51 protein-coding genes and 4 tRNA genes (1 of these 55 cut by a window edge) are annotated in these 56878 nt (G+C 62.6%); 35 read left to right on the top strand and 20 right to left on the bottom strand.

Annotated elements, in window-relative coordinates:
- Positions 1-262 carry the end of an RNase adapter RapZ gene (gene rapZ / locus AC097L_RS22470; protein ID WP_479588945.1) on the top strand. 641 nt of this gene lie to the left of the window's left edge, so 262 of the gene's 903 nt are visible here — the last part of the coding sequence; its start codon lies beyond the left edge, outside the window; its stop codon occupies positions 260-262.
- A 48-nt stretch (positions 263-310) separates the two neighbouring features.
- Here the strand turns inward: rapZ and mutY are convergent, their stop codons facing one another.
- The 3 genes from mutY to mutM form a co-directional block, all read right to left on the bottom strand.
- Positions 311-1378, bottom strand: coding sequence for an A/G-specific adenine glycosylase (gene mutY, locus AC097L_RS22465; protein WP_479588944.1), 1068 nt, complete (start codon positions 1376-1378; stop codon positions 311-313).
- 7 nt (positions 1379-1385) lie between these two features.
- The gene (locus AC097L_RS22460; protein ID WP_479588943.1) at positions 1386-3326 is read right to left on the bottom strand and encodes a dynamin family protein; all 1941 of its coding nucleotides are present in this window, start codon (positions 3324-3326) and stop codon (positions 1386-1388) included.
- A 198-nt stretch (positions 3327-3524) separates the two neighbouring features.
- Positions 3525-4340: a bifunctional DNA-formamidopyrimidine glycosylase/DNA-(apurinic or apyrimidinic site) lyase gene (gene mutM, locus AC097L_RS22455; RefSeq protein ID WP_479588942.1), complete on the bottom strand. Its 816-nt coding sequence runs from the start codon at positions 4338-4340 to the stop codon at positions 3525-3527.
- A gap of 135 nt (positions 4341-4475) precedes the next feature.
- Between mutM and AC097L_RS22450 the strand changes: the two genes are divergently transcribed.
- The 7 genes from AC097L_RS22450 to pth all read left to right on the top strand — a co-directional run bounded on the left by AC097L_RS22450 (position 4476) and on the right by pth (position 10179).
- The gene (locus tag AC097L_RS22450) at positions 4476-6194 is read left to right on the top strand and encodes a tetratricopeptide repeat protein (RefSeq protein ID WP_479588941.1); all 1719 of its coding nucleotides are present in this window, start codon (positions 4476-4478) and stop codon (positions 6192-6194) included.
- A complete protein-coding gene (locus AC097L_RS22445) occupies positions 6191-6682 on the top strand; it encodes a lipoprotein insertase outer membrane protein LolB (protein ID WP_479588940.1) in 492 nt (163 codons plus the stop codon). Before AC097L_RS22450 ends, AC097L_RS22445 begins: the two co-directional genes overlap by 4 nt.
- Before the next feature lie 2 nt (positions 6683-6684).
- Positions 6685-7539, top strand: a complete 855-nt coding sequence (gene ispE / locus AC097L_RS22440; RefSeq protein ID WP_479588939.1) for a 4-(cytidine 5'-diphospho)-2-C-methyl-D-erythritol kinase — start codon at positions 6685-6687, stop codon at positions 7537-7539.
- Between the two features lie 32 nt (positions 7540-7571).
- Positions 7572-7648 (top strand) — tRNA-Gln (locus tag AC097L_RS22435).
- A 93-nt stretch (positions 7649-7741) separates the two neighbouring features.
- Complete coding sequence (locus tag AC097L_RS22430) at positions 7742-8716, top strand: ribose-phosphate pyrophosphokinase (RefSeq protein WP_315238838.1); 975 nt, start codon at positions 7742-7744, stop codon at positions 8714-8716.
- A gap of 107 nt (positions 8717-8823) precedes the next feature.
- Positions 8824-9495, top strand: coding sequence for a 50S ribosomal protein L25/general stress protein Ctc (locus AC097L_RS22425; protein ID WP_479588938.1), 672 nt, complete (start codon positions 8824-8826; stop codon positions 9493-9495).
- Between the two features lie 72 nt (positions 9496-9567).
- Positions 9568-10179: an aminoacyl-tRNA hydrolase gene (pth, locus tag AC097L_RS22420; RefSeq protein ID WP_479588937.1), complete on the top strand. Its 612-nt coding sequence runs from the start codon at positions 9568-9570 to the stop codon at positions 10177-10179.
- On the opposite strand, the gene AC097L_RS22415 is transcribed toward pth, so the two are convergent.
- Both AC097L_RS22415 and rpe read right to left on the bottom strand, forming a co-directional pair.
- The gene (locus AC097L_RS22415) at positions 10176-10436 is read right to left on the bottom strand and encodes a YfhL family 4Fe-4S dicluster ferredoxin (protein ID WP_479588936.1); all 261 of its coding nucleotides are present in this window, start codon (positions 10434-10436) and stop codon (positions 10176-10178) included. The genes pth and AC097L_RS22415 overlap by 4 nt on opposite strands.
- 34 nt (positions 10437-10470) lie before the next feature.
- The gene (gene rpe / locus AC097L_RS22410; RefSeq protein WP_479588935.1) at positions 10471-11166 is read right to left on the bottom strand and encodes a ribulose-phosphate 3-epimerase; all 696 of its coding nucleotides are present in this window, start codon (positions 11164-11166) and stop codon (positions 10471-10473) included.
- Positions 11167-11215: 49 nt separating this feature from the next.
- Here rpe and apaG point away from each other — a divergent pair, with 49 nt between their 5' ends.
- From apaG to priA, 5 genes are all read left to right on the top strand, one after another.
- Complete coding sequence (gene apaG, locus AC097L_RS22405) at positions 11216-11614, top strand: Co2+/Mg2+ efflux protein ApaG (protein ID WP_479588934.1); 399 nt, start codon at positions 11216-11218, stop codon at positions 11612-11614.
- A 1-nt stretch (position 11615) separates the two neighbouring features.
- A complete protein-coding gene (thiL, locus tag AC097L_RS22400) occupies positions 11616-12599 on the top strand; it encodes a thiamine-phosphate kinase (protein WP_479588933.1) in 984 nt (327 codons plus the stop codon).
- A 31-nt stretch (positions 12600-12630) separates the two neighbouring features.
- Entirely contained in the window at positions 12631-13053 is a 423-nt protein-coding gene (locus AC097L_RS22395) for a CoA-binding protein (RefSeq protein WP_479588932.1), read from the top strand.
- A 49-nt stretch (positions 13054-13102) separates the two neighbouring features.
- Positions 13103-14206 carry a uroporphyrinogen decarboxylase gene (hemE, locus tag AC097L_RS22390; RefSeq protein ID WP_479588931.1) on the top strand — a complete coding sequence of 368 codons (1104 nt, stop codon included), beginning with the start codon at positions 13103-13105 and terminating at the stop codon, positions 14204-14206.
- A gap of 301 nt (positions 14207-14507) precedes the next feature.
- The gene (gene priA / locus AC097L_RS22385) at positions 14508-16607 is read left to right on the top strand and encodes a replication restart helicase PriA (protein WP_479588930.1); all 2100 of its coding nucleotides are present in this window, start codon (positions 14508-14510) and stop codon (positions 16605-16607) included.
- 61 nt (positions 16608-16668) lie between these two features.
- Here the strand turns inward: priA and AC097L_RS22380 are convergent, their stop codons facing one another.
- Positions 16669-17274: a tRNA-uridine aminocarboxypropyltransferase gene (locus AC097L_RS22380; RefSeq protein WP_479588929.1), complete on the bottom strand. Its 606-nt coding sequence runs from the start codon at positions 17272-17274 to the stop codon at positions 16669-16671.
- A 255-nt stretch (positions 17275-17529) separates the two neighbouring features.
- On the opposite strand from AC097L_RS22380, the gene AC097L_RS22375 reads away from it, so the two are divergent.
- Positions 17530-20196 carry a zinc-dependent metalloprotease gene (locus tag AC097L_RS22375; RefSeq protein WP_479588928.1) on the top strand — a complete coding sequence of 889 codons (2667 nt, stop codon included), beginning with the start codon at positions 17530-17532 and terminating at the stop codon, positions 20194-20196.
- Positions 20197-20233: 37 nt separating this feature from the next.
- Positions 20234-20371 carry a hypothetical protein gene (locus AC097L_RS22370; protein WP_479588927.1) on the top strand — a complete coding sequence of 46 codons (138 nt, stop codon included), beginning with the start codon at positions 20234-20236 and terminating at the stop codon, positions 20369-20371.
- Positions 20372-20462: 91 nt separating this feature from the next.
- On the opposite strand, the gene AC097L_RS22365 is transcribed toward AC097L_RS22370, so the two are convergent.
- From AC097L_RS22365 to ffh, 3 genes are all read right to left on the bottom strand, one after another.
- Complete coding sequence (locus tag AC097L_RS22365) at positions 20463-22043, bottom strand: methyl-accepting chemotaxis protein (RefSeq protein WP_479588926.1); 1581 nt, start codon at positions 22041-22043, stop codon at positions 20463-20465.
- 222 nt (positions 22044-22265) lie between these two features.
- Positions 22266-23813, bottom strand: a complete 1548-nt coding sequence (locus tag AC097L_RS22360; RefSeq protein ID WP_479588925.1) for a methyl-accepting chemotaxis protein — start codon at positions 23811-23813, stop codon at positions 22266-22268.
- A gap of 340 nt (positions 23814-24153) precedes the next feature.
- Entirely contained in the window at positions 24154-25512 is a 1359-nt protein-coding gene (ffh, locus tag AC097L_RS22355) for a signal recognition particle protein (RefSeq protein WP_479588924.1), read from the bottom strand.
- Positions 25513-25682: 170 nt separating this feature from the next.
- Here ffh and AC097L_RS22350 point away from each other — a divergent pair, with 170 nt between their 5' ends.
- The 8 genes from AC097L_RS22350 (at position 25683) to AC097L_RS22315 (ending at position 36033) form a co-directional block, all read left to right on the top strand.
- Positions 25683-26483, top strand: a complete 801-nt coding sequence (locus AC097L_RS22350; RefSeq protein WP_479588923.1) for a cytochrome C assembly family protein — start codon at positions 25683-25685, stop codon at positions 26481-26483.
- On the top strand, positions 26480-26701 hold the full coding sequence (locus AC097L_RS22345; RefSeq protein ID WP_479588922.1) for a PP0621 family protein: 222 nt from the start codon (positions 26480-26482) through the stop codon (positions 26699-26701). The genes AC097L_RS22350 and AC097L_RS22345 overlap by 4 nt, the downstream gene beginning before the upstream one ends.
- Positions 26698-28401 (top strand): sensor histidine kinase, encoded by a 1704-nt coding sequence (locus AC097L_RS22340; RefSeq protein ID WP_479588921.1) that lies wholly within the window; start codon positions 26698-26700, stop codon positions 28399-28401. Before AC097L_RS22345 ends, AC097L_RS22340 begins: the two co-directional genes overlap by 4 nt.
- Before the next feature lie 26 nt (positions 28402-28427).
- The gene (locus AC097L_RS22335; RefSeq protein WP_479588920.1) at positions 28428-29888 is read left to right on the top strand and encodes a sigma-54-dependent transcriptional regulator; all 1461 of its coding nucleotides are present in this window, start codon (positions 28428-28430) and stop codon (positions 29886-29888) included.
- A complete protein-coding gene (gene ampD, locus AC097L_RS22330) occupies positions 29869-30486 on the top strand; it encodes a 1,6-anhydro-N-acetylmuramyl-L-alanine amidase AmpD (RefSeq protein ID WP_479588919.1) in 618 nt (205 codons plus the stop codon). The genes AC097L_RS22335 and ampD overlap by 20 nt, the downstream gene beginning before the upstream one ends.
- A gap of 400 nt (positions 30487-30886) precedes the next feature.
- On the top strand, positions 30887-33859 hold the full coding sequence (locus tag AC097L_RS22325; RefSeq protein WP_479588918.1) for a ribonucleoside-diphosphate reductase subunit alpha: 2973 nt from the start codon (positions 30887-30889) through the stop codon (positions 33857-33859).
- A gap of 146 nt (positions 33860-34005) precedes the next feature.
- On the top strand, positions 34006-35217 hold the full coding sequence (locus AC097L_RS22320) for a ribonucleotide-diphosphate reductase subunit beta (protein ID WP_479588917.1): 1212 nt from the start codon (positions 34006-34008) through the stop codon (positions 35215-35217).
- A gap of 174 nt (positions 35218-35391) precedes the next feature.
- Positions 35392-36033 carry a histone gene (locus AC097L_RS22315; protein WP_479588916.1) on the top strand — a complete coding sequence of 214 codons (642 nt, stop codon included), beginning with the start codon at positions 35392-35394 and terminating at the stop codon, positions 36031-36033.
- A 53-nt stretch (positions 36034-36086) separates the two neighbouring features.
- Here the strand turns inward: AC097L_RS22315 and AC097L_RS22310 are convergent, their stop codons facing one another.
- The 6 genes from AC097L_RS22310 to AC097L_RS22285 all read right to left on the bottom strand — a co-directional run bounded on the left by AC097L_RS22310 (position 36087) and on the right by AC097L_RS22285 (position 41083).
- Positions 36087-37082 (bottom strand): DUF3426 domain-containing protein, encoded by a 996-nt coding sequence (locus AC097L_RS22310; protein ID WP_479588915.1) that lies wholly within the window; start codon positions 37080-37082, stop codon positions 36087-36089.
- 40 nt (positions 37083-37122) lie between these two features.
- A complete protein-coding gene (gene prmA, locus AC097L_RS22305; RefSeq protein ID WP_479588914.1) occupies positions 37123-38007 on the bottom strand; it encodes a 50S ribosomal protein L11 methyltransferase in 885 nt (294 codons plus the stop codon).
- A gap of 5 nt (positions 38008-38012) precedes the next feature.
- Complete coding sequence (accC, locus tag AC097L_RS22300) at positions 38013-39362, bottom strand: acetyl-CoA carboxylase biotin carboxylase subunit (protein ID WP_479588913.1); 1350 nt, start codon at positions 39360-39362, stop codon at positions 38013-38015.
- 21 nt (positions 39363-39383) lie between these two features.
- Positions 39384-39830, bottom strand: coding sequence for an acetyl-CoA carboxylase biotin carboxyl carrier protein (gene accB, locus AC097L_RS22295; RefSeq protein WP_295955846.1), 447 nt, complete (start codon positions 39828-39830; stop codon positions 39384-39386).
- Between the two features lie 138 nt (positions 39831-39968).
- Entirely contained in the window at positions 39969-40496 is a 528-nt protein-coding gene (locus tag AC097L_RS22290) for a TlpA family protein disulfide reductase (RefSeq protein ID WP_479588912.1), read from the bottom strand.
- A complete protein-coding gene (locus AC097L_RS22285; protein WP_479588911.1) occupies positions 40493-41083 on the bottom strand; it encodes a hypothetical protein in 591 nt (196 codons plus the stop codon). The genes AC097L_RS22290 and AC097L_RS22285 overlap by 4 nt, the downstream gene beginning before the upstream one ends.
- Positions 41084-41146: 63 nt before the next feature.
- Here AC097L_RS22285 and mpl point away from each other — a divergent pair, with 63 nt between their 5' ends.
- Positions 41147-42517, top strand: coding sequence for a UDP-N-acetylmuramate:L-alanyl-gamma-D-glutamyl-meso-diaminopimelate ligase (gene mpl / locus AC097L_RS22280; protein WP_479588910.1), 1371 nt, complete (start codon positions 41147-41149; stop codon positions 42515-42517).
- Between the two features lie 65 nt (positions 42518-42582).
- On the opposite strand, the gene AC097L_RS22275 is transcribed toward mpl, so the two are convergent.
- The 5 genes from AC097L_RS22275 to AC097L_RS22255 all read right to left on the bottom strand — a co-directional run bounded on the left by AC097L_RS22275 (position 42583) and on the right by AC097L_RS22255 (position 49187).
- On the bottom strand, positions 42583-43497 hold the full coding sequence (locus tag AC097L_RS22275; RefSeq protein WP_479588909.1) for a hypothetical protein: 915 nt from the start codon (positions 43495-43497) through the stop codon (positions 42583-42585).
- Positions 43498-43561: 64 nt separating this feature from the next.
- Positions 43562-44683 (bottom strand): 3-deoxy-7-phosphoheptulonate synthase, encoded by a 1122-nt coding sequence (locus AC097L_RS22270; protein WP_479588908.1) that lies wholly within the window; start codon positions 44681-44683, stop codon positions 43562-43564.
- A 207-nt stretch (positions 44684-44890) separates the two neighbouring features.
- Positions 44891-46363, bottom strand: a complete 1473-nt coding sequence (tldD, locus tag AC097L_RS22265) for a metalloprotease TldD (RefSeq protein WP_295955858.1) — start codon at positions 46361-46363, stop codon at positions 44891-44893.
- Positions 46364-46424: 61 nt separating this feature from the next.
- Positions 46425-47579: a rod shape-determining protein RodA gene (gene rodA / locus AC097L_RS22260; protein ID WP_479588907.1), complete on the bottom strand. Its 1155-nt coding sequence runs from the start codon at positions 47577-47579 to the stop codon at positions 46425-46427.
- Positions 47580-47621: 42 nt separating this feature from the next.
- Entirely contained in the window at positions 47622-49187 is a 1566-nt protein-coding gene (locus tag AC097L_RS22255) for a GGDEF domain-containing protein (protein WP_479588906.1), read from the bottom strand.
- 118 nt (positions 49188-49305) lie between these two features.
- Here AC097L_RS22255 and AC097L_RS22250 point away from each other — a divergent pair, with 118 nt between their 5' ends.
- The 11 genes from AC097L_RS22250 to AC097L_RS22200 form a co-directional block, all read left to right on the top strand.
- Positions 49306-49920, top strand: coding sequence for a YqiA/YcfP family alpha/beta fold hydrolase (locus AC097L_RS22250; protein ID WP_479588905.1), 615 nt, complete (start codon positions 49306-49308; stop codon positions 49918-49920).
- A 31-nt stretch (positions 49921-49951) separates the two neighbouring features.
- Positions 49952-52027: a ribonuclease catalytic domain-containing protein gene (locus AC097L_RS22245; RefSeq protein ID WP_479588904.1), complete on the top strand. Its 2076-nt coding sequence runs from the start codon at positions 49952-49954 to the stop codon at positions 52025-52027.
- Entirely contained in the window at positions 52024-52890 is an 867-nt protein-coding gene (locus tag AC097L_RS22240; protein WP_479588903.1) for an energy transducer TonB, read from the top strand. Before AC097L_RS22245 ends, AC097L_RS22240 begins: the two co-directional genes overlap by 4 nt.
- Positions 52891-52927: 37 nt before the next feature.
- Complete coding sequence (gene aroE / locus AC097L_RS22235) at positions 52928-53755, top strand: shikimate dehydrogenase (protein WP_479588902.1); 828 nt, start codon at positions 52928-52930, stop codon at positions 53753-53755.
- A 4-nt stretch (positions 53756-53759) separates the two neighbouring features.
- Positions 53760-54506 carry a monofunctional biosynthetic peptidoglycan transglycosylase gene (gene mtgA, locus AC097L_RS22230; RefSeq protein WP_479588901.1) on the top strand — a complete coding sequence of 249 codons (747 nt, stop codon included), beginning with the start codon at positions 53760-53762 and terminating at the stop codon, positions 54504-54506.
- Between the two features lie 55 nt (positions 54507-54561).
- The gene (gene trpC, locus AC097L_RS22225; protein ID WP_479588900.1) at positions 54562-55356 is read left to right on the top strand and encodes an indole-3-glycerol phosphate synthase TrpC; all 795 of its coding nucleotides are present in this window, start codon (positions 54562-54564) and stop codon (positions 55354-55356) included.
- Between the two features lie 10 nt (positions 55357-55366).
- Positions 55367-56107 (top strand): uracil-DNA glycosylase, encoded by a 741-nt coding sequence (locus AC097L_RS22220; protein WP_479588899.1) that lies wholly within the window; start codon positions 55367-55369, stop codon positions 56105-56107.
- 115 nt (positions 56108-56222) lie between these two features.
- A tRNA-Tyr gene (locus AC097L_RS22215) sits at positions 56223-56308 on the top strand.
- A gap of 106 nt (positions 56309-56414) precedes the next feature.
- A tRNA-Gly gene (locus tag AC097L_RS22210) sits at positions 56415-56488 on the top strand.
- Between the two features lie 75 nt (positions 56489-56563).
- A tRNA-Thr gene (locus AC097L_RS22205) sits at positions 56564-56638 on the top strand.
- Between the two features lie 87 nt (positions 56639-56725).
- Positions 56726-56878, top strand: a 153-nt coding sequence (locus AC097L_RS22200) for a GTP-binding protein (RefSeq protein WP_479588950.1), incomplete at its 3' end; no start/stop codon positions are given.

Here is a 56878-nt window from a genome sequence, read left to right as displayed (position 1 = left end):
TTTGCGCCAAAGCCCCGACGTGGCGCAGATGTTCAACCACATTGACAAGTTTTTGACCCACTGGCTGGAGCCCCTGGCGCGCGACCACCGCAGCTACGTGACGGTGGGCATTGGCTGCACCGGCGGGCAGCACCGCTCGGTGTATCTGGTGGAGCAACTGGCAGCGGCTTTCGGCAAGCGCTGGGTCACACTGAAGCGGCACCGCGAACTGGATGCGCGGGGCGACCTCCCGCCTCTATCAGGTGGCGCCACCGTTTTTTAAGCCTTTTAGGCCTCTAGCGTAGTCAATACCTACGCCATTAGCTATAAATTAAGTAGCAGACAAGAGTTTACGGATGGGTGCGGGCAAACCCATGTCAACCCAGCGCTGGGCCTCAACCCAGTCACCGTGCAGGCCGGGGCGCGCATCCTGCGGCCACTGGATTTGCACCGGGTGCAGGTACAAATCCTTGTGCGTCAGCACGTGCAGAAACACGGGCAAGTCATCCAACACCGCAGCCCCCACCGACGCAGCCAGGGCCTCACGGCTGTCGAACACCGGCAGACAGTACAACCCCGCCCACACGCCCGCATCGGGCCGCCGCTGCAGCCACACACGCCCGGCGGCATCTTGCGCCCACAGCAGCCACCAGGATTCGGTGCTGCGCTTGAGCTTGCGGGTTTTGACGGGGTATTTTTCTGGCGCGCCCTCGCGCTGGGCCTTGCACACCGGCTGTACCGGGCACAGCAGGCAGGTAGGCTGGCGCGGTGCGCACACCGTAGCCCCCAGGTCCATCAGGCCCTGGGTGTAGCGCGGCATGGTGTCCAGCCCGGCCTGGGCGGGCAGCAAAGCGGTGGCCTGGTCCCACAGCGCGCGTTCATTGGCGGCCACGGCCAAGTCGGCCCCAAAACCCAGCACCCGGGTCAGCACGCGCTTGACGTTGGCATCCAGAATGGCAGCCCTTTCGCCGTAGCAAAACGAGGCAATGGCGGCGGCAGTGGAGCGGCCGACGCCCGGCAGAGTTTGCAGCAACTCGGCGGTAGGCGGAAAACGCCCGCCGTGCACCGCCACCACCTGTTGGGCGCAGCGGTACAGGTTGCGGGCGCGGCTGTAGTAGCCCAGACCGCTCCACAAGCCCAGCACGTCGTCCAGGCTGGCAGCGGCCAGGCTTTGCACGTCGGGAAAGCGGGCCAAAAAGCGCGGAAAGTATTCCAGTACCGAGCTGACCTGGGTCTGCTGCAGCATGATTTCCGATAGCCACACGCGGTACGGGTCCTGGGTGTTTTGCCAGGGCAGGCTATTGCGGCCATGGGTCTTTTGCCACTGGATCACCTGGGAGGCGAAGGCCGTGGCTACCGCCTGGGGGGCTGCGTACGCCGCCTCTAAAACTGCCGTCATACCAAATTCATTCCAAAGGGGGCCGGGGTCCGGCGGTGGTCAAAAAATACGAGGTCAGCAGCTGCAAACGGGTTTCGAACTGGCCCAGCACGGCCTCCTGGCCTTCGATCTCGGCCACCTGCGCGTCCAGGCCGCCCGCAGCAGTTTGCATGCGGTCAGTGCCCTCGATGCGCCGGGTGAAGCTTTTGCGGCGCTCTTTGAGCTGGTCTTCCAGCTGGGCGGTGGCGGATTTGCTCCACAGCTCCACATCGTCAAAGGCCGACTGGTTGACCCCGCGCAGCCGCGAGCGCAGCGCCCGCACCAAACGCTCGGCAAACTCGGGTTGGGCCAGCTTCAGGGCGTTGCGCAGGCTCAGGTACTGCACATGGCTGGCCTCGATCTCGGCCAGTTCGGCCTGGTGGCCCTGCACGTCGGGCGTGCCAGCCAGCAGCAGCGAGAAGCCGAATTCGGCATTCAGCTGGTCAAACGTGGCGGCCAGCATGCTGTGGATTTCCATGCTGTGCGTCTGGGCCTTGGCCAGGTTGTCATTCAACCGGGCGAAGGTGTCGGCGTAGACACCTTTGATGCCGCGCTTCCAGCCGGGTTTTTGCAGTGCCTCGGCCAGCACCGCCATTTCGGCTTTCAGGGTGCGGCTGCCAAGCAAGGTGTACACCTCGCCCAGCAGCTTAAGCTGGATGGCGCGCACGGCGTGTATCTTGGCGTTGCCCATGTCGAACTCGTGCTTTTCCTGCTCGATGCGCTGGCGCATGTTCTTCACCACAGTCAAATTCTTGCCGCCCAGGCCCTGCAGCTCCATTTTTTGCTCGGCCAGGTCGCGGCGACGCACATGCAGCACACGGCCGGTCTCGGTGCGCAGGTCGGTGATGCCACGGGCCACGGCCGAGCGCAGAATTTCTTGCCGCTGGCCCAGAATGCCCTGGCCCAGCGCCACCTCTAGCTCTGGCAGGCCGCTGGCTTCTAGCAGCGGCGCATCGCCGGTAATCTTGGCCACCAGGCCTTTTTGCGCCGACACTGCCAGCACCTGCTGCGCTGGCACGCCCAGCAGCGCTGCAGAAGCGACCCGCTGGCGATCGACTTGCGCCTGCACCTGCGCGGGCGTGCTGAGCGCATCCCACAGGGTATCGACCTTATTGAGCACAACCAGGCGCGCAGCCATGTCGTCGGCAGTGGCACTGAGGTGGTCGCGCCAGACGGCCAGATCGGACTTGGTGACCCCGGTGTCGGCCCCCAGTATGAAGACAACGGCATGGGCCTGGGGGATCAGGTTGACGGTCAGCTCGGGCTCGGCACCGATGGCGTTCAGCCCGGGCGTATCCAGAATCACCAAGCCTTGCAGCAGCAGCGGGTGCGCCATATTGACCAGCGCATGCCGCCAGCGGGGCACTTCGACCCGGCCTTCGGCATCCAGCGGCGGGTTGTCGTCGGATTCCTGGTCGTGCCAGAAACCCAATGCGCGGGCTTCGTCCTGGGTGACGCTGCGGACTTCGGTGACCTTCTCCATGGTTTGGGCCAGATGGGCCGCATCGTTCACGTCCAGGTCGATATGGGTCCACTGCTCAGGGGCCTGCCGCCATTCGGCCAGCGACTGGGGGTGCAGGCGCGATTCGATGGGCAGCAGCCGCAGACTGGGCGGCACCCCCGCGTCATAGCCCAACTCGGTTGGGCACATGGTGGTGCGGCCTGCGCTGGCGGGCATGATGCGGCGACCGTATCCGGCAAAAAACACGGCGTTGATCAGCTCCGACTTGCCGCGAGAGAACTCGGCCACAAAGGCGACCATCACCTTGTCGCTGCGCATCTGGTCTTCCAGCCGCCGCAGCCGGGCCTCGACCCCGGCATCCATCAGCGCGTGCTCTTTCATCCACGCGGACAGCAGCTTCAGGCGCAGCGCCAGCTCACGCCGCCACGCGCCATGCTGGCCTAGTTGTTCATTAAAGGAGGTCGCCACAGCGGGAATAGGTGGGTAGTAAAAAACAAAAAATCAATATAGCACTAGCGCCATGGCAATTTAGCCCCCGTCTAAACCGGGAACGTATGCCGCCCAGAAACACCGCAGAACTGGCTCTGCCAGGCTGCTGGTGTTGCCCCCATGCCAAGGGGGTTGGCGAAAGATGCGCAGCACTGCAGCCTGGGGGTAGGTAATCCTTTAGCGCTTTTGGCAGACGGGGCAAAAGTAAGTAGACCGCTGGCCCTGGCGGATTTGCTGGATGGGCGTGGCGCATACCCGGCACGGCAGGCCCTCGCGGTCGTAAACCATGGCTTCGAGCTGGAAGTAGCCGCTCTCGCCATGGGCATTAGAGAAGTCCCGCAGGGTACTGCCACCCTTCAATACCGCCCGTGCCAACACGCTGCGCACGGCAGCATGCAGCCGGGCAGCGCGTGGTTTGCTGATGCTGTGGGCACGCACCGTGGGGCGGATACCGGCAATGAACAACGCCTCGGACGCATAGATATTGCCCACGCCTACTACCACCTCGCCCGCCAACAGCACCTGTTTGATGGCCGTTTTGCGCATCTGTAGCCCTGCGTAAAAAGCCGGTAAAGAAAATCCTTCGTCCAGCGGCTCCATGCCTAAGTGCCCTAGCAGCTTGGCGGCTTCGGGTGCGTCCTGGCTGTCGGCATACACCACCGCCCCAAACCGGCGCGGGTCGTGCAGGCGCAAGATGCCCAGGTGGGTGACCACATCGCAGTGGTCGTGCGCGCCCGGCTCTGGCTGCTGGGGCGCGAAATGCAGGCTGCCCGACATGCCCAGGTGCAGCAGCAGCAGGCCCGCATCCAGGTCCAACAGCAAATACTTGCCCCGTCGGCGCACCTGCAGCACGGTGCGGCCCGCCAACAGGGCAGGGTCATAACCCAGCGGCCAGCGCAGCGGTTTGCCCATACGCACGCTGCTGATGCGCGCGCCCTGGATCCGGTCGGCAAAACTCAGGCGGGTGACTTCAACCTCGGGTAACTCGGGCATGGCACGTGGTGGTTAGGGAGAAAAATAGATCCTTGCCAGGGAGCTTTACCCCCCGAACACGGCATGTGAATAGGCTTGGATTATTATGAGCCGATGAAGCGATATATCAGACTGGCTACCCACGGATTGGCAACTTTGGCTTTGGCCACGGGCGGCCTGCACGCATTTGCGCAAACGGCTCCCGAGACCGCAGCACCCAGCGCGACAGAAGCCGCGCCCGCGCAATCCGCCATGAATGGCGAGCTGTTCTACATTGTGCTGCTGGGTGAGCTGAACGCGGCCGGTGGCGAGCCTGGCATTGCCTACCAGTTGTATTTAGAAGGCGCACGCAAGGCCGACGACCCCAGCCTGTACCGGCGCGCGGTTGAGATCGCCTTACAGTCCCGCTCCGGCGAGGCCGCGCTGCAAGCTGCCCGCGTCTGGAGCAAGGCCGAGCCCGCATCCCGCGATGCCAACCGTTATGTGCTGCAAATCTTGTTGGCGCTGAACCGTGTGGCGGACACCGCTGAGCCTCTCAAGGCCGAGCTGGCGATGGCCCCAGATGCCGACCGTGCCGCAGCCATCACCGCGATTCCGCCGACCTATGCGCAAATTTCCGACAAGAAACTGGCAGCAACAGTGATTGAGCAGGTGCTGGGCAGCTATCTGGCGGATTCATTGAACGGCCCTGCAGCCTGGACCACCGTGGGCCGCATGCGGCTGGCCGCAGGTGACACCTCTGGCGCGCTAGAGGCGGCCCGCAACGGCCAAACCCTGTCTATCACCGCGCCCGGTCCGGTGCAACTGGCACTGGAAATGATGGGGCCGAAAGTCCCGCTGGCCGAACCTTTGGTACTGCATTACCTGAGCGGCCAGCCCCTACCCGAGTTGCGCATGGCCTATGTCCGCGCACTGCTGGAAGCGCTGCGCTACGGTGAAGCAGCGCAGCAACTCAGTCTGCTGACCAGCCAAAACCCCGATTTCCCAGATGCCTGGCTGGTACAGGGCAGCTTGCAGGTCCAGGAGAATCAGCTCAACCCAGCCGAGAACTCGCTCAAACGCTTCATTGCTCTGGCTGAGCCACTGGCCCCTAGCGAAGGGCGTACCCGGGGCTTGTCGGCGGCCTATATGGCCTTGTCGCAGGTTGCAGAGAACCGCAAAAACTATCCTGCAGCCGCAGCCTGGTTGCAAAAAATCGACAACGCCGAAGAGCTGCTGGCCGTGCAAAACCGCCGGGCCTCGTTGCTGGCCAAACAAGGCAAGCTGGCCGAGGGCCGCGCCCTGCTGCAAGCCCTGCCAGAACGCACCCCGACAGAAGCCCGGCAGAAGCTGACCGCCGAAGTGCAGTTACTGCGCGACAACAAACAGTATCCAGCCGCCTATGACCTGATGGCCAAAGCGGTGGCCGAACACCCTGACGATGCCGACCTGCTGTACGACCAGGCCATGCTGGCCGAAAAGCTCGACAAAATGGACGACATGGAGCGTCTGCTGCGCAGGCTGATCGCCATCAAACCCGACTACCACCACGCCTACAACGCCCTGGGCTATTCGCTAGCCGAACGCAATGTGCGCCTGCCCGAAGCCCGCGACTTGATCCGCAAAGCGCTGGAATTTGTGCCCAACGACCCCTTCATCGCCGACAGCTTGGGCTGGGTCGAGTTCCGCATGGGCAACAACGACGAGGCCCTGCGCGTGCTCGACGGGGCCTTCAAGGCCAAGCCCGATGCCGAAATCGCCGCCCATCTAGGCGAGGTGCTGTGGGCCCTGGGCCAACGCGAGCGCGCCACCAGCATCTGGAAAGAAGGCCTGCAGATCAATAGCGACAACGAAACCCTGCTGGCCACGCTGAAACGCTTGCAAGTCAAACTGTGAGCGCCCTGGCCCGCCAGTGGGCGCTGATGGTGTGCGCGTTGTTTCTGGCCGGGTGCGCGCACTTGAACAGTGGCCGCCAGAACGCCGACCCATCCGCCTTTTGGAGCGGCCGCCTGGCTTTGCAGGTCGATGGATCAGCCGCCCAGTCATTTTCGGCCAGCTTTGAACTCAAGGGCTCGGCAGAAGCAGGTGAGCTAACTCTCTTCAATCCGCTCGGCGGCACGCTTGCACGCTTGGTGTGGCAGCCCGAATCGGCGACGCTGTACGCCAATGGCGACGTCCGGCCCTTTGATTCGCTGGAAGCCTTGGTCGCACAAGCAACCGGAGCCCCGCTGCCGTTGGCAGCGCTGTTCGACTGGTTACAAGGCCGCAACACCCCAGCGCCGGGCTGGCAAGCCGATCTGGCCCGGCTGGATGATGGCCGGATTACTGCAGTGCGCAGCCAGCCAGAACCCACGGCCACCCTGCGCCTCGTTCTCGATAAATAGACATGCAAGCCCTGTACGACGTAGCTGCCCCGGCCAAGCTGAATCTTTTTTTGCACATCACCGGCCGCCGTGCCGGTGGCTACCACCTGTTGCAGTCGGTCTTCATGTTGATCGACTGGTGCGACACCTTGCACTTTGAACTGCGTACAGACGGCCAGCTCAGCCGCGAAGACCTCAGCATCCCGCTGCCGCCCGACGACCTGGTGCTGCGTGCCGCCCGTGCGCTACAAACCGCCACCGGCACGCCACTGGGCGCGCACATCGGCGTGCTGAAAAGCATTCCGGCGCAGGCCGGCATGGGCGGTGGCTCGTCCGATGCCGCATCCACCCTGCTGGCGCTCAACCGCTTGTGGAAACTGAATGTGCCGCTGGAGCAACTGCTAACCATTGGTCTACAACTGGGAGCCGATGTGCCGTTTTTCCTGGGCGGCAGCAACGCCTGGGTCGAAGGCATTGGCGAAAAAATCACGCCAATTTCGCTGCCATCGGCCCGCTTTGCCGTCGCCAAGCCGCCTGAAGGGCTGGACACCCAACTGATTTTTTCATCGCCAAATTTAAAACGCGATTCAGATAGTGCTATACTCGCAGGCTTTGCTGCTCAGCCTTATTACTTCGGTACTAATGACTTGCAGCCAGTTGCGCAAAACCTTTGCCCTGCAGTGAACCAAGCCCTTGAGTGGCTTGGAGGCAAAGGTTTAAATGCTAGAATGACTGGCTCTGGTAGCGCGGTGTTTGCGCAAATACTGAGCGATGTAGATTTGTCGGATGTACCAAGTGAATACGGTGCCTGGCAAGTTCGCAAATGCAGCAATATGGATGTCCATCCTCTCAAAGGCTGGGCTTTCAGCGATGGTTAATCGGTTTGCAGCTTCATGCTGTGGACCCGTGTAGGGGAGTCGCCAAGTTGGTTAAGGCACTGGATTTTGATTCCAGCATGCGAAGGTTCGAGTCCTTCTTCCCCTGCCAAATATTCTAAATACGCGGTTATTCAGAATATTCACACACAGTTATTTCATCGCTAGTTCCTACATCGCCAGTTATTTCACAGCCGGAATGCTCATGCAGCCCCACCACACTGATTTCATGATTTTCACGGGCAATGCCAATCCGGGCATGGCCGCTGACATTGCCAAACACCTTGGCATCTCATTGGGTGCCGCCCGCGTGGGCCGCTTCTCCGATGGTGAAGTGACCGTCGAAATCAACCAAAACGTGCGTGCCCGCGATGTGTTTGTGGTGCAAAGCACCTGCGCGCCCACCAACGAAAACCTGATGGAACTGCTGATCATGGTGGACGCGCTTAAGCGTGCCTCTGCCGAACGCATCAGCGCCGTGATTCCCTATTTTGGCTACGCCCGCCAAGACCGCCGCCCCCGCTCGGCACGTGTGCCGATCACCGCCAAGGTGGTGGCCAACATGCTGCAAGCCGTGGGCGTAGACCGCGTTTTGACTATGGACCTGCATGCCGACCAGATCCAGGGTTTCTTTGACATCCCGGTAGATAATATTTACGCTTCACCCGTTTTGCTGGGTGACCTGCGCCAAAAGAACTACGAAGACCTGATCGTTGTGTCGCCCGATGTAGGTGGCGTGGTGCGTGCCCGTGCGCTGGCCAAGCAACTGGGTTGCGACATGGCCATCATCGACAAGCGCCGCCCCAAGGCCAACGTCAGCGAAGTGATGCACGTGATCGGTGAAATCGATGGACGCAACTGCGTGGTTATGGACGACATGATTGACACCGCAGGCACGCTGGTCAAAGCCGCCGAAGTCTTGAAAGAGCGCGGCGCGAAAAAAGTGTATGCGTATTGCACCCACCCTATCTTCTCTGGCCCGGCCATCGAACGCATTGCGAACGGTTCGGCCCTGGACGAAGTCGTGGTGACCAACACCATACCGCTCAGCGCTGCAGCGCTGGCATGCCCCAAAATTCGCCAACTTACCGTGGCCCCCCTGATCGCCGAAACGATACAGCGGATTGCCAACGGTGAGTCGGTCATGAGTTTGTTCTCGGACCAGGAAAACCTTTTCTAGGCCTGAGAACAAAAAAGCAGGCCCGTACGCATGTACAAATATGTTGCGTGCGGGCCTTTTTAAATCGGAGTGGCACTGGTCGCGGTGCACTCTTACAGGAGTTGATTATGAAATTCGTCGCTTTTGAGCGCGCAAAGCAGGGCACGGGTGCGAGCCGCCGTCTCCGCATTACTGGCCGTACCCCCGGCATCGTCTACGGTGGCGAAGCACCGGCTGCTCAGATCGAAATTGACCACAACGCTCTGTGGCACGCTCTGAAAAAAGAAACCTTCCACTCCACCATTCTGGACATGGAACTGGCTGGCAAGGAAAGCAAAGTGCTGTTGCGCAATGTGCAAATGCACCCCTTCCGCCAACTGATTCTGCACGCTGACTTCCAGCGCGTAGAAACCAACACCAAGCTGACCATGAAGGTGCCTCTGCACTACAGCGGCCAGGACGTGTGCCCCGCCGTCAAAACGGAAAACTGCATGGTTACCCCCGTGGCGACCGAAGTGCAAATTTCCTGCCTGCCTGCAGACCTGCCCGAATTCATCGCAGTAGACCTGAGCGGCCTGACCAAAGGCTCGTCTTTGCACGCCAAAGACCTGGTCTTGCCTAAGGGCGTGTCGGTTGTCACCAAAGGCCGCGAAAACCCTGCACTGGTGTCCGTGATTGCGCTGGCCGAAGAAGTCGCTGTGGATCCAGCCGCTGCTGCTGCACCCGCCAAGGGCAAAGCCGGTGCCAAGGCGCCTGCTGCCAAGGCTCCGGCCGCCGCCAAGCCTGCTGCCAAGAAGTAATTCTTTTCAGCCCGGTTCAGCCCTTAAAGGCCCACTTCGGTGGGCCTTTTTTGTTTTTGGATAATCACAGCCATGATCAAACTGTTTGTTGGCCTGGGCAACCCCGGCCCCGAATACGAAGCCACACGCCACAACGCTGGGTTCTGGTGGATAGACGCATTGGCGCGCGAGCTCAAAACCGGCCTGCAACCCGATAAAAGCTACTGCGGCCTGGTGGCGCGCGTGGTGGTGGAGGGCGAGCCACGCTGGCTGCTCAAACCCCAGACCTTTATGAACCTGTCGGGCAAATCGGTGGGTGCGCTGGCACGGTTCTTCAAGATCCAGCCCAGCGAGATTCTGGTGGTGCACGACGAACTCGACATCGTGCCCGGCCAAGCCAAGCTCAAGCTGGGCGGTAGCCACGCGGGGCACAACGGCCTGCGCGACATCCATGCGCAGCTGGGCAGCCCCGACTACTGGCGGCTGCGCATTGGCATTGGCCATCCAGGTGCGCGCGATGAAGTACTGAACTGGGTGCTGAAAAAGCCGTCTGCCGATCACCGCACGGCGATTGACGACAGCATGACCCGGGCGATTCTGGCCGTGCCAGCACTGATGGCGGGCGATATGGACAAGGCCACCATGGCCATCCACACCACCAAGCCACCCCGGCCGAAGCCGGTGCGGCCGCCCGAACCCGTTTAGGACTTGACGATCTGGGCCTGCAATCGCCGGTACTTGGCCCAGAGGGTGTCAACATCTTCTACATGCTCCGGGTTCACCGGAATGCACGACACCGGGCAGACCTGCACGCACTGCGGCTCATCGAAGTGGCCGACGCACTCGGTGCACTTGTGCGGGTCGATCTCGTAAATCTGCACGCCCAGGTAGATCGCATCGTTCGGGCACTCGGGCTCGCACACATCGCAATTGATGCACTCGTCAGTGATGATCAATGCCATGGCGCACTCCGGGAAGTCATGGGCGAATAGTAGGTCACACGGTGGCCAGGGCGCTGCGCATCGCGTCGATCACCGCCTTGTAATCAGGGTTGCCGAAAATCGCACTGCCCGCCACAAAAGTGTCTGCCCCGGCCGATGCCACGCGGGCGATGTTGTCGGTCTTGATGCCACCATCCACTTCCAGGCGGATATCCTTGCCCGAAGCTTCGATGCGCTTGCGGGCCTGCTCCACCTTGCGCAAGGCCGAGTCGATAAAGCTCTGGCCGCCAAAACCGGGGTTGACGCTCATGATCAGAATCAAGTCAATGTCGTCGATCACCCAGTCCAGTACATCCAGCGGCGTGGCGGGGTTGAACACCAGCCCTGCCTGGCAGCCTTTAGACTTGATGGCCTGCACGCTGCGGTGCACATGGCCCGTACCTTCGGGGTGGAAGCTGATCAGCGACGCGCCCGCATCGGCAAACGAGGCCGCCAGCGCGTCCACCGGCTGCACCATCAGGTGCACGTCGATAGGCACTGGCGTGCCGTCGGGCTTTTTGGCATGCGGCTTCAAGGCGCTGCAGACCATGGGGCCGAAAGTCAGGTTCGGCACGTAGTGGTTGTCCATCACATCGAAGTGGATCCAGTCGGCACCGGCCGCAATGACGTTTTTCACCTCCTCACCCAGGCGGGCAAAGTCGGCGGCGAGGATCGAGGGGGCGATACAGAAATTTTTTTGGTAATTTTTCATAGCCCGTATTTTCGCAGACCGTGTATGCAGGCACGGTACGATCCTGCCCATGCCCAAATACCAGTTCACCGTCGAAGTCTTGCCGCAGTACCTGCCCGAGCAATCCGACCCCACCCAGGCCGTGTACAGCTTTGCCTATACGGTCACCATCCAGAACACTGGCGACACCACCGCCCAGCTGATTGCCCGCCATTGGACCATCAGCGATGCCAATGGCCATATCGAAGAAGTCAAAGGCCTGGGCGTGGTGGGCCACCAGCCTTTGCTGAAGCCAGGCGACTCGTTCCAGTACAGCAGCGGCTGCCGCCTGCGCACCGGCACCGGGGCCATGCACGGCAGCTATTTTTGCGTGGCCGAAGACGGCGAGCGCTTTGAAGCCCCCATCCCCACCTTTGTGCTGGATGCCACCGGCAACCACCTGCCCCCTGCCAGCCATACCCTGCATTGACATGGGCGAGTTCGACCTGATCCGCCGCTACTTCACCCGGCCCACGCCGCGCGCCGTGCTGGGTGTGGGCGACGACTGCGCCCTGTTGCAGCCCCGGCCCGGCATGCAACTGGCCATCTCCAGCGACATGCTGGTCGAAGGCCGCCACTTTCTCAGCACCGTGCACCCTGCCGCGCTGGGCCACAAGGCGCTGGCGGTGAACCTGAGCGACCTGGCCGCCTGTGGCGCGCAGCCGCTGGCCTTCACCCTGGCCCTGGCCTTGCCGCGTGCCGATGCCGCCTGGCTGGAGCCGTTTTCCCAAGGCCTGCTGGCCCTGGCCGAGGTCCATGGCTGCGAACTGGTGGGCGGCGACACCACGCAAGGCCCACTGAACATCTGCATCACCGTCTTCGGCGAGGTGCCGCCCGGCCAGGCGCTGCTGCGCTCGGGCGCGCAGGTGGGCGACGACTTGTATGTGAGCGGCACGCTGGGCGATGCGCGGCTGGCGCTGGAGGTGTTTCGCGGCACGCTGTCGCTGCCCGAAGCCGCGTTTGCCCAGGCACGCACCCGGCTGGAGCGGCCCACGCCCCGCGTCGCGCTGGGGCTGGCGCTGCGCGGCGTGGCCACGGCGGCAGCCGACATCAGCGACGGGCTGCTGGGCGACCTGGAGCACATCCTGCAAGCCTCTGGGGTGGGCGCGGTCGTAGATACCTCAATTGCTATTAAATTAATAGCTACTAGCGTAGACAAAATATGCGCCAGTGGCCAATTTGATGCTGGAAAATTCCTGGCCTGCGTGCTGGCGGGCGGTGACGACTACGAACTGGTATTCACCGCCCCGCCCTCGGCCCGCGAAGCCGTGGCGGCAGCCGCAGCCCAGGCCGACACCCCGGTGGCGCGCATCGGGCAGATCGAAGCCCGCTCGGCCCAGGCCCCCATCCGCCTGGTCGATACCCATGGCGCAAGCGTCTTGCACACATTTGCCAGCTTCGACCACTTTGCCTGAAGGCCTTCGCGCTTGCGTAAACTAAGGTTCTATGAACGAAGCCGATGCTATCCGCCAAATCTTGACCCACGCCCGCACCATTGCGGTCGTCGGCCTGTCCGCCGACCCCACCCGCCCCAGCTTCGATGTGGCGCGCACCCTGCAGGCACGGGGTTACCGCATCATCCCCATCAACCCGAACGCTACCGAGATCCTGGGCGAAAAGGCCTACCCCAGCCTGACCGAAGCGGCCCGGCACCACGTGATCGAGGTGGTCAACTGCTTCCGGCGCAGCAAAGACATTCCGCCCATCGTCGATGAAGCCATCGCCATCCAGGCCAAGGCGGTGTGGATGCAGCTGGGTATCTCGCACGCCGCGGCGGCCCAGAAAGCCCATGCAGCGGGCCTGCGGGTGGTGCAAAACAAATGCATCAAGACCGAGCATTCCGTTTTATCGGCACGCGGAGTCATTTAGCTGCCAGAGCGGTGCGGTAAGCTCCCCAGTTTGCTTGTTCCCCGCCGCCATGTCCTTCGCTCCCCTCCAAAACGACAGCTTTCTACGCGCCTGCCTGCGCCAGTCCACCGACCACACCCCCGTGTGGCTGATGCGCCAGGCGGGCCGTTACCTGCCGGAATACCTGGCGACCCGGGCCAAGGCGGGCAGCTTCATGGGGCTGGCCACCAACACCGACTACGCCACCGAAGTCACCTTGCAGCCGTTGGAGCGTTTCCCGCTGGATGCTGCCATTTTGTTCAGCGACATCCTCACCGTGCCCGATGCCATGGGCCTGGGCTTGAGCTTTGCCCAGGGCGAAGGCCCGCGCTTTGCGACCCCGGTGCGCGACGAGGCCGCCGTGGCTGCCTTGCAGGTGCCCGACATGGACAAGCTGCGCTACGTATTTGACGCCGTCACGTCCATCCGCCGCGCCCTGAATGGCCGGGTGCCGCTGATCGGCTTCTCGGGCAGTCCGTGGACACTGGCCTGCTACATGGTGGAAGGCAAGGGCTCGGACGACTACCGCCTGGTCAAAAGCATGCTGTACAGCCGCCCCGACCTGATGCACCGCATGCTGCAGGTGAATGCCGATGCAGTGGCGGCCTACCTGAACGCGCAGATTGAAGCGGGCGCGCAGGCGGTGATGATTTTTGACAGCTGGGGCGGCGTGCTGGCCGACGGCGCGTTCCAGCAGTTCAGCCTGGCCTACACCCAGCAGGTTTTGAAACAACTCAAGACCGAGCACAACGGGGTGCGCATCCCGCGCCTGGTGTTCACCAAGGGCGGCGGCCTGTGGCTGGATGAGATGGGCGGGTTGGACTGCGAGGTGCTCGGCCTGGACTGGACGGTCAACCTGGCCAAGGCCCGCGCCCTGGTCGGAGGCACGGTGGACGGCCCAGGCAAGGCGCTGCAAGGCAATATCGACCCCAACGTGCTGTTTGCCCCGCCCGTGCAGATTGCCGCCGAAGTGGAGCGCGTGGTGCGCAGCTTTGGCGTGCCGCACCAGGGTGCAGGCACCGGGCCCACGCACATTTTCAACCTGGGCCACGGTATCAACCAGCACACCCCGCCCGAGCACGTGGCGGCGCTGGTCGAGGCGGTACACAAGGTTTCGCGCCAAGTTAGGGCCTAAAAATAGTTTAGCGATGCACCACTTATGCACAAATTTTGTGGTGCAGTGCGGCAAACCACCACAAGGGCCACCGCCCTCGCTATGAAACCCATAGCGCTTGTAAGTCTTTGATTCATATAGTCATCTGAAATTGCTTTTTTTAGAGGCAATCCGTCGAAAGCCTTGATTTACCGGGCTTCGCAGCCCGCCCCGCAGAGATATCAACAAAGTTATCCACAGATTCTTGGGATACCTTGTAAATCAGTTGCAAATCAAGCACTTAGGCGCTTTCCCTCTAGTTCACGTGAAATAACACACACAAATGCCGCACCGGCTCTCCATCGCCGTCCAGACCCCCGCCCACAGCGCCATCGCCGGGCCGCTCACCTACAGCCACAGCTCCACCCTGCCGCCCGGCAGCCTGGTGCGGGTGCCGCTGGGCACGCGCGAGACGCTGGGCGTGGTGTGGGATGGCTTGCCCGAGGACAGCGCTTTCGAGATCCGCCCCCTCAGCGCCGTACTCGACGGCCTACCGCCGCTGAACGCCGCCTGGCGCGGCCTGGTGCAGTTTGCCGCCCTGTACTACCAGCGCGCGGTGGGTGAAGTGGCCCTGGCTGCCCTGCCCCCGCAACTGCGCGAACTGGGCGCGGCGCAGCTCACCCGGCGGCTCAAGCGGCCCGCCAAAGCGGCCGACGCACAGGCGGAGTCCGCTATACATTCTGCAGCGCTTAGCCCAGAGCAGATATGCGCCATCGCCGAATTTGAGTCCCAAAAAGGCCCGTTTTTGCTGTTCGGCTCCACTGGCAGCGGCAAGACCGAGGTCTACCTGCAACTGGTGCAAAGCCTTTTGTCCCGCGACCCTATGGCCCAGACGCTGGTGATGGTGCCCGAGATCAACCTCACACCGCAACTCGAAGCCCGCTTTCGCGAACGCTTCGAGCCCCGCTTTGGTGCGGCGGCGGTGGTGTCCATGCACAGCGGCATGACCGCCCCACAGCGCCTGAAAAGCTGGCTGGCTGCGCACGGGGGCACCGCGCGCATCGTGCTGGGCACGCGCATGGCGGTGTTTGCGTCCATGCCGCGGCTCAAGCTCATCGTCGTCGATGAAGAGCACGACCCCAGCTACAAGCAGCAAGAAGGCGCGCGCTACTCGGCCCGCGACCTGGCCGTGTACCGCAGCCAGCTGGAAACGCGTTTATCCACAGACCCCGAACCCTGCCGCGTACTGCTCGGCTCCGCCACCCCGTCGCTGGAGAGCTGGCACCACAGCCGCCCCGCTGCCGAGGGGGGCCGCTACGTGCGCCTGGCCATGCCCAGCCGCATCGGCGCGGGCACGCTGCCCAAGGTGCGGCTGGTGGACATGGGTTTGCAGCAAAAGAAAACCGTGTTTTCGCCCCAACTCCTGGCCGCCATCCAGCAGCGCATCGCACGCGGCGAACAAAGCATGGTGTTTTTGAACCGGCGCGGCTACGCCCCGGTGCTGGCCTGCGGCAGCTGCGAATGGAAGAGCGAATGCCCGCACTGCAGCGCCTACCGCGTGTTCCACAAAATCGACCGCAGCCTGCGCTGCCACCACTGCGGCTACGTAGAACCGGTGCCGCGTGCCTGCCCTAGTTGCGGCAACCCCGACATCGCCCCCGTGGGCCGTGGCACCGAGCGGCTCGAAGAGCACCTGGCCGAGCTGCTCGCCCACCTGCGCCGCCCGGACGGCGGCCCGGTGGTGGTGGCCCGCATCGATGCCGACAGCACCAAGGCCAAGGGCGCACTAGAGGCCCAACTGGCCGAGGTCCACACCGGCGCGGTGGACGTGCTGGTGGGCACACAGATGATCGCCAAGGGCCACGACTTTCGCCGCATCACCCTGGTGGCCGCCATCCAGCCCGACGGCGCGCTGTTTTCCAGCGACTTCCGCGCACCCGAGCGCCTGTTTGCCCTGCTGATGCAGGCGGGGGGCCGCGCAGGCCGCGATGCCGCCCAGAGCGCGGCCAGCGAAATGTGGGTGCAGACCGAGCACCCCCAGCACCCGCTGTTTGCCGCGCTGCGCCAGCACGATTACCCGGCGTTTGCCGCCAGCCAACTCGAAGAGCGCCGGATTGCCGGGATGCCGCCGTTCAGCTTCCAGGCCCTGGTGCGCGCCGAGGCCCGCACGCAGGAGGCCGCCCAGGCCTTTTTGACCCTGGCCAGCGCTGCCGCCTGCGACGTGCCCGACGTGGACCGCGTCACCCTCTACCCCGCCGTGCCCATGGGCGTGCAGCGCGTGGCCAACATTGAACGCGCCCAGATGCTGGTGGAAAGCCCGTCCCGCCAGGCCCTGCAGCGCTTCCTGCTGGCCTGGCAGACCGTGCTGCGCGCCACCCGCAGCCAACCTAAGGCCAAGGGTCTGATCCGTTGGGCGATTGATGTCGACCCCCTTGGAATTTAAAGAAAATCAGGTTCTAGCGCATATGGAATATGCACTAGTAGCTACTTAATTTATAGCAAACCTAGCGCAACAGATAACCCGCCTGCTGCGCTACAAACCCGTCGAACGCGGCCAGCAAAGGCATGAAGCGGTCGGTATCCCCCTCCAGCTGCGCCAGCGCCGCACAGGTCGCCTCCAGCGTGGACAACTGGTCCGGCAGGTGCGCCTTGCGGATGCGGTAGTGCGAGGGTGGCAGGCCGCGCATGGCCAGGCGGGGCAAGGCTTGCAACGGCGGGCTTTGGTAAAGCATCTTGCGGCTTTTGCGCCAGGTGCCGTCCAGCACCACCAGGCGCAGGCGCGACGGGTCTTGCAGCCATTCGGGCGGCAGCGGGGGCGGCGGCAACAGGTCGGGGGCCGTATCTAACGGGGTCTCGGGGTACAGCAGCAGCGTGTGCCGGCCATCCACGGGCCAGAGCGGCGTGGCAAAGGCCTCGCCCACCACCATGCGGCTGTGCGGCAGGCTAAGGTGTAGCAGGCGGGCGCTGCCTTTGGCCTGGAGCACCTCCAGCGGGTGCTGCAGCACCAGCACCTCCACCGCGTGGGCCGTCGGGGTCACCCATGGGCAAATGCAGGTGCTTTGCGGACGCAAGCAGCGGTGGCATACGGAGCGATGGGTGACAGAAACCATGGGGCATTTTAGGAAGCCGCTTCACACGCATCGGGTACTATGGTTTTGATAGCCGCTTACGCAAGCTGAATCAGCACGGGCGGCCATTTTTATTTAAATACCGTAACCACTACCTTTTAAGCAAGGTCAGAACGCACGCCGTCCAGAAACACCGCAGAACTGGCTTTGCCAGGCTGCTGGTGTTGCCCCCTGCAAGGGGGTTGGAGAAAGATGCGTAGCACTGCAGCCTGGGGGTGTGCAAAATAATCCAGCGCCATGACAACGCTTCTTCTTCGCATCTCGCTGCCCCTGGTCTTTTTGCTGGCCAGTTGCACCACAACCACCACCAGGGTTGCCCAGGCAGTCAACGAGGCCCAGGCCGCCGCCAACGTGGCCACCACCGCGGCCATCGCGGCGCAGTCGGCCGCCAGCGCCCCCCGTGCTGCCAGCGCGCCGCCGTCGCCCCTGCCGCTGTTTGCCACCGTGCTGCTGGGCACGCAGCGCAGCATTGGGCTGTTTACAGTGTACCAACGGGACGAGCGTTTCTGGCTGGAGCTGGGACCCGACGACTTTGGCAAACCCTTCTTTCTGTCGCCCAAGATGGCCAGCGGGATCGGCGAAGGCGGGCTGTATGGCGGGCGCATGCTCAGCCCCCGCCTGGTGGAATTTCGCCGCGTACACAACCTGGTGCAACTGGTGGCGCGCAACACCGACTTCGTGGCCCCGCCCGGCACGCCCGAGGCCCGGGCCGTGGCCGCCGCCTACGCCCCCAGCCTGCTGGGCAGCACGCCCGTAGCCAGCCAGCCGCACCCCAACCGCCAGAGCGTGCTGGTGGATGCGGGCGCGCTGTTCATCAACGACATGGGCGGCGTGGCCCAGGCGCTGGCCCAGACCTACCGGCAAAACTACGGCGTGGACATGCGCAACTCGGCCATCCTGAAGGTGCGCGGCACGCCCGACCTGCTGGTGCTGGAGGTGATGAACCACTACGCCACCGCCGGTATCGCCCTGCCCATGCCGGGCATGAACCTGCCCGGCGCGCCCAACAACCTGGTGGACCCGCGCAGCATGTTCATCCAGATCAACTACTCGCTGGCGCGCCTGCCCGCTAAAGAAATGGCCCCGCGCCTGGCAGACCCGCGCATCGGCCACTTTGTGGAGGCGGTGGACAACTTTGGAGACGACCTGGCCCCCACCGCCCGGCAGCGCTTCATCGCCCGCTGGCGGCTGGACAAACAAGACCCGCTGGCCGACCTGTCCGAGCCGGTCAAACCCATCACCTACTGGATCGACCGCAGCGTGCCGCTGAAATACCGCGAGGCCATCCGCACGGGCATCCTGGCCTGGAACCCGGCGTTCGAGCGCATTGGCTTCAAGGACGCGATCCGGGTGCAGCAGCAGCCGGACGATGCCGACTTCGACACGCTGGACTTTGGCCGCGCCTCGGTGCGCTGGTCCACCAACAACAGTACCGGCTTTGCCGCCATCGGCCCGCGCCATGTGGACCCGCGCAGTGGCGAAATCCTGGATGCCGACATCCGTATTGAGAGCCAAAGTGTGCGCGCCACCCGGGCCTCGGCCGTGCGCCGTCTGGGCCTGCCGGTGGCCGAAACAACCGCGCACGCCCTGCCAGAGTCTGGCCAAGACTGCGACATCGGCGCCGAAGCAGGCGCGCAACTGGCCTACGCACTCGACCTGCTGGCGTCCCAGGGCGACATCGCCCCTGACAGCCCGGAGGCCGAGCAGTTCGTGCGCGACTACATCACCAGCCTGACGGTGCACGAAGTCGGCCACACCCTGGGCCTGCGGCACAACTTCCGCGCCTCGCGGCTGTTCACCCAGGCGCAGCTAGCCGACCCGGCCTTCACCCGGGCGCAGGGCCTGGGCGGCTCGGTGATGGACTACCTGCCCGTCAATCTGGGCTTACCCGGCCAGCCGCGCCCGGTGGCCTTCCAGACCACGCTAGGCCCGTACGACTACTGGGCCATCGACTACGCCTACCGGCCCATCCCCCCCGCGGTGGAGGCGGCCACGCTGGCGCAGATTGCCAGCCGCAGCGCCGAGCCCGCCCTGGCCTATGGCACCGACGAAGATTTCAGCCTCGGGGCCGATCCCGAAACCCTGCAGCGCGACCTGGGCGACAACCCGGTGGCCTTTGCCCGGCAGCGCCTCGCCATTGCCCACAGCGTGTTCCAGCGGCTGGAAACCCTGCAGCCCCGGCCCGACCAGGACTGGAGCAGCGTGCGCCGCCTGCTGCGTGAATCATTGAATGACACCGGCACCACCACCGGCATCCTGCTGCGCCAATTGGGCGGCGTGCGCATGCTGCGCGACTTTGCCAACACCGGGCGCGACCCAGCCCAACCCACGCCCGCCGCCGACCAGCGCGCCGCGCTCGACCTGCTGCTGCTCGAAGTGCTGGCCGCCAACCGGTTTGCCATCTCGCCCGCGCTGCAGCGCCACCTGGTGCCCGACTACCTGGCCCGTGCGGAAGCCCCCGCCAGCGCGGGCGATCTGCCGTTGGCCCGCGAGGTATTTGGCCTGCGCCTGCTGGTGCTCAACAGCCTGATGGGCGACGCGCTGGCGGGCAAGCTGCTGGACAACGACAGCCGCCTGGCCCCCTTGGAAGACGCGCTGCGCCTGCCCGAGCTGGTGCGCCGCGTCGAAGCCGAAGTCTGGACCGACCTGACGGCCCCCAGCGCCGAGCAACGCGAGCTGCAACACGCCTACACCGAGCGCCTGGCCGCCCTGGTACTGCGCCCCGCAGGAGCCACCCGTGCCGATGCCCGCAGCATGGTGCGCAGCCAGGCCACGGCCTTATTGGCCCGCATCCAAACCGCCTTGCAACGGCGCGGTAACAGCCCGGAAACACGCCAGCACCTGGCCGACAACGCCCTGACCCTGCGCAACGCCCTGGCGGCCAAGCTGGTGCGTGCGGGCTAGAACTTTTTGCTAGCCCGTCTTTTGGAAAGCACACACCATGATCGTCCACGGCTTACACAATTCCAGCACCGCCCGGTACCTGGCAATGCTGGACTTCAGCGCCCTGATCAGCTTACTGGTGCTGACGGCAGTCTTCCTGGCGCAGCGCCCCCTGTGTCGCACTGTGGGCGCATAAGGGATCTTGCGTAAGCCCGGTCCACCATAGAAATTACACGCCGAATAAGCCTCTAACGCTTACTATACCTACACCAAATGCTATCAAAAAACTAGCGAAACACCAGAGACGGTATTACAGACGGCAAGGTAAACACTGCCACGCAGGCCACCAGGTCTTGCGCCTGGCTTTTCATGCTGCTGGCGGCGGCGGCCATTTCTTCGACCAGCGCGGCGTTTTGCTGGGTGACTAGGTCGATTTGCGAGACCGCTTCGCCGATTTGCGATACGCCTGCGCTTTGCTCGTTACTGGCGGCGCTGATCTCGCCAACGATGCCAGTGACGCGGCGGATGGCTCCGACCACCTCGGCCATGGTGGCACCGGCTTTGTCCACCAGCAAGGTGCCCTGTGCCACGCGGTCCACGCTGGCACCGATCAGCAGCTTGATTTCTTTGGCTGCCTCGGCGCTGCGCCCGGCCAGGGAGCGCACTTCGCTGGCCACCACCGCAAAGCCGCGGCCCTGCTCGCCCGCACGGGCGGCTTCCACGGCGGCATTCAGGGCCAGGATATTGGTCTGGAAGGCGATGCTGTCGATCACGCCAATGATGTCGGCGATCTTTTTCGAGCTGTCGTTGATGCCCTGCATGGTGGTGACCACCTCAGCTACCACGTCGCCCCCCCGCACGGCGACGGTGCTGGCGCTCTGGGCCAGCTGGTTAGCCTGGATGGCGCTGTCGGCGTTTTGCCGCACGGTGGCGCTGAGCTGCTCCATCGAGGCGGCGGTTTCCTCCAGCGCACTGGCCTGTTGTTCGGTGCGGGCGCTCAGGTCGTGGTTGCCTTGGGAGATTTCGGCGCTGGCCGTGGCCACGCTGTCAGAGCCCTGGCGGACCTGGGTTACCAATTGCACCAGGCTGGTCTGCATGCTTTGCAACTGCGCCATCAGGCTGGTGGTATCCCCCTGCCGAAGTTGGATATGCAGCCCCAGGTTGCCCGCAGCCACGCCCTGCGCCAAGGCCGTGGCCACGCCCGGTTCGGCCCCGAGCTGGCGCACGATGGACCGCGTGATGAGTAGGCCAGAGAGGGACGCCAGCAGCACGCTGAAGCCGCCAAAACCGATCAATATCCCACGCGCCTGCCGGTAATCGGCCACGGCATCTTGGTAGGCTTGTACGTTCTGGGCATCCTGGAACCCGATGTTCTCGGCAATCGCTTCTTGCCACACGGTGGTGGCGGGCCCCGCCTCTTTGAGCAGCAACGCCGTGGCATCGGCGTCTTTTTGGTCCATGGCCAGTGCGATCACTTCGTTGTTGATGGGACGGGCCACCGCAGCAGCCTGCTCGATCTTGGCGCGGTTGGCACGCGCCGCATCGCTGGGCGGGAATTTCTGCAGCGCCGCCCAGTTCTGGTTGTAATGCTCTCGGGCCGCAGTCACCTTCTGCAACTCGCGCTCCATAGCCGGCATTTCGTCCAGCAGCGTGATGGTGCGGATCACCCGCGACACGGTGTGCACGTCATTCGCCAGGGCGTTGTTGATCTGGATCTTGACGTTGTTGGTCTTGACCACCAGCTCCAGGTTGCCTTCGATGTCACCAAGTTTGCCGATGGCCAAGACGGTAGACACCAGAGAAAGCGCCACCAGCAGGCCAAAACCGAAGTTAAGACGGGTGCTGACTTTGAAGTCCGAAAGTCGCATGGTAAAAATCCTTTGAAGGGTTTCAGAGTCCTCGTAACCAAGGCCATACACAGCGGACCCAAGCCGAGTCAGGCGTTCACAATGTAAATGACAGTAACCATTTCGCAAAATTATGGAGGGACAGCATTCCATTTACAGACAATAACGCTACCAAAAAAATAGCTGCTAGCGCATACCGAATATGCGCTAGCAGCCTAAAAGTTAAAAGATAGAAAGGTGGCGTCAGCGTTGCGGCAGTACAAACACTGCGACCGCATCCACCAGGTCTTGCGCCTGGCTGCGCATGCTGCTGGCGGCGGCGGCCATTTGCTCGACCAAAGCGGCGTTTTGTTGGGTCGCCTGGTCCATCTGGGTCACGGCCTCGCCCACCTGGGACACGCCCAGGCTCTGCTCGCGGCTGGCGGCGCTGATCTCGCCCATGATGTCGGTGGCGTTGCGGATGGCTGCCACCACTTCGGCCATGGTGGTACCGGCTTTGTCCACCAGCAGCGTGCCCTGCGCCACGCGGTCCACACTGGCACTGATGAGCAGCTTGATTTCTTTGGCCGCATCGGCGCTGCGCCCGGCCAGACTGCGCACTTCGCTGGCCACCACCGCAAAGCCACGGCCTTGCTCTCCGGCGCGGGCGGCTTCCACGGCCGCATTCAGCGCCAGGATATTGGTCTGGAAAGCGATGCCGTCGATCACGCCAATAATGTCGGCAATCTTTTTCGAGCTGGCATTGATGCCTTGCATGGTGGTGACCACCTGGGCGACCACCTCGCCGCCTTGCACCGCCACCTCGCTGGCGCGCCGGGCCAGTTGGTTGGCCTGGGCGGCACTGTCGGCGTTTTGCTTGACGGTGGAGCCCAGCTCCTCCATCGACGCAGCGGTTTGCTCCAACGCGCTGGCCTGGTGCTCGGTACGCGCACTCAGGTCGTGGTTGCCCTGGGCGATTTCGGCACTGGCGGTAGAGACGCTCTCCGACCCCTGGCGCACCGTGGCCACCACCTGCGACAGGCTGGCCTGCATGGCGGCCAGGGCCTGCATCACCACCGCCACTTCGTCTTTGCCCGAGGTGTCGATGCGCTGGTTCAAATCGCCCTGGGCCACCGCGTTGGCCACCTCTCCCGCCCGTAGCAACGGCCGGGTAATGCCGCGCATCAAGGTGTAGCCAAACAGGGCCGCAAACGCGATACCGGCCAGGATGGAGGCAATAAACGTGGTCCGGATGGTGGTGTAGCGGGCGACGGCATCGTCAAAATCGCGCTGGGTGTCGGCCTTTGTCAGCACCAGCAGGCCGCTGATGTCGTCAAAGATGGGGTCAAACAAATCGCCAAACTTGCGCACTGCCAGCACCCGCGCCGTGGCCACGTCCTCGTCGGCCAGGGCCTGGAGTGCGGGGCGCAGGCCTTCCTGCAGGATCTTTTTCTGCTTGGCATCAATGGCTTTGACCAGCGTGTCGCCGTTTGGGCCCATGGGGGTGGCTTGCAGGGCGGCCCAGACTTTATTGACCTTGAGGATATTGGCCTCGGCCTCGGCCGTCGCTTTGGCGATCTTCTCGGGCACCGGGGACAGCAACGCGTTGGAAATCAGCTGCCGGTTGCGCATGGTCAAAAACTGGAATTCAGCCACCAAGCTTTGGGTTTGCATGCGGTTCTGGTACATCGACTCCATGGCCGCATTGGACTTGGCAATCCCCAGCAGGCCCACAGCCCCGATGGCCACCAGCAAAGCCGATAGCACCCCCACCAGCACCAGCAAACGGGTCGATATCTTGAGGTTTTTCATGCGCTGCGTCTCTGTTACCGGATGTAAATAGACAAACAGAATAACCGAATATCTACATATTCTTACAGTCGAACAAAGACAAACGAGCCAGCCTAGGGTTTAACCGGATACCCAGACTGCAAGCAGGCATTGCTATGCTAAAAATAGCAGCATACGAAGATTTTACATGCGCTAGCGGCCTAAAAAGCACCAAACTCACCCTAACGTCATCTTCCAAAGATACCGTGGAACTGGCTCCGCCAGGCCACTGGTATCGCCCCCTGCAAGGGGGTTGGCGTTGCCGCATGCGTCCTCGGCTTTTCAAGCCGATTCCGGGGCAGTGGACAAGCCTGGGGGTGCGTCAGAATTTAGGCATGCCCTTCATGCCACCCATGCGCTTGATCATCTTCATCATGCCGCCGCCCTTCATCTTCTTCATCATGTCCTGCATCTGGCCGAACTCGTTGAGCATGCGGTTCACCTCCTGCACCTGGACCCCGGCACCGGCGGCGATGCGGCGTTTGCGGGTGGCCTTAATCAGGTCGGGCTTGCGGCGCTCCAGCGGGGTCATGCTGTAGATGATGCCTTCCTTGCGGCGGATGTCGCGCTCGGCCTTGTCCATGTCCATGGTGCCGGCTTTGGCGGCCATCTGGGCGGGCAGCTTGTCCATCAGGCTGGACAGACCTCCCATTTGCTTCATCTGCTGGATCTGGCTCAAGAAATCGTTCAAATCGAAGCTTTCGCCGCTTTTGACCTTGGCGGCCAGCTTCTGCGCGGCGGCCATATCGACACCGGCGGTGACCTGCTCGACCAGGGCCAGGATGTCGCCCATGCCCAGCACGCGCCCGGCGTGGCGCTCGGCATCGAACACTTCCAGGCCGTCGATCTTTTCGCTGGTACCGGCAAACTTGATCGGCACGCCCGTCACATGGCGCACCGACAGGGCCGCGCCGCCGCGCGAGTCGCCGTCGGTCTTGGTGAGGATGATGCCGGTCAGCGGCAGCGTATCGGAGAAAGCCTTGGCGGTGTTGATCGCGTCCTGGCCCTGCATGGCATCGACCACGAACAGGGTTTCGACGGGCTTGAGGAAGGCGTGCAGGTCCTTGATTTCGCGCATCAGCACTTCGTCGATGGCCAGGCGACCGGCGGTATCGACCAGCAACACGTCAAAGTAGTGCTTGCGGGCGTAATCGATGGCGGCGGCGGCAATGTCCAGCGGCTTCTGGTCGGGCGTGCTGGGGAACCACTCGGCCCCGGCCTGCTTGGTGACCATCTTGAGCTGCTCGATGGCGGCCGGGCGGTACACGTCGCCAGAGACGGTGAGCACCTTTTTCTTGCGCTTCTCAATCAGGTGCTTGGCCAGCTTGGCGGTGGTGGTGGTTTTACCCGCCCCCTGCAAACCGGCCATCAAGATCACGGCGGGCGGCTGGGTGGCCAGGTTGATGTCGCTGATGCCCTCGCCCATGGTGCGGCTGAGTTCGCGGTTGACGATGCCCACCAGCGCCTGGCCGGGCGACAGCGAGCCCATCACCTCCTGGCCCAAGGCTTTTTCTTTCACCCGCGCAATGAAGTCGCGCACCACCGGCAGGGCCACGTCGGCCTCCAGCAGGGCCATGCGCACTTCGCGCAGCATGTCGGCCACGTTGGCCTCGGTGATGCGGGCCTGGCCCCGGATTTCCTTGACCAGGCGGGAGAGTTTGTCGGTAAGAGCGGAGGCCATAAAGAAGTGTCCGAAGAAGGTTGTATGTCGGGCCGGGCGCGGACCCCACCACCAGAAACACCGCAGAACTGGCTCTGCCAGGCTGCTGGTGTTGCCCCCTGCAAGGGGGTTGGCGAAAGATGCGAAGCACTGCAGCCTGGGGGTGAGCCACTAAAAGCTAAACTTGCCAGATGATTTTAACGACCGCGCCCCTTGCCACCGTGCTGCTGTTCGCCGCCACGGCGCTGGCTTACGCTGTGCCTGCGGTGGGAGCCGCCCGCTTGAGCATGCGCGCCAGCCGGGGGGCCTTGTGGCTGGCCTGGTTGCTGCACGCCCTGGTGCTGAGCCTGGGGCTGTTTGGCACGCCGCCGCGTTTTGGTTTTGCGCCCGCGCTGTCGGTCACGGCCTGGCTGGTGCTGACGGTGTACGCGGTGGAAAGCCATTTGTTCCCGCAACTGCGGGCCCGCTGGGCGCTGGCCGGGCTGGGCGCGGTGGCGGTGCTGCTGGCCCTGCTGTTTCCCGGCACGCCGCTGCACGCCATGGCCTCGCCCTGGCTGCCGCTGCACTGGGCGCTGGGCATTGCCTCGTACGGCCTGTTTGCGGCAGCGGTGGTGCATGCCTGGCTGATGACGCGGGCCGAACGCCAGATGCGCATGGCGGCCGATGCGACCAGTGGTATCCCGCTGCTGACGCTGGAGCGGCTGACCTTTCGGCTGGTGAGTGCGGGCTTTGTGCTGCTGTCAGCCACGCTACTGGTGGGCTGGCTGTTTGGCGAACAGCTCTACGGCATCCACGGCTGGAAATGGAGCCACAAAACCGTGTTTTCGGTACTGTCCTGGCTGACCTTTGCGGTGCTGATGGTGGGCCGCAGCCGCTTTGGCTGGCGTGGCCGCAAGGCCGTACGGGTGCTGTACACCGGAGCCGGACTGCTGCTGCTGGGCTATGTGGGCTCGCGCTTTGTGCTGGAAGTGGTGCTGGGGCGGGCCACATGAAGCTGCTGATTGTTTTGCTGGCGGTATTGCTGGGCGTGTGGCTGTGGCGCTCTCGGCGACCGCCCGCCAAACCTTCCAAGCCCACCCAGGCCCTGCAGGAAATGGTGCCCTGCCAAGTTTGCGGTGTGCTGTTGCCGCAAAACGAGGCCCTCACCACCGCGCACGGCGTGTACTGCGGCCCCGCCCACCGTACACAGGCCGAACAGGCCCACCGGTGACGCCCACCAGCCCCGCCGCCCCGTTGGTAGAGCCTGACCCGCTCGCCTTGGCGCGGGTCTGGTACGGGTTTATGACGGCCCGGGTGACGATTGCGCTGGCAATTCTGGTCTGGCACGGCGCGCTGCTGGCACTGGGCCAGACCGTGTCGCCCTGGCTGCTGCTGTTTTGCGGCGGCTACCTGGCCAGTGCCCTGGCGTTGCGCCTCACGGGGCGGCCCAGCCAAACCGAGCATCCCTCCAAGCGTTTCTGGATCGGCACCGTCGGCGTGGATGCGCTGGTGTTCTCCACTCTGCAACTGATGCAATCAGGCAGCATCAATTACAGCCCGCTGCTGGGCTTGCCAGTGCTGCTGGCGGCCGTGCTGGGTCGGCGGGCCATCGCCCTGGGCACGGCGGCCGTTATGACGCTGCTGCTGCTGCTGCTGGATATCTGGAAGCTGTACTCCCACCAGGCGGGCGACGAAGCGACGCTGCTGATGCAAAGCGGGCTGACAGGCATGGGTTATTTCGTAGTGGCTTTTCTGGTCAACCAATTGGCGGCCCGGCTGGAGCGCGAAGAGCATTTGGCGCTGCGCAACCAGATCGATGCACAACTGCAAACCCGGGTCAACGAACTGGTGATTGAAACCCTGACCGACGGCGTGTTGGTGGTCGATGCCAGCGGCAGCACGCGTGCGGCCAACCCGGCCGCACGCCTGCTGCTGGGCACCGACAGCCGCACCGGCCACGCCCCGTTGCAACTGGGAAGCCAGCCCGGCTGGCAGGCGCTGCTGGCGCTGGCACAAAAGACCTTTGCCGAAGAAAGCACCCAGCAAGCCGACATCCGCATCCAGTACACCGGCCGCAGCCCGCGCCGGGTGCGGGTGCGCACCCGCATGACGGCGGCCGTGGCGGGCCAAACCGACAGCCTGTGCGTCATGTTCCTGCACGATCTGCGGGAAATGGAAGCCCGGCTGCGCACCGAAAAAATGGCCGCCATGGGCCGTATGTCGGCCGCCGTGGCGCATGAAATCCGCAACCCGCTGGCAGCCATTACCCAGGCCAATGCCCTGCTGGAAGAAGACCTGACCGACCCGGCCCAGCAGCGGCTAACCACCATGGTGCGGCACAACGCCCAGCGTCTGTCCAAAATTGTGGACGAGGTGCTGGAGATTGCCCGGGTGCCCGCGCTGTCCGGGCACCGTTCCGCGCCGGTGCAGATCAAGCTCGACGAGGCGGTGGACAACATTTGCCGCGACTGGTCGCAGCAGGACCCGGCCCGGCGCAGCGTGCAGGTATCGCTGGGCACACTGGGTTTGCCGGTGGACTTTGACCCCGACCACCTGCGCCGCGTGCTGGTCAACCTGCTGGACAACGCCTTGCGCTACGAGAGTGGCCAGGTCGGCGCCGTGCAGGTTGGCACCCAGCTGCTGCCCAACCGGCAATCCAGCCTGTTGGTGTGGAGCGACGGCCCGCCAATGGAGCAGGCGGTAGAGCAGCATTTGTTCGAACCTTTTTTCAGCTCAGAGAGCCGATCCAGCGGTTTGGGTCTGTATATTTGTCGGGAACTGTGCGAGCGCCACCGCGCCAGCATCGGCTACCAGCGCGCCCCCCGCGAGCGCGGCGGCCTGGTGGCGCAGGGCAATGAATTTTTTGTGCAGTTTCGCCCGCCCAAGCCCAGTACCCTGGTGGCCCGCTCTTTCGATATCCAACCGGCCTGATCTCCCCACACTGATCTCCCCACACTATGGCCCAGCCCCCTTCTTTGCCTGCCGCATCCGTCCTGGTGGTAGACGACGAGCCCGATCTGCGCACGTTGTACGAGCTGACCTTGCTGCGCGAGGGCTACCGTATCGACACCGCCGCCGACCTGCAAGAGGCTCGCGCACTGCTGGAGGACAAACGCTTTGACGTGGTGATCACCGACATGCGCCTGCCCGACGGACTGGGTATCTCCCTGCTGCACAGCCTGAAGGCCCAGCAGCGGCCAGAGCGCGTCATCGTCATGACCGCCTACGGCTCGGCCGAGAACGCGGTCGAAGCCCTGAAAGCCGGAGCCTTCGACTACCTGACCAAGCCGGTAGACCTGAAGCAGTTTCGCGCCGTGGTGGCATCGGCCATCCAGGGCACCAGCCAGCCCACGCGCCTCACAATTAATAGTGAAAAACCCTCGCAGCGCATATCCAACGGAGACAGTGCGCTACAGAAATTAGTGGGTAACTCGGATGCCATGCAAGGGGTCAAGCAGCGCATTGTCAAAGTGGCGCGCAGTATGGCCCCGGTGCTGGTGCGGGGTGAATCGGGCACCGGCAAAGAACTGGTGGCCCAGGCCCTGCACGCCAACAGCCACCGTGCCGCCGGGCCGTTGGTGGCGGTGAACTGCAGCGCCATCCCCGAGAACCTGCTGGAGGCCGAGTTTTTTGGCGCTAAAAAGGGCTCTTACACCGGCGCGGTGCAAGACCGGCCTGGCTATTTCCAGGCAGCCCGCGACGGCACCCTGTTTCTGGACGAAATTGGCGACCTGCCGCTGGCCATGCAATCCAAGCTGCTGCGCGCCATCCAGGAGCGCAGCGTGCGCCCGCTGGGCTCCACCCAGGAGGACGCGGTGGACGTACGCATCGTCAGCGCCACCCACAAAGACCTGGCCGCCGATGTGAAAGCCGGGCGCTTTCGGCAAGATTTGTACTACCGGCTGAATGTGATCGAAATCGCCGTGCCGCCGCTGCGCGAGCGCCGGAGCGACCTGCCCGCGCTGTGCGAGGCGCTGCTGGCCCGCATCGCTTTTGAATCCGGCATGCCGGTGCCGCTGCTGTCGCCCGAGCTGCTGGCCCAACTGGCCAGCCACCCGCTGAGCGGCAATGTGCGCGAACTGGAAAACCTGCTGCACCGCGCCGTGGCGATGGGCGACGGCGAGGCTTTGCACGTCGACTTCAACCCCGACTTTGACGCTACCGAACCGACACCGCTGCAGGCCTCGCCCGAGGAGCCCGGCACTACCGCCAGCGCCAGCGCCAGCACCATACCCACAGACCTACAGGCCTTTTTAGACCAGCAGGAGCGCGACATCCTGGTCAAGGTGTTGCACGAGACCGGCTTTAACCGCACTGCCACGGCCCAACGCCTGGGCCTGAGCCTGCGCCAGATCCGCTACCGCATCGAGCGCCTGAACATCGCCACCCCGCAAGACAATGAACCCCAAGACCCCTAACAAGCACGTGGCACCACAAGCGCCTTTGTGGCGCAATGGCTGGTACCGATTTGCCCACCAGCACAAGTCCCCCAACTTCGGCCCCCGGCCCTTCGGTGCGCGCACCGACCTGGTGGTGCTGCACTCCATCAGTCTGCCGCCCGGCGAGTACGGCGGTGACCACGTGCAAGCCCTGTTCGGCAACACCCTGGACTGGTGCGCCCACCCTTACTTTGAAAGCATCCGTGACCTGCAGGTGTCGGCCCACTTCTATATCCGCCGCCAGGGCGAGCTGTGGCAGTTCGTGAGCGCCGACGACCGGGCCTGGCACGCTGGCACCTCGCACTACCGCGGCCGCGGCAACTGCAACGACGACTCCATTGGCATCGAACTCGAAGGCCTGGAGGGCCAACCCTTTGAGCCGGAGCAGTACGACACCCTGGTCAGCCTGCTGGCCGCGTTGAAGCCCACCTACCCCATCCGCCATGTGGCAGGCCACGAGCACATCGCACCGGGCCGCAAAAACGATCCGGGCGCAGGTTTCACCTGGCAGGCGGTGCAACGCGGCACAGGGTGGGATACGGATTGCTTTCCATCGGCGACACAAGCTCGTGTTTAAATATAAAAATGTAACAATACGCGCCCTTTTAGCGTAGCGCAGGCAACGATGGATACAAAGCAGACCCAAGCACTGCGCCGTTTTGCAGGGCAAATCCTCTGCCAAGCCGCATATTGACTGGGTGGACAGGCCGCTTTCCTGGTAGCACAACGCTTGCCGGACGATTGCGGCCACAAGACCCGAATAGCCCACAGCCCCTGACCGGCATTCAGACCGCGATACACTACCGGTAGTGGCTTGAATTGATATCAGACCCTATATATAGTGTCTAACTTGCATTGCAAAGTGCCTCAATTCCACGGCATGGCCGTATATTTACCGCGTTCTCGCGTAGCTCCGCCGCCAGTTCTAGCCCCACCCATTCCACACCGTGCTCTTACCGACAGACCCCAAGGAAACCATGCAAACTGCATTGAATACCCCCCCCACCGCCCAGCCGCTGCCATCGGCCCTGCGTCCCCATGACCCAGCCCATCGGTCTGACCGCAGCGACACCAGCGCGCCCGAAATGCTGGCGCACTACCAGATCATCCGTCGCAATGGCGCCGTGGTGCCTTTCGAGCCGGGCAAGATCGCCATCGCCATGATGAAAGCCTTTTTGGCCGTGCATGGCACGCAAGGCGCGGCTTCGGCCAGCGTGCGCGAAGTGGTGGACACGCTGACGCAAGGTGTTGTGCGTGCGCTGGTGCGCTCGCGCCCCGGTGGCGGCACCTTCCATATTGAAGATGTGCAAGACAATGTGGAACTAGGCCTGATGCGTGGTGGCCACCATGAAATCGCCCGCGCCTACGTGCTGTACCGCGAACGCCACACGCAAGAGCGCGCCAAGCAGGTCGCCGCGCAGACCCCTGCCGCCCCCGTGCTGCATGTACTGGACGACGGCCAGCGTGTCGCCCTGGACACCGCCCGCCTGCAACAACTGATCGAGCAGGCCTGCGCCGGTTTGGGCAGCGAAGTCACCGCTGCCCCTATCGTGGCCGAAACCATGCGCAACCTGTACGACGGCGTGCCGATGGAAGAGGTCTACAAGGCCGCCATCCTGGCCGCCCGGACCCTGATCGAGACCGATCCCGACTACACCTACGCCACCGCCCGCCTGCTGCTACACACCATCGCCAAAGAGGTGCTGGGTGCCGATCTGACGCAGGCCGAGCTGGCCGCCAAGTACGTGGATTACTTCCCCCAGTACATCCAGAAAGGCGTGGACAACGAGCTGCTGGATGCCGCGCTGGTGACCTACGACCTGCCCCAGCTGGCAGCCGCCCTGAAACCCCAGCGCGACCTGCAGTTTGACTACCTGGGCCTGCAAACCCTGTACGACCGCTACTTCCTGCACGTGCGCAAAACCCGCATCGAGTTGCCCCAGGCCTTCTTCATGCGCGTGGCCATGGGCCTGGCGCTCAATGAGACGAACCGCGAAGCCCGCGCCATCGAGTTCTACGAAGTGATGTCGTCGTTTGACTTCATGTCCAGCACGCCCACGCTGTTCAACAGCGGCACGCTGCGGCCCCAGCTCTCCAGCTGCTATCTGACCACCGTACCCGACGACCTGGACGGCATTTACGAATCCATCAAGGAAAACGCGCTGCTGTCGAAGTTTGCCGGCGGCTTGGGCAACGACTGGACCCGCGTGCGCGCCCTGGGCAGTCACATCAAGGGCACCAACGGCGAATCCCAAGGCGTGGTGCCGTTCCTGAAAGTCGTCAACGACACCGCCGTGGCGGTCAACCAGGGCGGCAAGCGCAAGGGAGCGGTCTGCACCTACCTGGAAACCTGGCATCTGGACATCGAAGAGTTCCTGGAGCTGCGCAAGAACACCGGCGATGACCGCCGCCGCACCCACGACATGAACACCGCCAACTGGGTGCCCGATCTGTTCATGCGCCGGGTCATGGAAGGCGGTAGCTGGACCCTGTTCTCGCCCAACAACGTGCCCGATCTGCACGACAAGTTCGGCTCCGAGTTCGAGACCGCCTATGTGGCCTACGAAGCCCGCGCCCTGCGCGGTGAAATCATGCCTTCGCGCACCCTGCCCGCCAGCGATCTGTGGCGCAAGATGCTGACCATGCTGTTTGAAACCGGCCACCCCTGGATCACGTTCAAGGATGCCTGCAATGTGCGCAGCCCCCAGCAGCATGCTGGCGTGGTGCACTCCAGCAACCTGTGCACCGAAATCACCCTGAACACCAGCGACACCGAAACGGCCGTCTGCAACCTGGGCTCGGTCAACTTGTTGCAACACATCACCAACGGTGCACCCGATGCCAATGGCGTCGTATCCAAGGTTCTGGACCACGCCAAGCTGCAAAAGACCATCACCACGGCCATGCGCATGCTGGACAACGTGATCGACATCAACTACTACGCCGTCACCAAGGCCCGTACCTCCAACATGCTGCACCGCCCGGTCGGCCTGGGCCTGATGGGTTTCCAAGATAGCCTGTACGAACTGCGCATCCCCTACGCCAGCGAAGCCGCCGTGGCCTTTGCCGACACCTCGATGGAAGCTATCTGCTACTTCGCCTATTGGGCCTCCAGCGAGCTGGCCAAAGAACGCGGCCAGTACTCCAGCTACAAGGGTTCGCTGTGGGACCAGGGCATCCTGCCGCTGGACACCCTGGACCTGCTGGCCAAGGCCCGTGGCGGCTATGTGGATGTGGACCGTTCCTCCACACTGGACTGGGGCAGCCTGCGCCAAAAAATCCAGGCGGACGGCATGCGCAACTCCAACTGCGTCGCCATTGCGCCCACCGCCACCATCTCCAACATCATTGGCGTGGATGCGTCGATCGAGCCCTGCTTCGGCAACCTGTCGGTCAAGTCCAATCTGTCGGGCGAATTCACCGTCATCAACAGCTACCTGGTGCACGATCTGAAACGCCTGGGCTTGTGGGACAACGTGATGCTGATGGACCTGAAGCACTTCGACGGTTCGCTGCAATCCATCGACCGCGTGCCGCATGAAATCAAGGCGCTTTACCGCACCGCGTTCGAAGTCGAAACCACCTGGCTGGTGGAGGCAGCATCGCGCCGCCAGAAGTGGATCGACCAGGCCCAGTCGCTGAATATCTACATGGCCGGTGCCTCGGGCAAAAAGCTCGACGACACCTACAAACTGGCCTGGACGCGTGGCCTGAAAACCACCTACTACCTGCGCACCCGCAGCGCCACCCACGTCGAGAAATCGACTGTGGCCGCAGGCCGCATGAATGCCGTGTCTTCGGGCCAGGCACCCAGCCAAGCCATGAGCGCCATCGACACTGCCGCCGTAGCCGCACGCCAGCAAATGAACGCCGATGCCCTCAGCGCCAACCCCGCAACCGACATCAAGTTTTGCGCCATCGACGACCCCGGCTGCGAAGCCTGCCAGTAAGCCTGTTGATAGGTTGGCCATCGCATCGTAAAAAGCTCCTTTTTTGCGATGCGATTGAGCAACAAAGCCCCTGAAAATAGCGGCATTGAAAATGAATACTTTTCATTTTTCGATGCTGCTCTCATAATCCTAGCATTGGAAAATCTATGTTGACCTGGGACGAAGAAGTCAAGCCCTCATCGCCATCCGTAGCGCCCCTCGGCTTACCCACCAGCCGTGTGGAAGCCCACGCTGTTTTTCTGGCCGAAACGCCCTCTGCAGTACCTACGCCTCCCCCTGTTATTGCCCCCTCGGCCATGGACACTGCTACCGCCCACGTCGCCGTGCAGGCCACCGCAGCACGCCGCGTCAACGCCGCCGACAAGCGCATCATCAACGGCCAGACCGATGTCAACCAATTGGTGCCATTCAAGTACAAATGGGCCTGGGAAAAGTACCTGGCGTCCTGCGCCAACCACTGGATGCCCCAAGAGGTCAACATGACCCGCGACATTGCCCTTTGGAAAGACCCGAATGGCCTGACCGAAGACGAGCGCCGCATTGTCAAACGCAACCTCGGCTTCTTCGTCACCGCCGACTCGCTGGCCGCCAACAACATCGTGTTGGGCACCTACCGCCACATCACCGCCCCCGAGTGCCGCCAGTTCCTGTTGCGCCAGGCGTTTGAAGAAGCCATCCATACACACGCCTACCAGTACATCGTGGAGTCGCTGGGCCTGGACGAAAGCGAGATATTCAACGCCTACAACGAAGTCGCGTCCATCCGCAACAAAGACCAGTTCCTGATCCCCTTCATCGAAGCGATCATGGACCCCAATTTCCATACCGGCACGCCCGAGAACGACCAGACCCTGCTCAAGTCGCTGATCGTATTCGCCTGCCTGATGGAAGGCCTGTTCTTCTACGTCGGATTCACGCAGATCCTGGCACTAGGCCGCCAGAACAAGATGACCGGTGCCGCCGAGCAGTACCAGTACATCCTGCGCGACGAGTCCATGCACTGCAACTTCGGGATTGACCTGATCAACCAGCTCAAGCTGGAAAATCCCCACCTGTGGACGGCCGAGTTCAAAGTTGAGATCAAAGACCTCTTCGTGCGCGCGGTAGAGCTGGAATACCAGTACGCCGAAGACACCATGCCGCGTGGCGTACTCGGCATGAACGCCTCCATGTTCAAGGGCTACCTGCGCTACATCGCCAACCGCCGCGCCACCCAGATTGGCCTGGAAGCCTGCTTCCCGCACGAAGAAAACCCGTTTCCCTGGATGAGCGAAATGATCGACCTGAAGAAAGAGCGCAATTTCTTTGAAACCCGCGTGATTGAGTACCAATCGGGCGGCGCGCTTTCCTGGGATTGAACGCCATCACGTCCATGCTTTTAAATACCGCACAAACCCCAGCCTGCACACCGGTGCTGGCCCGTCTTTGTGCCCCCGAGTCCATGGTGCTGGGCAACCGCCCAACACCATGCATCGCTCTATGCCTAACAATCGGCATAAAGTGCTCTTTGTAAACAGATCAAGGAGAAAATAATGGCAACTGCAAAAAAACCGGCCGCAAAAAAGGCCTCCCCCGCAAAGGCGGTAACCCCTACCAAGGCAGTCGCTGCAAAAAAAGTAGTTACCGCTAAAACAGTCGCCAAACCTGTCGCGGTCAAGGCTGCGCCCGTAAAGGCAGCACCAGCCAAGGCGGCTCCCGCAAAGAAGGCGGCAGCTCCAGCTAAAAAGGCAGCTGCCGTCAAAGTTGCGCCTGCCAAAGCGGCCCCAGTGAAGGCCGCACCAGTCAAAGCCGCTGCAAGCAAAGCGGCACCCGCCAAGAAAGCAGCTCCAGCGAAAAAAGTTGCAGTCGCTAAAGCGGTAGTCGCCAAAGCAGCTCCGGTGAAAGCCGCTCCTGCCAAGGTACCAGCGGCCAAGAAAGCAGCCACACCAGCGCCCAAAGCCGCTGCAAAAGCTGCTGCGCCCGCCAAGAAAGCACCCGCAGCCAAGAAGGTAGCGGTAGTCGCCAAGGCTGAGCCCAAGAAAGCTGCGCCAAAAGCTGCCGCCCCTAAAGCCGTCGCCAAGAAAGCCACCAAAGCACCTGCAGCCAAACCGGCCTCTGCACCGGCAGCGGCGTCGGCCCAAACGACCCTGAATCCACAAGCAGCTTGGCCATTCCCTACGTCTAACAAGCCCTGACCGGATAAGTTTGATCCGTATCAGGCTCGGTATCGCAAGGTACCGAGCCTTTTTTATGGATAAAAGGCCAGCAACCGGTAGCCGACAATGCGCCCCTTGTTCGGGTTGTCGATGACCCGCAGATCGACCGAGGTCGCCCACTCGCGTCCCGCAAACAGCACCCGAGATGCCGCACCCAATTCGGTCGATGTCAGTACCCGCCGAAATACCGCCTGCTCGTCGATATCGGTGAGTACAAACTCAATCGCAGGCATAGCCAGATCGAGTTTTGCCTGGTTTTTGAGCACCAAGTTCAACCGGTAGGTATCCTCGTTTTGCAATGCGCTCAAGGTCGAGCTGTCGATCACGATGGCATCGATTTGCCGCAAAGTCTGTACCGAACATCCTATGCTGGCACACAAGGCTTGCAATAAAGGCTTTGTCTCAGGCCAGGTCGCGGCCACACTGTCTCTCCCATGGAGAAGGCCTTGCAGACCCAAGATCATCCCCAGCAGCACCGCCGCAGCCACCCAGAGCCCCCGCAGCACGGGGCGCGGCACCATGGTCAGTGCAGGCGGTTCGCGGGTAAAAGAGTAACCCGCAGAATCTGCCGCAAAAAGGGGCTCAGCCTCCAATACGGTCGGACTTTCCGGGACATCTTCGGCAATGGGAGCGGCCAGCGTTTCAGGCGGCTCAACAGGCTCTGGCTCAGGAATCAGCGCCGCTTCAGGCTCCGCGCAAAGCTCAATGGGCACGCTCGGCCCGGGAGCCTCCTGCACCGGATCGGGCAGGCTGGCAGGCGCAGGAGGTGCCTCAGCCAGGGCCGTAGGAACAGGCTCAGGCATCCATACCGGCACAAATGCCGGTATCGATGGTTCTGGCGGCAGGTCCGGCAAGGGGGCCAGTGGCTGGACCCATTGGTGCTCAGCATCGCTTTGCTGTAAATCACCGGAAGCATCAAATATTTCCGCACAATGGCCGCAGCGCACCCAGCCTTCGGAGATGCGGAGCTGGTCAGGAACGACTTTAAACAGTGTTCCACACACCGGACAGCGCGTGATCAAGGCCATGGTCTGCGGCTTTCGTGCACGGGCCTACAAAGGATGCGGCCTAGAACCGGGCGGTCATCAAGACCCAGCCGTCTTCGCTGTCCAAAACTTCGAGTACAGCGTACGGCGCATAAGCCGCCTTCAATTCGTCGGTCTGGCGCTCCAAAATACCGGCCAGCACCAAAGCACCGCCAGGAGCCACATGCGCGCACAACAGTGGAGCCAGAACCTTGAGCGGTGTCGCCAAAATATTTGCCAGCACCGTGCCGTACACGCCTTGCGCCTGGTCCGGCAAACCGGCCTTGAGCTGCACATGGTTGGCGTGGGCATTGAGTAGCGTGGACTGCACCGCCGCACCGTCAATATCCACCGCATCGATGTCGGTCGCGCCGAACTTGGCCGCACCAATCGCCAAAATGCCCGAACCACAGCCATAGTCCAGTACCCGCGCCAAAACGCCCGCATTCTGCCTGGCAATCCAGCGCAAGCACATACGGGTGGTGGGATGGGTACCGGTGCCAAAGGCCAGGCCCGGGTCGAGGCGGATCACCCGCGTTGCCTGGGCAGGTGGTTCGTGCCAGGTCGGCACAATCCAGAATTCTGGCGTGATGTCCACCGGCGCAAACTGTGACTGGGTCAGCCGGACCCAATCCTGCTCCGGCACCGGAACGATGCCCAGCAGGTCACAACCCGCAAAAAAGTCCTGCACCGCCAAAACGCTAGCCGCCTCGCGTGCCAATGCTTCGGTGGCAAACAGCGCCTGGATGCGCGAACGCTGCCAACCGTCTTTGGGGGGTGGCATGCCAGGTTCGCCAAACAGGGCTTGCTCGGCATCGGTCTGCGCGTCCGCGTCTTCCACGCTCACGCTCAGGGCGTCCAGGGCATCCAGCGCGTCGCTGACAGCTTCAACCCGGTCTTGCGGGCACATCAAACTGATTTCAAACATAGGGCTCAACGTTTGTGCTGCGAGAGCCACTCTTCCAGGTAATGGATATTGGTTCCACCCGCCATGAACTTGGCATCGACCATCAGTTCGCGGTGCAGCGGGATGTTGGTGTTGATGCCTTCGATCACGGTCTCCAGCAAAGCTGTGCGCATACGGGCCATGGCCTGCTCGCGTGTGTCGCCGTGCACAATGATCTTGCCGACCATGGAGTCGTAATTCGGCGGCACGTAATAGTTTGTGTAAACATGCGAATCCACACGTACACCCGGACCACCGGGCGGGTGCCACATGGTGATACGGCCAGGCGACGGCGTAAATTTATATGCATCTTCGGCGTTGATGCGGCATTCGATGGCATGGCCATGGATGCTGATCTGGCGCTGGGCGAAGGGCAGTTTTTCACCGGCCGCCACCATGATCTGGGTGCGCACAATGTCCACCCCGGTAATCAACTCGGTCACCGGATGCTCGACCTGCACGCGGGTGTTCATTTCAATGAAATAAAACTCCCCGTTTTCAAACAGGAACTCAAACGTACCGGCACCCCGGTAGCCAATTTTCTTGCAGGCGGCCGCACAGCGCTCGCCAATGCGCTCGATCAGTTTGCGGGGAATACCGGGTGCGGGCGCTTCTTCCAGTACCTTCTGGTGGCGGCGCTGCATGGAGCAGTCGCGCTCGCCCAGATACACCACGTTCTTGAACTTGTCGGCCAGTATCTGGATTTCGATATGGCGTGGGTTCTGGAGGTATTTCTCCATGTAGACCGCGCCGTTGCTAAATGCAGCCAAGGCCTCGGCCTTGGTCATTTGCACCGCGTTGATCAGCGCCGCCTCGGTGTGCACCACGCGCATGCCGCGCCCACCACCACCGCCAGCGGCCTTGATGATGACCGGGTAACCCACCGCTTTGGCGGTGCGCTTGATCACCACCGGGTCGTCCGACAGCTCGCCTTCAGAGCCGGGCACGCAGGGCACGCCCGCTTTGATCATGGCCTGCTTGGCCGATACCTTGTCGCCCATCATGCGGATGTTCTCAGGCGTAGGCCCAATGAACTGGAAGCCGCTTTTTTCCACGCGCTCGGCAAAGTCGGCGTTTTCGCTGAGGAAACCGTAGCCGGGGTGGATGGCCTCGGCATCGGTCACTTCGGCCGCCGAAATCAGCGCAGGCATGTTCAGATAACTCAAGGCCGAAGCCGCAGGCCCGATGCACACGGCCTCGTCGGCCAATTTGACGTATTTGGCATCCCGATCCGCCTCGGAATACACCATGACGGCCTTGATGCCCATTTCACGGCACGCCCGCTGGATGCGAAGGGCGATCTCCCCCCGATTTGCAATCAATATTTTTTTAAACATGCGCCACCAAACTCTGTGGGTTTACTCGATCACGTACAAAGGCTGGCCGTACTCGACGGCCTGGCCGTTTTCGCACAGCATTTGCACCACAGTGCCCGCTTTGTCGGCTTCGATTTCGTTCAGTATCTTCATCGCTTCGATGATGCAGATGGTGTCGCCTTCCTTGACTTGGCTGCCCACTTCCACAAAAGACTTGGCACCGGGACTGGACGAACGGTAGAAAGTGCCCACCATCGGCGACTTGACCACATGGCCGGCCGGTGCCGCAGGCGCGGCAGGAACGACATCCACCGCCTGGGGCGCCGCCATGACCGGTGCCGCCACCATGGTGGGTTGTGCGGCTTGGTACACCATCGCACCGCCACCCTTGACGATACGGACCTTACCCTCAGCTTCGGTAATTTCCAGTTCTGACACGTTGGAATCAGACACCAAGTCGATCAACGTTTTGAGTTTGCGCAAATCCATAAAACCTCCAGCCACGATGCATGAAAAGGGGTGGAATCTACCCTAATTTCACACAACGATCGTTTATTTCTTTTATTTACAGTGGACAGGCTGCCATAAAAAGCAGCCCGCAGGGTGGTCAAACTGCCACCGGATGCGCTATTTCAACCCAGCCCACACCTGTAAATCAGCAGGGCTAACCCTGCCCATTTTACGGTGAAGCACCGTCCCCGCCGAACCCAAAACCACGGTAAAGGGCAAGCCCCCGGCCAGGTTGCCCAGCGATCGCCCCAGCTCGGTGCCGCCCAAACCGGCCATGGCGATGGGATAGCTGACCGGCGTTTTTTGCAGAAAGCTGCGCACCGCGCTGGGCTGGTCCACCGCCAAGCCCAGCACTTGCCAGCCATTGGCCGCATTTTGTTGAAAGAAACGGTCGATCATGGGCATTTCTTCCACGCACGGCGGGCACCAAGTGGCCCAGAAATTCAGCAGCACGGGCCGACCGCGCAAAGCCTGCATCGCCAGCGGCGTGCCCTGAGGGGTGTCAAAACTGAGCCGCCACAGCGCGTCTTCCACACCCGACAGCAAGGGCGCGGGCTGGTATCTCCACCACGCCACACCGGCGCCCGCCAGTCCTGCAGCGGCGGCCACTCCGGCCATGAGCCGACGGCGTGAAGCGGCCATCATGGCGCGTCCTCCGCCAGCAAGCGGCGCACAGCGGCCGTGTCGCCCCTGGGGGAGCGGCCTTTGGAGTCGGGCTTCAAGGCCCCGCGCAGGTCGTCCAGGTCGTAGACCATGAAATGCACACCGACCGTCTCGCCCAGCTCCGGGCTCAGACTCGCAAAACCCAAGGCCTCCACCGGCTCACCGCGAAACCCGGTGACAGTGGCCGGGGTGTAGGGCACGCGGTGGTCGATCAGCGCAATCTCGGCGGATTTGGAGTCGTCGCAAAACAGCTGGATCGCCACGTCCGACAAGCGCGTGGCCGTACCCTGCCACACCGCACCGCACAAGTGCGGCCGAAACTGCTCCATGCGCTCCATCCAGGTCAGGGCCAATTGGCGCAAGGCACGCAGCTCGGCGGGCTGGGTGTCGCCACAAAACAGGTCGATATAGGCCCGCACCGCGTCTTCCACGGCATCGTTGCCGGGCAAAGCCGCGCGGCCTGCGCCCAGTTGCGAGGCGGCGCGGCGCTTGGCCGGGCCGTATTCCAGGCCTTCTTCGACCACCATGCGGGCGGCCGTCTCGGCGATCTCTAAAGTCAGTGCATCCATGTTCGTGATTCTGCCCTTTTTGCCGATCCGGGTTGCAACCAGGGCCACCCCTAAAATCCCCGCATGCACATTCATATTTTGGGTATTTGCGGCACCTTCATGGGGGGTTTGGCCGCCTTGGCGAGGGAAGCTGGGCACCGGGTGACGGGCTGCGACGCGGGGGTTTATCCTCCCATGAGCGACCAACTGCGCGCGCTGGACATCGGGCTGATCGAAGGTTTCTCGGCCGACCAGTTGGCGCTGGAGCCCGACATGTTCGTGGTCGGCAACGTGGTGTCGCGCGCCCGTGCCGCCGACGGCAGCCCTAAATTTCCGCTGATGGAAGCCATTCTGGATGCAGGCCTGCCCTACACCAGCGGCCCGCAGTGGCTGGCCGAACACGTATTGCAAGGCCGCCATGTGCTGGCGGTGGCAGGCACCCACGGCAAAACCACCACCACCGCAATGCTGGCCTGGGTACTGGAACACGCCGGGCTGCAGCCAGGCTTTTTGGTGGGCGGCGTGCCGCTAAATTTCGGGGTGTCCGCCCGTTTGGGTGCGGGCAAGACCTTTGTGATCGAGGCCGACGAGTACGACACTGCCTTTTTTGACAAGCGCAGCAAGTTTGTGCACTACCGCCCACGCACCGTGGTGCTGAACAACCTGGAGTTCGACCACGCTGATATTTTTGACGACCTACCCGCCATTGAACGCCAGTTCCACCACCTGCTGCGCACCGTGCCCAGCACCGGCCGGGTGGTCACCAACGGGCTGGAGGAAAGCCTGGCCCGCGTGCTGCACCAAGGCTGCTGGAGCGAAGTGCGCAGCTTTGGCGCGGCGGTGAGCGACTTCACCGCCCAAGGCGAACCGCACAACTTCCAGGTGCTGCAACGCGGCAAGCCGGTGGCCACGGTGGAATGGGCGCTGGGCGGCGTGCACAACCAGCTCAATGCGCTGGCCGCCATCGCTGCCGCCGACCATGTGGGCGTACCCGCCGACGTGGCGGCGCGGGCACTGGGCGCGTTCCAGAACGTAAAACGGCGCATGGAGGTAGTCGGCAACGTACACGGCATCACCGTGTACGACGACTTTGCCCACCACCCCACCGCCATCCGCACCACGGTGGACGGCCTGCGCCGCCGTATCGGGCCGGACCAGCGCATCCTGGCAGTGTTCGAACCGCGCAGCAACACCATGAAACTGGGGGCGATGAAGGCCCAATTGCCGTCGAGCCTGGAAGATGCCGACCTAGCGTTTTGCCACAGCGGCGGCCTGGGCTGGGATGCCCGCAGCGCCCTGGAGCCCATGGGCGACCGGGCCCAGGTGGCCGACTCGGTGGATGCGTTGGTGGCGCAGGTGGTGGCAGCCGCCCAGCCGGGCGACCACATCCTGTGCATGAGCAACGGCGGCTTTGGCGGAATCCACGCCAAACTCTTGAGCGCACTACAAAACTAATAGCATACAGCGCAGGTAATATCTACGCCGGAAACACTTTTGGCTTAAATTTTAAAAGAGGACGGTCAACCGAGGTCCGATGGGCGCTGGTGGGCCGATGGCAACCACCGCAAATCACCCAAAACGGTAGACACAGCGCCGTCAAAATACAAGCTGCCCAGTTCGCGCAGCAGTTGCTCGGGGTTGACACCGCTTTGCAGCAATTGCTCCAGGCTGGCCGGGCCGGCTTCCAGCACGCGCAACACCGTGCGCAGGGAGTCCTTGAGCCAGGTCTCGGGCACCTGGGGCGGGCGCAGCAGGCGGATAGCATCGGTTTTGAACGCTGCAGGTAGCAGGTCGGCGGCGGAGTGCTGGGCAAACTGCCACATCACCGCCCGCAAACCCACTTGCTTGAACCGGGGAGGCACCACGTCGGGGGTGGCCGCACGCGGATCCCACTGGGCTTGCTCCAACTGCACCGGGCTGGCATCCACCAAATAGTCGATACGCCGCCGGGGAATATCCACCACGGCCAACAAAACCGTCTGGTGCGTCAGCTCGTACACGGCCTGCGGCAGATGCTCCATTTTCTGGTGTACCAAAGCCCCCAAAAAATACTGTGCCCGCAAAGGCTGCAGCCAGGCTTCGAACTTTTTCAGCACCATCCGCACCGCGCGCTCGGATTCGGGTTCGAACGTGGTCAGTGGCTCGATTTCCGGCACAGCCAGTGGCGTGGTGAAGGCCAGCGGCCGGTCCACCTGGTCCAGTTTGAGCAACATTTCCGACTCGGCGCTGCGGCTGTCGGGTACGGTCAGGGTGCCGTCGTCGTGCAGCCGGGCGGCCGCGCCGCTCACGCACCAGGCATCGGCCTCAGAAAATTTGGCCACCCGCCAGGCAGGCAGGCTGGTTGGCTGGTAGGGCAAGACGGCGACCAAAGCGGCCCGCTGCTGCGGTGACAGCCCGGCCAAACCCAGCCAGAAAATAGGTCGATCCAGTGCCATGCTGCTGCTCCGTTTACAAAAAAACAGGCCCACTCCGCATGGACGCGGGCCTGTTGTTGCAGCATCAGCTTACCCGACGGGCCTGGACCGCGGCAGACAAAATTTCCAGCGTTTGCAAGGACTGGTCCCAGCCCAGGCAGGCATCGGTGATGCTCTGGCCGTAAGCCAAAGACTTCTGGTCGGTCTTGCCGGGGGTGAACTTTTGGGCACCTTCGACCAGGTGGCTTTCGACCATCAGGCCGAACACCTGGCGCGAACCGCCGGCCACCTGGCCTGCGATGTCGCGGGCCACCTCGATTTGCTTTGCGTGCTGCTTGCTGCTGTTGGCATGGCTGCAATCGACCATCAAGGTAGCGGGCATCTGGGCGGCGCTAAGCTCGGCGCAGGCCGCAGCCACGCTGGCGGCATCGTAATTAGGGGCCTTACCGCCGCGCAGAATGACGTGGCAGTCCTTGTTGCCGTTGGTCTGCACGATGGCGACCTGGCCATTTTTGTGCACCGACAAAAAGTGGTGGCCGCGCGCCGCAGCCTGGATGGCATCGGTGGCGATGCGGATATTGCCGTCGGTGCCATTTTTGAAGCCGATGGGGGCCGACAGGCCGGAGGCCAACTCGCGGTGCACCTGGCTTTCGGTGGTACGTGCGCCAATCGCGCCCCAGGAGATCAGGTCGCCGATGTACTGGGGCGAGATCACGTCCAAGAACTCGCTACCGGCGGGCAGGCCCAGGCGGTTGATGTCGATCAGCAACTGGCGGGCGATGCGCAGGCCTTCGTCGATGCGGTAGGTTTCATCCAAGTAAGGGTCGTTGATCAGGCCCTTCCAGCCCACGGTGGTGCGGGGCTTCTCGAAGTAGACGCGCATCACGATCTCCAGCGTGTCGGCGTATTTCTCACGCTGCACGACCAGACGGCGGGCGTAATCCAGCGCCGCGGCCGGGTCGTGGATGGAGCACGGGCCAATCACCACCAGCAGGCGGTCGTCGCTGCCAGCCATGATGTTGTGGATGTTTTTGCGGGTGCTGGAAATCAGCGTCTCGACCGGCGTGCCGCTGATGGGGAAGAAGCGGATGAGGTGTTCTGGAGGGGGTAGCACGGTGATGTCCTTGATGCGTTCGTCGTCGGTTTTGCTGGTTTTTTCGACGCTCGCATACCAGTTGTCGCTGCTAGGGTGGGTCTTTGCATTCATGGGCGGCTCCTGTGGGTTTTGTATGAAAAAGGGAAATGGGAGGAAAAAGGAACGAAAAAAAACCGCCTGAGAGCTTGGGGCTCCGGCGGTTTTTATGAGTGCTTGCTTGTCTACAACTTAGCCTCTCATCCGCCGGGGACCGAGAACCAAAAGTAAAAGTAGGCAAACACGCTTTGATGCATAGCTTTTCAATGTAACACAGACGGCTTAGGCCGTGCCGCCGACCGTCAGGCCGTCGATGCGCAAGGTGGGCTGGCCCACACCTACCGGTACGCTCTGGCCTTCTTTGCCGCAGGTGCCTACACCGGGGTCAAGCTTCATGTCGTTGCCGATCATGCTGACCTTCTTCAGGCACTCGGGGCCGCTGCCGACGATGGTCGCACCTTTGACCGGGTACTGGATCTTGCCGTTTTCCACCCAGTAGGCTTCGCTGGCCGAAAACACAAACTTGCCCGAGGTGATGTCCACCTGGCCACCGCCAAAGTTGCTGGCGTACAGGCCTTTTTTGATGCTGCCAATGATTTCTTGCGGGTCTTTGTCGCCCCCCAGCATGTAGGTGTTGGTCATGCGCGGCATGGGAATGTGGGCGTAGCTCTCGCGACGGCCATTGCCGGTGGGTTTGACACCCATCAGGCGGGCATTCATTGCGTCCTGGATGTAGCCCTTCAAGATGCCGTCTTCGATCAGCACATTGCGCTGGCTGGCACAGCCCTCATCGTCCACATTCAGCGAGCCGCGACGGTCGGAAATTGTGCCGTCGTCCAGCACCGTCACGCCCTTGGCGGCCACGCGCTGGCCGATGCGGCCACTGAACGCGCTGGAGCCCTTGCGGTTGAAGTCGCCTTCCAGCCCGTGGCCGATGGCTTCGTGCAGCAAGATGCCAGGCCAGCCGGAACCCAGCACCACGGTCATCACGCCCGCAGGGGCGGGGCGGGATTCGAGGTTGGTCAGGGCGGCATGCACGGCGGCATCCACGTATTCATTGAGCATGGCATCGTCAAAGTAGGCCAGGCCAAAGCGACCACCGCCGCCGCCCGAACCCATTTCGCGGCGCACAACACCCTTGACGGTGGCCTCGGCGATGACCGTGACGCTCAGGCGCACCAGCGGACGCACGTCGGCGGCCAAGGTGCCGTCGGCACGGGCGACCATCACCACGTCGTATTCGGCAGCCAGCCCGGCCATCACCTGGGCCACGCGCGGGTCTTTGGCGCGCGCCAGCTTTTCCACCCGCTCCAACAGTTTGACTTTGGCGGTGCTGTCCAGCGTGGCGATGGGGTCAACACCGAGGTACAGGCTGCGGCTTTTTGCTACTTTTTGTGTAGCTACCTTTGCACGCTTGTTCTGCGCTGCAGCCGAAATAGACCTTACAGTACGGGCCGCGTCGAGCAGGGCCGCTTCCGAAATGTCATCGGAGTAAGCGAAGGCGGTTTTTTCGCCGCTAACAGCCCGCACACCCACGCCCTGGTCGATGCTGAAGGAGCCGGTTTTGACGATGCCCTCCTCCAGGCTCCAGCCTTCGCTGCGGGTGTACTGGAAGTACAGGTCGGCATCGTCCACCTTGTGCGCGGTAATTTCGGCCAGCGCGCGGCTCAGATGGGCGGGTGTCAGGCCAAAAGGCTCCAGCAGGAGCGATTGGGCAATGGCAAGACGTTCTAGGGTGGGTTCGCGAGAGATCATCTATGCATTCTAGGCCTGGAACACAGGGGCCGCAGGCCTCACGGCGATCCCCCTGCCCGCGTCAGGACTGCACCAAACGCCGGGCTTTGGCGATCGACATCAGAATGCCCAGCCCCAGGCCCAGCGTGACCATGGCCGTGCCGCCGTAGCTGATAAAGGGCAAAGGCACGCCGACCACTGGCAAGATGCCGCTGACCATGCCCATATTGACGAAGGCGTAGGTGAAGAAGATCAGGGTCACGCTGCCCGCCAACAGGCGCGAAAACAAGGTCGGCGCATCCATGGCAATCACCAGCCCACGCAGGATCAGAAACAAAAACCCGGTGATCAGCAGCAGGTTGCCGACAAGGCCGAATTCTTCGGAAAAAGCCGCAAAAATAAAGTCGGTGGTGCGCTCGGGGATAAATTCCAGGTGGGTCTGCGTACCCTGCATAAAGCCCTTGCCCAGCACGCCGCCCGAGCCGATGGCGATCATGCCCTGGATGATGTGAAAGCCCTTGCCTAGCGGGTCGCGGCTGGGGTCCATCAGGGTGCAGATGCGCTGCTGTTGGTAGTCGTGCAGCACTATCCAGCGCACCCCGTCGGCGCACAATGCGGGTTCATTCCACACCACCAGGCCAATCGCCACCAGCCCCAGCAATACCGGCGGCAAGATGAGTTTCCAGCTCAACCCGGCAAAAAACAGCACCGACAGTCCGGTAGTCATGACCAGAATGGCCGTGCCCAGGTCCGGCTGCTTGACAATCAGCGCCACCGGCACCGCCAGCAGCAAGCCTCCCACCAAAAAGTCCAGTGGCCGCAACTGCCCCTCGCGCCGCTGGAACCACCAGGACAGCATCAAGGGCATGGCGATTTTGAGAATTTCACTCGGCTGGATGGTGATACCCAGGTTAAGCCAGCGCCGGGCCCCTTTTTTGGTCACGCCAAAAATGGCCACCGCAATCAGCAGGGCCACACCCACGGTGTACAGCGGCACGGCAAACGCCATCAGCCGCTGCGGCGGGATTTGCGCCACCACAAACAGGATTGCCCCCGCTAGTAACATATTGCGCCCATGGTCCACAAATCGCGTACCGTGGTCGTAACCTGAGGAATACATGGTGAGCAGGCCCGCACAGACCAGCATGAAGACGGCAAACGCTAGCGGACCATCAAAGCCGCGAAACAGCGGCCCGATGCGCTGCCACAGCGGAGGTTTTTCAAAAACAACAGACATTCCGCGATTATCGCGGCTGCGTGCAACTAGCTCGCCAGTCCGCTAGCCCGCCAGGACGCGGTTCTTGCCGTTGCGCTTGGCCAGGTACATGGCCTGGTCGGCGCGTTTGATGCAGTCGCTACCCGACTCGTCTTCGGCCAGTTGCGCCACCCCGGCGCTGAAAGTGATCAGCACCTTCTGGTTGTCGCGCAAAAAGAATTTTTTGGTCAGCTCGCGCTGCAGCCGGGTCAAGGTAGCCACACCCAGCTCGAGCAAGGTGTCGGGCAGCACGATGACGAATTCTTCGCCACCGTAGCGGGCCAGGGTGTCTTGCGGCCGCATGGATTCACGGGTGACATTGGACAGATGGGTCAGGGCCTCGTCTCCCGCTTCATGGCCCAGATCGTCATTGAGCTTTTTGAAGTTGTCGATATCCAGCAGCGCCAGGCACAGCGGCGTGCCTTTGCGCCGGGCATTGGCGATTTCCCGCTGGATGGCCTCGTCCATGCCGCGGCGGTTAAGGGCACCAGTGAGCGGATCATGCCGCGCCTGGGCGCTGACGCGGTCCAGCTCCAGGTGCAGCTTGCTGATTTCGGCTTCGGCCAGCTCGGTTTTTTCGCGCATGGCCTGGAGCTGGTCACGTGAGTCTTGCGTGTCCAGGGCCATGCTGCGGGTGGCGCTGAGGGCGGTTTGCAGTACCGGGCCCAACTCTTCGATGGTCTGCACCCGCTCAATCTGGCGCGCACACTCTTCAATCCGGCCATGGTAGATGCCGCTGGACTCGCCCATCAGCGACAGCCGGTCCACAAATGCGGCCAGCAGCTGGCGCATTTGCGTCTGGGCTTCAAAAGCGCGCGCCTTGGCTTCTGACTGCTTGGCGATCACGTCCACCAGCCGACGCTGCACATCGTCCAGGCGGCGCAGGCTCAGGGGCGGGGTGGATGCCACCACCAACGCGTCGATCTGGCCGCGCAGCCATTGGTCGTCCATGCACAGCTCGCCAATATTGGCAAACACCAGGTGCAATAGCTGCAGCAAAGCGTTTTTGATCTCGAACTGGTCTTCGGCCGTGAACGACAACCGGTGGGTGAAGTTGGCCAGCATGGTTTTGGTGCGCGGCAAATCCGGCACCGGTTGGCGAATAAACGCCAGCAGCTCGCGGGCCTGCTCCACAAAGCGCGGATCGTCGGTACCCAGTGCAGGCAGAGCGTTGTCGATCAGGCGGGCGATTTGCTCCATGAACTCGGGAGTCAGCGCCGGGTTACTGTGGGCGCTGGAAGAGCTGGCTGGCGACCCAAAACCGCTGTCGCCAAACCCCGAGTTGCCACTGGGCGCAGTGCTGACCATGCCAAAACCGGCATAGCCCACCAGCGCGTTTTGCACGCCGTCCCAACTGCCTTGGTTGATGGCAGACTGCAACAAACCGCATTGTTTTTGCTGGCCCGGGTTTTTAGCGGGCAATGCCGCCGCTACCAGACGCAGCCGATCAAACGGAAAGTGTGCAGGCACCATGGTGCCTGCAACCTCGTGGTAGAGGATTTGGTAGTTTTCAGGCGTAGGAGCCAGCTTTTTAAGGCTGAGCAGCTTGAAAGTTTCACGCGCAATTTCGGCAGAGGATCGTTCAGCCATGGATTTTTGTATTTAGTCTGCTGGGGACGTGCGCCCCCATAGAAAGCCATAGCAATGTTAGCCGCTAAACCAACCGCATCCAAGCGGCAAGTGCATACAATTTTGATAGCATCTTTGTATGCTTACGCAACAATTCGCCACCCATCTTCTTTATCTCCATGGATTTCGCTCGTCGCCGCAGTCGGCGAAGGCCCGGCAGGTTGCCGCGCGCGTGCAGATCCAGCACCCTGGCGTGACCTGGTGGTGTCCGCAGTTGCCGCCCTCGCCCAAGGAAGCCATGGCCCTGCTGCGCCAAGGCGTTGCCGAATGGCCATGGGCAACGATGGCCGTGGTCGGCTCATCACTGGGCGGCTTTTATGCCACCTGGGTGGCCGAACACACCCGCTGCAAAGCCGTGTTACTCAACCCAGCTGTGAACCCGGCGCGGGACCTGGCCCGGCACATCGGTAAGCAAACCAGCTGGCAAAACCCCAAAGAGCGTTTTTATTTTGAACCCGCCTTCATCGGCGAATTGCAGGCCCTGACCCTGCACAACCAGCCCCCGCCCGAACGCTACCAGGTGCTGGTCGCCAAGGGCGACGAGGTGCTGGACTGGCGCGAAATGGCGGCCCGCTACGCCAGCGCCCACCCCACGCTGCTGGAGGGCGGCGACCACGCGCTGAGCGACTTCGACACGCATATCGACGGGGTGTTTCGCTTTCTCAACCTGCTGCCCGGTCCATCGCCCAAATAAACAGGCCGTTCATCATGGGAGAATTCAGTCCATGTTTGCATTATTTGAAGAAGCCGGAAAATTCATGGCCGGACGCATCTTGTCCGAAGCGGAGTCGTCCGCGCAGGTCGAGCTCGACAGTGGCAAGCGGGTCAAGGTCAAGGCCGCCAACTTGTTGCTGAAGTTCGACAAGCCCACGCCCGCCATCCTGTTACAGGGTGCCCAGCTGGTTGCCGCCGACATTGAGCTGGAGATGGCCTGGGAGTTCGCCCCCGAGGACGACTTTGGCTTTGCCGACCTAGCGCGCGACTATTTCAGCCTTAACGCCACACTGGAGCAGCAAACCGCCATGCTGCTGCGCCTGTTTGACGCGCCGCACTACTTTCGCCGCGCAGGCAAAGGGCGGTTTCGCAAGGCCTCGGCCGAGATCCTGCAATTGGCGCTGGCCGCCATCGAGAAAAAACAGCAGCTTGCTATGCAAATTGAGCGCTGGGCAGAGGAGCTAAGCCAGGGCCAGTGCCCGCCAGCCGTGCGTGAGCAGCTCTACAAAATACTGTTTAAACCCGATAAAAACGGCCCGGAATACAAAGCCGTGGTGGAGGCATCGCGCGCCACCCACAAGGCACCACTGGTGCTGTTACAGCACGCCGGGGCCATCGACTCGCCCTACCAGTTCCACTGGCGGCGGTTTTTGCTGGAAAACTTCCCCAAGGGCACGGGCTTCCCGGCCCTGGACGCGCCACAGATAGTGGACGATCTGCCGCTGTCCACCGCACAGGCGTTTTCCATTGACGACTCGCAAACCACCGAGATCGACGATGCGCTGTCGGTGCAGGGCCTGGGCACGGGCACGGTCACGCTGGGCATCCACATTGCCGCACCCGGCTTGGCCATCACGCCCGGCAGCGCCATTGACCAGTTGGGCCGCGCCCGCCTGTCCACCGTCTACATGCCAGGCTACAAGCTGACCATGCTGCCCGATGCGGTGGTGCAAAACTACACCCTGCAAGAGGGCCGAGACTGCCCCGCCGTGTCGCTGTACGCCACGCTGGATGAGGCCACGCTGGAGATCACCGCCACTGAGACGAAACTGGAGCGGGTGCACATTGCCGCCAACCTGCGACACGACCAGCTCGACACCCTGGTCACTGCCGAGTGGCTGGAAAATCCTGATTTTGAGCATGAAATAGGCCTCCAGCCCATATTTAATCTGCGCGAGCAGCTATCATTTTTATACAAGCTCGCCAAACACCTCAAAGCCCAGCGCGAAGTGGTGCGCGGCAAACCCGAGAACTTCAACCGGCCCGACTACAACTTCAAGCTGGTTGGCAAGACCGACGACGAGCCGGTCGGCGACGAACAGGTGCAAATCACCACCCGCCAGCGCGGTGCGCCTCTGGACTTGATGGTGGCCGAGGCCATGATCCTGGCCAACAGCACCTGGGGCAACTGGATGGCCGAGAACGGTGTGCCCGGCATCTACCGCAGCCAGGCCAGCCTGCTGCCCGGCGTGAAAGTGCGCATGGGCACCAAGGCGCTGCCGCACGCAGGCATCGGGGTCAAAAGCTATGCCTGGAGCACCTCGCCCCTGCGCCGCTATACCGACCTGGTCAACCAGTGGCAAATCATCGCCTGCGCCCAGCACGGAAAAACCGCAGCCCTGGCCGCACCGTTCAAGCCCAAAGATGCTGACCTGTTCTCCATCATCTCGATGTTTGACGCGGCCTACGCCACCTACAACGGCTACCAAGGCGCGATGGAGCGCTTCTGGACGCTGAAGTACCTGCAGCAGAACGCCATCACCGAGATCGTCGGCACGGTCTTCAAAGACGGCATGGTCCGCGCGGATGATTTGCCGCTGGTGCTGCCGGTACTGGGCGACGCGCCGCGCGGAGCCAAGGTACGGGTCAAGCTGGGCGACATTGACGAGATCACGCTGGACGTACACGGCACCGTGGTCGAGCGGCTGGACACGCCGGTCGAGGTGGCCGCCGATGCCCCCGTCGGTGCAGCGGAAGACGCAGAAGAAGAGGAAGAGGACGACACCACCTCCGGGCCGATTGCCATCGCCGTCGACATGGACGAGCCCGAGGCCGCCGCCGCATCCGCCGCCGAACCTGCACCGTGAGCTGGCGCTTCCTACGCAACTTCACCGCACTGCAGCTGGCGCTGGGGGTGTCCATCACCCTGCACGCGGTACTGCTGACGCTGCGCTTCATCGACCCCGAATCCTTCAACCGGGTGTTCCAGGACACGCCGCTGGAGGTGATTTTGGTCAACGCCAAATCCACCACCCCGCCCGACCGCGCCACGGCCATCGCCCAGGCCTCACTGGCCGGGGGCGGCGAGGCAGATGCGGGCCGCGCCACCACGCCGCTGCCGCCGTCGGCCATCACCGACCTGGGCGAAACGATGGAGGCCACGCAGCGCAAGATGGACGCGATGCAGCAACAGCAAACCATGCTGCTGGCGCAGGTGACCCAGCAACTGGCAAGCCTGCCCATCCCGGACCCCAAAAAGGCCAGCAATTCGCCCGAAGCCGCCGCGCAAGAAGAAAAACGCCGCCAGTTGCTGAATCTGCTGGCCGAGATTGAGCGGCGCATCAACCAAGAAAACGCCCGCCCCAAGCGCCGCTACGTCAGCCCCTCCACGCGCGAAGAGGTGTATGCGGTGTATTACGACAATCTGCGCCGCCGGGTGGAAGACCGGGGCACCGAAAACTTCCCCGAGGTGGCGGGCAAAAAGCTGTATGGCGCGCTGACCATGATCGTCACCGTCAACTTTGACGGCCAGGTATTGGCCACCCAGATTGCCGAGAGCTCGGGCAACCGCACCCTGGACCGACGCGCAGAAGCCATCGTGCGCAATGCCGGGCCGTTTGGCATGTTCAGCGATGCCATGCGGGCTAAGGTAGACCAGTTGGTGGTGGTATCGCGATTTCGCTTTACCCGCGACCAGACGCTGGAAACCAAAGTCGGCACCACCCCCTGACCTCCTGAATTTCTTTTTTCAGACAGAAAGTACCTGTATGGACCGCTATTGCGTGATGGGCAACCCGATAGAACACAGCCGGTCGCCGTGGATCCAAAGCCGGTTTGCCGCTTTGATGGGCCACAGCTTGCAGTACGACAAGCGCCTGGTGCCGCTGGACGGCTTTGCGCAAGCCATTGCCGCCTTCCGCGCCGAGGGCGGGCTGGGCTGCAACGTCACCGTGCCCTTCAAGTTTGAAGCCGCCGCAGTCGCCGACCACCAGTCCCCACGCGCCCAACTGGCCGGGGCCAGCAACTTCCTGCATTTCCGCGATGGAGGTATCCACGCTGACAATACCGATGGTGCAGGCTTGGTCAACGACATCCAGAACAACGCCGGAGTGGCTCTGGCCGGGCGCGACGTGCTGCTGATCGGCGCCGGGGGCGCATCCGCCGGGGTGCTGGGGCCGCTGATTGCCGCCCAGGCCCGTCGCATCACCGTGGCCAACCGCAGCCTGGGCAAAGCCGAGGCCCTGGTCGCACGCCACGCCGCGCTGGCCCAGGCGCACGGTGTGCTGGTGGACAGCGCCGAGTTGGCCGCCGTGCAAACGCCTTACCACGTGGTGGTCAACGCCACCGCCAGCAGCCTGAGCGGCTCGGCCGTACCGGTGTCGCCCAAGGTACTCCAGCCCGGTACGCTGGCGCTGGACATGATGTACGGCCCGGCGGCCGCGGGCTTCATGGACTGGGCCCGCGCGCACGGTGCCATTGCACGCGACGGCCTGGGCATGTTGGTCGAGCAGGCCGCCGAGGGCTTTTTGCTGTGGCGCGGCGTGCGGCCCCCCTCTGCCAAAGTGCTGGCCGAGCTGCGCGCCACGCTGGGTTGACGCGATGCGCCCCGTACTGCGCTGGCTGGTGCTGGTGGCTTTTGCCGCACTGGCACTTCAACTGTTTTTTGTCGGCCGCATCGCCCTGATGCTGGTGGTGGATCCGCAATCCACTGCGTTTGAACGGTCGGAAGCCTGGCGGCTGCTGACCGGCGACGACACGCAGTTGCGCTGGCGGCAGGAGTGGGTGCCATATAGTCAGATTTCCGACAACCTCAAACGCGCCGTCATCGCCTCAGAGGACGGCACGTTTACCAACCATGACGGCGTGGACTGGGAGGCGCTGGAAAAAGCCTGGCAAAAGAACGAAAAAGCCCAGGAACGCGCTGTCAAACTGGCTACCCCGGCCAAGGCCAAAGCAAGCGCCACACCCAAGCCCCCCAAAGTGATTGGCGGCTCTACCATCACCCAGCAACTGGCAAAAAACCTGCTGCTGTCAGGCGAACGCACGCTGCTGCGCAAGGGCCAGGAGTTCGTGTTGACCATGCTGCTGGAGCATCTGCTGGACAAGCAGCGCATCCTGGAGATCTACCTGAACAACGTCGAGTGGGGCGAAGGCGTGTTTGGTGCAGAAGCCGCTGCCCAACACTACTTCCGCAAACCCGCGTCCCGCCTCAGTGCGTTCGAAGCCGCCCGGCTGGCGGTCATGCTGCCCCGACCCAAGTATTTTGAAAAACTGCCCAATTCCGGCTATCTGGGCAGCCGCGCCTCCACCATCGTAGCCCGCATGGGAAGCGCCGAGCTGCCCTAAATGGCCGGGATGGATAATGCAGCGGCATTCCCGCTGAACCCGCCTGAGCCCTTTCATGTCTGACATCCTCGAACAAATCATCACAGTTAAGCGCACAGAAATCGCCACAGCGATGCGCCGCACCTCCCTGGCAGACATGCGTGCCGACGCAGAATCCCGCGTGCTGACCCGCGACTTTGTGGGTGCCATGCGCAAAAAAATCGCCGCCGGGCAGGCTGCTGTCATCGCCGAGATCAAAAAAGCCAGTCCCTCCAAAGGCGTTCTGCGTGCCGACTTCATCCCCGCCGACATCGCCCAAAGCTACGCCGAATATGGTGCGGCCTGTTTGTCCGTGCTCACTGACAAACAATTCTTCCAGGGCCAGGTGGACTACCTGAAACAAGCGCGCGCCTCTTGCCAACTGCCGGTGCTGCGCAAAGACTTCATCGTGGATGCCTACCAGGTCTATGAATCCCGCGCCATGGGAGCCGACTGCATCCTGCTGATCGCCGCAGCCCTGGACGATGGCCACATGGCCGAACTGGAGGCCATCGCCCGCTCGCTGGACATGGCCGTACTGGTGGAAGTGCACGATGCCGCTGAACTGCAGCGCAGCCTGAAACTGAAAACCCCGCTGATCGGCATCAACAACCGCAATCTGCGTACCTTCGAAGTCAGCCTGGACACCACGCTGGCCCTGCAAAAAGACGTGCCCGCGGACCGCCTGCTGGTCACCGAAAGCGGCATTCTGACCACGGCCGATGTACAGCGCATGCGCGACGCAAACATCCATGCATTCCTGGTCGGCGAAGCCTTTATGCGCGCAGCAGACCCGGGCGTAGCGCTGGCAAGCCTTTTCGACACCCAATAAGCTGCCCGCAATGCCTCTCTATCGAGAAGATGGCCTACAGAGTTGGCCGCCGCTGAAAACCAGCGTCGCCTCCGACTGGCAAGCTTGCCTGGCGGACTTTCTGGCCTCGGCGCATGGCCAGCAGCTCGGCCAGTTCCTTAACCAGCGCCTGGCCGAGAACGCCAAGATCTACCCACCACAGCCCTTGCGGGCTCTTGCGCTTACGCCGCTGAGCGCCGTCAAGGTGGTCATCCTGGGGCAAGACCCTTACCACGGCCCAGGTCAGGCCGAAGGACTGGCATTTTCGGTTGCGCCCGGCATCCTGCCGCCGCCCTCGCTGCGCAACATTTTCAAAGAACTCCAGCAAGAAGGCATGCCACCTCTCGCGAAGGGTGGATCGCTGACCGGCTGGGCCAAACAAGGCGTTTTGCTGCTCAATACCTGTTTGACGGTCGAAGATGGACTTCCCGCCAGCCACGCCAGACGCGGCTGGGAAGCGCTGACGGACGCGGTTGTCATGCGCGTTGCACAAACGGCTCCAGCCTGCGTTTACCTCCTATGGGGAGCCCATGCCCAGACCAAAGCACCATTGGTCCAGCACGTCGCTAAAGCCCATGGCAACCAGATTCTGGTGTTGCAATCCAACCATCCGTCGCCTCTCTCTGCATTGCGCCCGCCCACGTCATTCATAGGTTGCGGCCACTTTCGGCAAGCCAACAGCTTTCTGCAGCAGTCGGGCGCAATCGCCATCGACTGGTCGCACACACAATGAAAACAAAATCAAGCAGCCCGAAGCCAGAGGCCTCCACAACGGGTTATCATAGAAAGCTGTTAAGCACGGAGTCGCCAACACGCTAAAACTCTGTGCTATAATCTAAGGCTTCGCCGGAGAGGTGGCCGAGTGGTTAATGGCAGCAGACTGTAAATCTGCCCTCTTACGAGTACGCTGGTTCGAATCCAGCCCTCTCCACCAGCGAAACGCCAGTAGCGGCAGCACCAGTAGCCAGTTTTTAAAGTATTGACAAGCGGGTTTTGGGTTTGGCGTGAATGTTTCGCCTTGGATGCGCAGGCATTCGAACGCGGGAGTAGTTCAATGGTAGAACCCTAGCCTTCCAAGCTAATGACGCGGGTTCGATTCCCGTCTCCCGCTCCAAAGGCGTTTGTCAATAGGAAGTAGTGAAAAGTTAAGGTTGTGTTGCTTCGGGCCTTCCGTAGCAACGTAACAAGTGCCCATTTGGCTCAGTGGCAGAGCACTCCCTTGGTAAGGGAGAGGTCCCGGGTCCGATTCCCGGAATGGGCACCAGCATCTTGAAGACGCGCCGAATCCAGTAGGTGCGACGGTTGTGTAAATTTGGTTTATTTTTTTCGGAGCTCCTTGGAGAGTTGAAAAATGGGAAAAGAAAAGTTCGCACGCACCAAGCCCCACGTCAATGTGGGCACGATCGGCCACGTTGACCATGGCAAAACCACACTGACCGCCGCCATCACCACCGTGCTGGCAGCCAAGTTCGGTGGCCAGGCCAAGGCCTACGACCAGATCGAC

The sequence above is a fragment of the Rhodoferax sp. RT5P35 genome, from assembly GCF_056521385.1.
This window is presented reverse-complemented; position numbering and strand designations above follow the sequence as displayed.

What these genes read in the sequence shown, in the direction of transcription:
- mutY (WP_479588944.1), bottom strand. Translation starts at nt 1,378, where the DNA reads ATGACGGCAGTTTTAGAGGCGGCGTACGCAGCCCCCCAGGCGGTAGCC.
- mutM (WP_479588942.1), bottom strand. Translation starts at nt 4,340, where the DNA reads ATGCCCGAGTTACCCGAGGTTGAAGTCACCCGCCTGAGTTTTGCCGAC.
- ispE (WP_479588939.1), top strand. Translation starts at nt 6,685, where the DNA reads ATGCAAGCCCTGTACGACGTAGCTGCCCCGGCCAAGCTGAATCTTTTT.
- AC097L_RS22430 (WP_315238838.1), top strand. Translation starts at nt 7,742, where the DNA reads ATGCAGCCCCACCACACTGATTTCATGATTTTCACGGGCAATGCCAAT.
- AC097L_RS22425 (WP_479588938.1), top strand. Translation starts at nt 8,824, where the DNA reads ATGAAATTCGTCGCTTTTGAGCGCGCAAAGCAGGGCACGGGTGCGAGC.
- pth (WP_479588937.1), top strand. Translation starts at nt 9,568, where the DNA reads ATGATCAAACTGTTTGTTGGCCTGGGCAACCCCGGCCCCGAATACGAA.
- AC097L_RS22415 (WP_479588936.1), bottom strand. Translation starts at nt 10,436, where the DNA reads ATGGCATTGATCATCACTGACGAGTGCATCAATTGCGATGTGTGCGAG.
- rpe (WP_479588935.1), bottom strand. Translation starts at nt 11,166, where the DNA reads ATGAAAAATTACCAAAAAAATTTCTGTATCGCCCCCTCGATCCTCGCC.
- apaG (WP_479588934.1), top strand. Translation starts at nt 11,216, where the DNA reads ATGCCCAAATACCAGTTCACCGTCGAAGTCTTGCCGCAGTACCTGCCC.
- thiL (WP_479588933.1), top strand. Translation starts at nt 11,616, where the DNA reads ATGGGCGAGTTCGACCTGATCCGCCGCTACTTCACCCGGCCCACGCCG.
- AC097L_RS22395 (WP_479588932.1), top strand. Translation starts at nt 12,631, where the DNA reads ATGAACGAAGCCGATGCTATCCGCCAAATCTTGACCCACGCCCGCACC.
- hemE (WP_479588931.1), top strand. Translation starts at nt 13,103, where the DNA reads ATGTCCTTCGCTCCCCTCCAAAACGACAGCTTTCTACGCGCCTGCCTG.
- priA (WP_479588930.1), top strand. Translation starts at nt 14,508, where the DNA reads ATGCCGCACCGGCTCTCCATCGCCGTCCAGACCCCCGCCCACAGCGCC.
- AC097L_RS22380 (WP_479588929.1), bottom strand. Translation starts at nt 17,274, where the DNA reads ATGGTTTCTGTCACCCATCGCTCCGTATGCCACCGCTGCTTGCGTCCG.
- AC097L_RS22375 (WP_479588928.1), top strand. Translation starts at nt 17,530, where the DNA reads ATGACAACGCTTCTTCTTCGCATCTCGCTGCCCCTGGTCTTTTTGCTG.
- AC097L_RS22370 (WP_479588927.1), top strand. Translation starts at nt 20,234, where the DNA reads ATGATCGTCCACGGCTTACACAATTCCAGCACCGCCCGGTACCTGGCA.
- AC097L_RS22365 (WP_479588926.1), bottom strand. Translation starts at nt 22,043, where the DNA reads ATGCGACTTTCGGACTTCAAAGTCAGCACCCGTCTTAACTTCGGTTTT.
- AC097L_RS22360 (WP_479588925.1), bottom strand. Translation starts at nt 23,813, where the DNA reads ATGAAAAACCTCAAGATATCGACCCGTTTGCTGGTGCTGGTGGGGGTG.
- ffh (WP_479588924.1), bottom strand. Translation starts at nt 25,512, where the DNA reads ATGGCCTCCGCTCTTACCGACAAACTCTCCCGCCTGGTCAAGGAAATC.
- AC097L_RS22350 (WP_479588923.1), top strand. Translation starts at nt 25,683, where the DNA reads ATGATTTTAACGACCGCGCCCCTTGCCACCGTGCTGCTGTTCGCCGCC.
- AC097L_RS22345 (WP_479588922.1), top strand. Translation starts at nt 26,480, where the DNA reads ATGAAGCTGCTGATTGTTTTGCTGGCGGTATTGCTGGGCGTGTGGCTG.
- AC097L_RS22335 (WP_479588920.1), top strand. Translation starts at nt 28,428, where the DNA reads ATGGCCCAGCCCCCTTCTTTGCCTGCCGCATCCGTCCTGGTGGTAGAC.
- ampD (WP_479588919.1), top strand. Translation starts at nt 29,869, where the DNA reads ATGAACCCCAAGACCCCTAACAAGCACGTGGCACCACAAGCGCCTTTG.
- AC097L_RS22325 (WP_479588918.1), top strand. Translation starts at nt 30,887, where the DNA reads ATGCAAACTGCATTGAATACCCCCCCCACCGCCCAGCCGCTGCCATCG.
- AC097L_RS22320 (WP_479588917.1), top strand. Translation starts at nt 34,006, where the DNA reads ATGTTGACCTGGGACGAAGAAGTCAAGCCCTCATCGCCATCCGTAGCG.
- AC097L_RS22315 (WP_479588916.1), top strand. Translation starts at nt 35,392, where the DNA reads ATGGCAACTGCAAAAAAACCGGCCGCAAAAAAGGCCTCCCCCGCAAAG.
- AC097L_RS22310 (WP_479588915.1), bottom strand. Translation starts at nt 37,082, where the DNA reads ATGGCCTTGATCACGCGCTGTCCGGTGTGTGGAACACTGTTTAAAGTC.
- prmA (WP_479588914.1), bottom strand. Translation starts at nt 38,007, where the DNA reads ATGTTTGAAATCAGTTTGATGTGCCCGCAAGACCGGGTTGAAGCTGTC.
- accC (WP_479588913.1), bottom strand. Translation starts at nt 39,362, where the DNA reads ATGTTTAAAAAAATATTGATTGCAAATCGGGGGGAGATCGCCCTTCGC.
- accB (WP_295955846.1), bottom strand. Translation starts at nt 39,830, where the DNA reads ATGGATTTGCGCAAACTCAAAACGTTGATCGACTTGGTGTCTGATTCC.
- AC097L_RS22290 (WP_479588912.1), bottom strand. Translation starts at nt 40,496, where the DNA reads ATGATGGCCGCTTCACGCCGTCGGCTCATGGCCGGAGTGGCCGCCGCT.
- AC097L_RS22285 (WP_479588911.1), bottom strand. Translation starts at nt 41,083, where the DNA reads ATGGATGCACTGACTTTAGAGATCGCCGAGACGGCCGCCCGCATGGTG.
- mpl (WP_479588910.1), top strand. Translation starts at nt 41,147, where the DNA reads ATGCACATTCATATTTTGGGTATTTGCGGCACCTTCATGGGGGGTTTG.
- AC097L_RS22275 (WP_479588909.1), bottom strand. Translation starts at nt 43,497, where the DNA reads ATGGCACTGGATCGACCTATTTTCTGGCTGGGTTTGGCCGGGCTGTCA.
- AC097L_RS22270 (WP_479588908.1), bottom strand. Translation starts at nt 44,683, where the DNA reads ATGAATGCAAAGACCCACCCTAGCAGCGACAACTGGTATGCGAGCGTC.
- tldD (WP_295955858.1), bottom strand. Translation starts at nt 46,363, where the DNA reads ATGATCTCTCGCGAACCCACCCTAGAACGTCTTGCCATTGCCCAATCG.
- rodA (WP_479588907.1), bottom strand. Translation starts at nt 47,579, where the DNA reads ATGTCTGTTGTTTTTGAAAAACCTCCGCTGTGGCAGCGCATCGGGCCG.
- AC097L_RS22255 (WP_479588906.1), bottom strand. Translation starts at nt 49,187, where the DNA reads ATGGCTGAACGATCCTCTGCCGAAATTGCGCGTGAAACTTTCAAGCTG.
- AC097L_RS22250 (WP_479588905.1), top strand. Translation starts at nt 49,306, where the DNA reads ATGCTTACGCAACAATTCGCCACCCATCTTCTTTATCTCCATGGATTT.
- AC097L_RS22245 (WP_479588904.1), top strand. Translation starts at nt 49,952, where the DNA reads ATGTTTGCATTATTTGAAGAAGCCGGAAAATTCATGGCCGGACGCATC.
- aroE (WP_479588902.1), top strand. Translation starts at nt 52,928, where the DNA reads ATGGACCGCTATTGCGTGATGGGCAACCCGATAGAACACAGCCGGTCG.
- mtgA (WP_479588901.1), top strand. Translation starts at nt 53,760, where the DNA reads ATGCGCCCCGTACTGCGCTGGCTGGTGCTGGTGGCTTTTGCCGCACTG.
- trpC (WP_479588900.1), top strand. Translation starts at nt 54,562, where the DNA reads ATGTCTGACATCCTCGAACAAATCATCACAGTTAAGCGCACAGAAATC.
- AC097L_RS22220 (WP_479588899.1), top strand. Translation starts at nt 55,367, where the DNA reads ATGCCTCTCTATCGAGAAGATGGCCTACAGAGTTGGCCGCCGCTGAAA.